Genomic DNA, 57,671 nt, shown 5'->3' with positions numbered 1-57,671 from the left:
TCCTCGCCCTGCATCGCGATGGCCTTCTGCTCGGGGTGGGTGAGCAGCGCCCGGACGGCGTTGGCGAGCAGACCGAGGGTGGTCTCGTGACCGGCGGTGCACAGCAGCCAGAGGGTGTCGATGAGCTCCTCGTGGCTGAGCGCGTCGGGAGTGTCGCGGCGGGCGTTGAGGAGCGCGGTGGTGAGGTCGTCGGCGGGCTCCTTGGTGCGCAGCTCGATCAGATCGGCCAGCAGCCGGTGGCGCCGCTCCTGGGTGCGGACGGCCTCCTTGGGGGTGGTGTCGGTGCGGAACAGGCTGTCGACCAGCTCCCGCAGGGTGGGACGCCAGTCCGCGGGGACGCCCAGGAGCTCGCAGATCACCTGCATGGGGATCGGGTAGGCGAAGTGCCGCCGCAGGTCGACCACCCCGTCGGCGTCGGCGTGACCGGGCAGGGCGTCCAGGACCTCGTCGATGATGCCGACGATCCGCGGGTGCAGCGCCTCGACCCGGGAACGGGTGAACACGCCGCTGATCAGCCCGCGCAGCCGCCGGTGCTCGGCGCCGTCGGCGGTGAACATGTTGTCGACGGCGAACATGCCCAGCAACGGCCAGTCCGACGGCACCCGCCCCTGCCGGTGGGCGGCCCAGTTCCGCCAGTTCTTGCTGACCGCCGGGTCGCGCAGCACGCCGTGCAGGGCGCTGTGCCGGGTGATGACCCAGGCGGTGACGTCGTCGGGCAGGCCGGGAAGGGCGACGGGGACGGCGGGGCCGGCCTCGCGGAGCCGGGCGGCCTCGCCGTGGTGGTCGCCGCCGTAGGGATCCAGGCTGAACCGGACCTCGGGGGCGGGGGTCAGCGTCATCAGACTCCTCCAGAGTGCGCGGATGAGGATGTCGGGAAACGGACGTGCAGGTGAGCGGGCAGCCGGGTCCAGGGCGAGGGCACCAGCGGGATCGGGGCGTCCGGGTCGGCCAAGGCGACGCCGGGCAGCTCGTGCAGCGCGGTCTCGACGGCGATGCGGGCGATCATCCGCGCCTGGCTCTTGGCGGGACAGGTGTGCGGTCCGGCGCTCCAGCCCAGGTGGGCGCGGTTGTCGATCTCCTGCCACCAGTTGCGGCCCGGGGGATGGATCCGCGGGTCGGACCCGGCGGCGGCCAGGCCGAGGATGAGCGCGTCGCCGCGGGCGATCCGCTGGCCGGCGATCCGGCAGTCCAGCAGCGGGAAACGGGCGGGCATGTGGGTCATCGGCGGATCCAGCCGCAGCACCTCGTCCAGCGCCTCGTTGACGCCGAGGGTGCCCCCGCGGATCCGGCCGGAGAACCGGGGATCGCTGAGCATGAGCAGCAGGGCCCGGGCGATCCAGATGGCGGTGGTCTCGTACCCGGCGGAGATCATCAGCAGCATCTCCTGCATGACCTCGGTGTCGTCGCGCAGGTTCGGATGCCGCAGGAACGCGGTGGTCAGATCGGCCGCGGGCTGCTCCTTGCGGGCGGCGATGACGTCGTTGAGGATCCGCTGGACGTCCAGATAACCGTCCTGGGAGTCGGCGCCGGAGCCGAACAGGGCCAACAGCCCTTCGTGGAGACGACGGCTGTGGTCCAGACCGATGCCGAACATGGTGTGCGCCACCGTGATCATCGGGATGCGGGTGGCGTACTCGGCGACCAGGTCGGCGTGCCCGCGGCCGACGAAGTCCCGGGTCAGCTCGGTGCAGACGGCGCGGATCTGCCGCGCCATCGCGTGCTGGTTCAGCTCGCGCAGCCCTTGGTCGAGGGGCGCGCGCAGCCGCTGGTGGGTCTCCCCGTCGGCGAAGTAGGCGTTGGGCCGGGGGAACATCATCGGCGCCAGCCCCGAGTCGGGGTCGACCCGGCCCTCGACGTAGTCGCGCCAGTGCAGCTCGGGGTTGCGGGCGAACCGCCGCTCGTCCTGGACGACCTCCAGGATCTCCCGGTAGCCCAGCAGGAGCCAGCCGTTGATCTCATGGCGGCGGCCGCGTTCCAGCAGCACCGGGACGACGTTGCCCCACCGCTCCCGCAGCCTCCGGTAGGTGCCGTGCAGGTCCGGGCTGGCGGCGATCTCGGTCAGCGGGGTCAACCCCGTCATGTCCGCCAGGCGATCGCTCATGAGGCACCGCCTTCCAGGCTGCGGTCGAGCGCATGCTCCACCAAGGTGATCAGCGCGTCTATGGAGGAGTCCCGGCGGGTGGCCACACAGGACGTGATGGGGGTGTGCGGCAGCAGGTCCAGCTTGCGGTGCACCGTCTCCAGAGGGTGCTGCGGCGAGTCGGGGAAGACGTTGACCGCCACGGCGATCGGCAGGTCGGGGGCACGGGTCTCCAGCTGGTCCAGCACCTCGAAGCTGTCCTCCAGCCGGCGGGTGTCCACCAGCACCAGCGCCCCCGCGGCCCCGGACGCCAGTCCGTAGCCCTCCCAGACGTTCCAGAAGCGCTGCTGCCCGGGCGTGCCGAACAGGTACAGCACGATCGGCGAGAAGCCCTGGGGCGTGAGGGTGATGCGGCCGAAGTCCATGGCCACCGTGGTGGTGCGTTTGTTCTCCAGCCCGTCCAGGCGGTCGGTGCCGATGCTGAGGGTGGTCATCGGGGCCTCGGCGCACAGCGGCCGGATCTCGCTCACCGAGGAGATGAAGGTCGTCTTGCCCACCCCGAACGAGCCGGCGACCAGCAGCTTGGCCGACTGCGTGACCGCGCTGTCGACGTAGTCCGGGCGACGGGGTGCGGACGGGACATCAGAGCTGGCGGAGACCATCGAGGAGCGCTCGCAACAGTGTGGGGTCGGATGCTGAGGACGGCGGTGTGGAACGGATCGTCAAGTGGCCGGCGTCGACCAGGTCGCTGGCCACCACCGCGGCGACGCTGATCGGCAGCCGCAGGGCCTCGGCGGCCTCGCTCAGCGACAGCAGTCCCCGGCAGATCTCCAGGAACCTGCGCTGCTCCACGGTGGCCGCCGGCGGCAGCCGACGGTCCGGGTCGGTGGCGATCAGCAGGGTCTCGGGCCGGAAGGTGTTGCGGGTGGGCTGCGACCGGCCCCGCGTGATCACATAGGCGCGCACCGGCCGGCGGTGCACCTCCTCCGGCGGACCGCCGGCGCCGAGCGGACCATGCTCGCCGCTCATGACCCCGGTGCGCGGACCGCGGCGTTCATGCCCCGGCCGATCTTGTCGACCTGCTTTTGCATCTGCCGGGCGACCAGCCCGGGGTCGATGGTCCGCTCGGCCAGCACCGCCAGCGCGGTGTTGCGGGCGGCGCCTCGCACGAACAGGATTCCGCCGTCGTATTTGATGATGACCTCCTGAGGCAGGCCCATGGGGACGGCGCCGGCGGGGGAGGAGGTGTCGATGGAGTCGGCGAGCCCCTGACCCAGGGTCGCCAGCCCCGCGCAGGCCGCCGACAGTCGCTCGGCGTCCTCACGGGGCGTGGAGGACGGGTACGCCAGCGGCAGTCCGTCACGGGAGCACACCACGGCGTGACGGATGCCCGGCAACGCCAGTTCCTCCAGCATCCAGCCGTTGTCCTCCGGATTGCCGCTGATGAGAGCCCTCGGCCGGCTGCTGTGTTCGGTCATCGCTGTTCCTCGTCGTCGGTGTCGGGTGCGTCGGCAAGGGAGTGCCGGTCACCGTTGTCGGCGGCCCCGAAGTACGCCGCGGCCCACGCGGCGGCCTCATCCGGCGTCTCCCGGGACACGCCCTCGGCGGGATCGGCGGCGAAGGCGGGGCCCGAGGGGGCCCGGTTGCGCCGCGAGCGGCGCTGGGGCAGTTCGTCGGGGGAGACCGGAGCGGGTCGGGCGGAGCCGGGCCCCGCGACGTCGGCGCCCTCCCCGGCACCGGGACGCGGAGCCGGGGAGAGGCGCTCGGGACCCGTCAGGGGGTCGGGGGCGGCCGGCCGCACGGGCGCCAGGTCGTCCAGCTCGGCGGTGGGATCGACGATGACGGTCAGCTCGGCGGGCACCCACACCACCGCCTGGATCCCGCGGTACATCGACTCGCGCAGCTCCACCCCGAACCCGTACCGGCGGGCGTACTCGCCCACCACGGCCAGGCCCAGCTGCGGCGTCGGCCCCAGGTCGGCCAGACCGACCCGGGTGCGGCCGGAGGCGATCTCCCGCTGCCGCTCCAGCGTCTGCGGATCCATCCCCAGACCGCAGTCGTCGATCTCGATCACCGCGCCGTCGCGCAGCGGCCGCACCCGCACCTCCACCGGATCGGCCGGGGTGGAGCTCTGCGTGGCGTTGGCCAGCAGCTCGGCCACCAGGTGGATCAGCGGTTCGGCGGCCTTGGAGGCGACGCCGAGCGTGCCGTCCCCGGCGACCTGCACCCGTTCGAACGCCACGATCCGGCCCTGGGCGGCCCGGACGACCTCCACCAGCGGAAGGTCGGGCCACTGCTGGCCGGGATGGTGCCCGGCCAGCACCACCAGGCTCTGGGCCCGGCGCTGCAGCTGCGCCGCGGCGTGGTCGACGCGGTTGCCGACCTCCAGCACGTCGGGGTCGGCCGAATGCCGCTGCAGCATGGCGGCGGCCTCCTGCTGCACCCGCAGCGCCGCCGCCATGAAGTCCTGACCGGTCGCCACCACCGCGCCGGTGACGGCGTCCACCCGGTCGTGCTCGGCGCGGTACCGGTCCGCGATCCGCTCGGCCTCCTGCAGCACCCGGTCCAGGCGCTCGATCAGCTGCGGCTCCAGGTCGTCCCGCGTCGACGGCGGGACCGGCAGTCCCTGCGCCACGGCCTGCATCCGCGGCCCGGCCAGCTCGTCCAGCGCCGCGGCCACCGCCTCCATGCGCTGCACGTGGAAGTCGCGCCACCGGGCGTCCTGCTCACTGACCGCCCTGTCCTTGGCGGCCTGCAGCTCGGCGAGGCGTTCGTGATGCCGCCGGGTCAGCCGCCGGCCCCACACCGCGGCGGCGGCCGCGATCGCCGCGATCGCCACGGCCGTCATCGGCCACCCCGGCTCCCGGTACAGGGCCGCCGCCAGCACCAGGTAGGCGGCTCCGCCGCCGATCGCGCCGCCGACCGCGGCGCCGGTCGGCCTCGATCGGCGCGGGACCGGTGCGGGGGACGGTGCAGGGGATGACGCGTCGACCACGGACGTGGCACCGGTCGGAGGGGAAGAAGTCATGGTCGCTTTCATGTGTCACTGAGGGGACGGCCCGTCGCGGCGCCATGCCGGCGAGGCGTTCACGCCGTCCGCAGAGGATCGGACGTCGCCGCACCGCCCGCGGCCGGTCCGCCGAGCGCCGCGGCGCGGCGCCGTGCGCCCGAGCGCGTTCGGCGGGACGGGGAGCCGGCCGGGCGGGCCGGGGCTCCGATCGGCGCCGGACGTCGCCGCTCCGATCGGCGTCACCGGCCGTCCCGCACGGGCAGTGCGTGCGAATCCCTGCCGGAAACGGCTGCGTGAGCGCCGATCTGCACAGCGGATCGTCGATGGACGGATGACCTCGTCGTGCTCGACATCAGCGCCTTTCGCAATCGTCATGTCGTGCCCTCGGCGACCTTCGCACGCCGCCCGATTCGTCATGAATATGACGTATTTCGGATATGGCCGCACATGAAGCGGGCGAAGGGCGGCGGCGAGGTCTCCGATACAGCGATCCCTGCCGCTGTCGAGCATCGTTGGTTCGGCGCGGCGCAGGCTCCCAGAACCCCCGCGATGACCACTTGTGGCCAAGCTGCACTATCGGCACCGATTTACGGTATGAGCGACACTTCTCCGCCGCCTCCCGGGGCTGCGGGAACGCGCCTCATCGGTCGCTGAAATCCCTGTTCAAGGCCGTTTCGGCGAGGAGGCGGCGCGACCGGTGGCCGACGATGCGCCCAGGAGGTCCACACGGGGCGCGTCCCTCGCATCGCACCTGAAAACGGTCGGCGCCGAACCCGTGAAAATGTCCGCGTGAAATCCCCGGTCGGAGTGATCGGCGGGCAGGGGGAGGGGTGTCGAACGGCCGTACTGTCTGTGGTGAAGATCACCGTTCTGAGCCGTCGGGAACGGTGATGGGGGCACGATAAGTGATCGCAGTCCGGTAGTCGACGAAAAATACGTTCTCTTTATCGGGGTCGGAGAACGATGTGACGCCCGGCCGGCGTGACCCCCGCGCATCCGATCCCCCGGCGGACCGCGGCGCCGTGTCGGTGCCGCGTCGGCTCCGTCGGCCGCGGCCCGGCGTCCCTCGGCGCGGTCCCGGCGCGCCGCGCGAAGGCCCTCTCGGCGACGCCCGGCCGGACCTCGCCCCGGCGACGGGAGGCGTCGTCGACCGCCGCCGTGCCGGGTCCCGGGGGTCGGAGCGCGCATGTCCGCGATCGCCGGTGCCTCCGCCGCGACGGTCGTGGGGGGAGGAGGAGAGGGCCGGCCCCGCCGCGGACGTCGGTCGGTGCGGGCGGGGCGGGCGATCACGATGCCAGCGTGTCGGCGATGACCAGATGCCGGTCCAGCCCGGTCAGTCGCAGGCAGCGGGACACCGGGCGGGAGGGGCGCAGCAGCATCAGCCGCCCACCGGTCTCGGCGGCGCGCTTGGCGGCCCGCACGATGCCGGCCAGCCCCGCGCAGTCGCAGAATCCCAGCCCGGACAGCTCCAGGGCGATCTGTGGCCGCACGCCGGCCGCCGCCGCGGTGACCTGATCGTCCAGCAGATGCACCGTGGCGATGTCCAGCTCACCGCGTACCTCGATCACCCGCCAGTCGCCCTGCGGCCTGGTCGACACGATCAATCCGTCATCGGGTCGAGGATCGGTATCAACGGACATCCCGGACTGACTCCTTCGTCAGGTCACCAGGCACTTGCGTCCTCCATCACCGGTACGGCCACGCATCATGACAAAAATGGCAAGGCGATGCCGTAGCCGAAAAAGGCGCCGTCCTCGGCGCCGGGCTGCTGCGATTCCTTGCACGATACACCGACGCGGCCGGATCGTCTCCTCAAATGATCATGAGGTCGTCTCGTCGGCGCGCTCGGCCCGGGTCCACGGGTGCGAGCTCTCCTTGGCATTGGGCAGGCAGGGAGCTAGGGCAGATTCTTTCCCATATCGGTGATGATCGGACAGGCGGGCTTTCTTCGTCGATAATCGAGCCCGCTTCTGATCACAACGCCTCTATAACGTGAACACCGTTCGGTGCTGACATGTCAGGCTCGCTCGAAATCGCCCCGGTGGGCGAAAGAGTGAAAACCGGCGGCTGGCGGGCGGGGCATCGCCTTCGACGACGCCCGTCCGCCGGCCGCCGAGTAAGCGGCGCACCCCTCTTCGAGGCGCCGGCGAAGGCCGCCTCGCCATCGGAGGCCGTCGCGCGGAGCGCCGCACGATCACGGGGCGGGCGAAAGGCCGACCGATCCGTCCGTTCCCTCGCCCCGGAGGCCTCACCGCTCCGCCGTTCCTCGCGCCCGGATCGCGACACGTTCCATCGCGTTCCCTCGCGGTGGGCGCCGGGTCGCGCCCACCGGAAGAGGAGGCGCCGGGGAACCCCGGGTCCGTCCTCCCGGCTCGCGGCGGCATCTCCCGCTCTCGGCTCATCGCCGGCCCCGGCCGGGAAGACGCGGCCGCCGTCCGCCGGGCCGGGGGGCGGAGCCGGCGGGCCGAGCCGCTCGACCGCGCCGAGCGGGCGGCGCCCCTGGGCACGGTGTGGTAACAGGTGACCCGCGAAACCCCGACGTTATGTTCCGATTGGTAGCGTTCGTCAAGGTTTTGTCACATCGACTGCGGATACAACGGAGTGCCCGATGTCGATCAAGAACGGCGTGCGCGACCTCGAGGACGGGGTGCGCACCGACTTCAGCTCCACCATGAGCTACGGCAGCTACCTCGAACTGGACGTGCTGCTGTCCGCCCAGCACCCCAAGAGCACGCCGCCGCACCACGACGAGCTGCTGTTCATCATCCAGCACCAGACCTCCGAGCTGTGGCTCAAGCTCCTCGTCCACGAACTGCTCGCGGCGCGCGGGCAACTGGACGCCGACCAGCTGTCCCCGGCGCGCAAGAGCCTGGCCCGGGTCAAGCACATCATCCGCACGCTCATCGAGCAGTGGTCGGTGCTGACGACGCTCACCCCCAGCGAGTACGCCGAGTTCCGCGGCGCGCTGGGCTCGGCCTCGGGCTTCCAGTCCTACCAGTACCGCGCGGTCGAGTTCCTGCTGGGCAACAAGAACGAGCAGATGCTCGCGGTCTTCGAGTCGGATCCGGCGGCGCACGCGATGCTGTCCGACATCCTCCACAGCCACACCGTCTACGACGCCTTCCTGCGGCTGCTCGCCCGGCGCGGCCACGACGTCCCCGCCGAGGTGCTCGACCGGGACGTCAGCGCGGCCTGGGTCGAGGCGCCCGGCCTGGTGCCGGTGTTCCGCGCCATCTACCGGGACACGGCCGCCCACTGGGAGCTGTACGAGACCTGCGAGGACCTGGTCGACCTCGAGGACGCCGTCCAGCTCTGGCGCTTCCGCCACCTTCAAACGGTCCAAAGGACCATCGGGCACAAGCGCGGCACCGGCGGCTCCACCGGCGTGGCGTTCCTGCGACGAGCCCTGGAGCTGACGTTCTTCCCCGAACTGATCGCGGTCCGGACGGAGCTCGGTGGCTGACCGCCAGGCCCCGCCCTTCCTCGTCGACGACGCCTGGCTCGGCGCCCGTACGGGCGTCACGGCCCTCCGCGTCGTCGACGGCCGCATCGAACGGGCCGACGCGCCCCCGGCGGTCCCCCGCCGCCGGATCACGATCCTGCCGGGGATCGTCGACCGGCACGTCCACCTGGGCCTGGTGGACAGGGCGCGGCTGGCCGACGGCCCCCTGGTCGAGGTCCACGACCTGGGCTGGATCCCCGAGACGGCGGCGGATTGGCGCGCCCGCCCGCCCGCGGGCGTGACGGTCCGCATCGCCGGGCCGTTCCACACGGCCCCGGGCGGATACCCCTCGGGCCGTCCCTGGGCCCCGGACGCGGCCGTACGGGCCGTCACCGACGCCGCGGACGCCCGCGCCGCCGTCCGGGCCGTCGGGGAATGCGGAGCCGACGCCGTCAAGATCGCCCTGCATTCCGGACTCCCGCTGCTCGGCGACGAGGTGCTGCACGCCCTGGTCGACGCCGCCCATGCCGCGGGGCTGCCGGCCCTCGTGCACGCGGAGGGACCGGGGCAGGCGGCCCGCGCCATCGACGCGGGCGCCGACGTCCTCGTCCACGCCCCCTGGACCGAACGGATCCCCGACCGCGTGCTCGCCCGCGGCGCGCACATGACCTGGATCTCGACCCTGGCCGTCCACGACCCCCGCGACCGGGACGTCGCGATCGACAACATCCGACGCTTCCGGGCCCTGGGCGGCCGGGTCGTCTACGGAACGGACATGGGCAACGGCCCCACCCCCGTCGGCCCGAACGAGACCGAGATCCGGGCCCTCCACCGGGCCGGCCTCGAGGGCGATGAGCTCATCACCGCCCTCGTCGGACCCGCCGGCCCGGCCATCCCCGCCGACCGGGCCCTGGTGTCGCCCCTGCCCCTGCCCACCACGGGCGAAGAACTGGTGACCTGGCTCTCCACCGCACGGCGCTTCACCGCCGCCTACCCCCAGGACGTCCTGTGACAACCGACGACATCGCCACCCGCGTTCCCGTCGCCCTCAAGGAGAGGGCGGCCGCCCTGGACGCCGCCGACCCCCTCGCCGGATACCGGTCGGCCTTCGTCGAGAGCGACGACGTGATCGCCTACCTCGACGGCAACTCCCTGGGCCGCCCCCTCAAGGCGACCCGCGACAACCTCGCCCGCTTCGTGGACGGGCCGTGGGGCGACCGTCTGATCCGCTCCTGGGACGAGGGCTGGATGGACGCCCCCACCGAACTGGGCGACCTCATCGGCCGGGTCGTGCTCGGGGCCGGACCCGGGCAGACGGTGGTCGCCGACTCCACCACGGTCATGCTCTACAAGCTCATCCGGGCCGCGGTGGACGCCCGCCCCGGACGCGACGAGATCGTCATCGACACCGACAACTTCCCCACCGACAGGTTCGTCGTCGAGGGCGTCGCCGCCGAGCGGGGCCTGACGATCCGCTGGATCACCCCCGACCCGTCCGCGGGGGTGACGGTCGAGCAGGTCCGGGCGGTGACGGGGCCGCGCACCGCCCTCGTCGTGCTCAGCCACATCGCCTACCGGTCCGGGTACATGGCGGACCTCCCCGCGATCACCGCGGCCGCGCACGAGGCGGGCGCGCTCATGCTCTGGGACCTGTGCCATTCGGCCGGGGCGGTGGAGCTGGCGCTGGACGAGCACGAGGTGGACCTGGCCGTGGGGTGCACCTACAAGTATCTCAACGGCGGTCCCGGAGCCCCGGCCTTCGCCTACGTCGCCCGCCGCCTGCACGACCGGCTGCGCCAGCCGATCCAAGGGTGGATGGGCGCCGGCGACCCGTTCGCGATGGGCGAGCGCTATGAGCCGGCCGACGGCATCAGACGCTTCATCAGCGGGACCCCGCCCATCGTGGGCATGCTCCCGATGCGCGACATGCTCGCGCTCATCGAGGAGGCGGGCATGCCCGCGATCCGGGCCAAGTCGGTGCAGCTGACGGGCTTCGCGATCGAGGCCGCGGACGACCTGCTCGCCCCGCTGGGGGTCCGCCTCGCCTCCCCGCGCGCCGCCGACGAGCGAGGCGGCCACGTCACCTTCGATCACCCCGACTTCAAGCGCGTCACCGCCCGGCTGTGGACCCGGGGAGTGATCCCGGACTTCCGGCCGCCGTGCGGGCTGCGGGTCGGCCTGTCCCCGTTGAGCACCTCCTTCTCCGAGGTCGCCCTCGGACTGACCATGGTCGCGGAGGCCCTCGCCGAGGAACGCGCATGAGCGCCCCCGTCCGGTTCCCGGCGCGCGACCGCGTCCGCGGCCGCCGCTGACCGGGCGTCCGGGGCGGTCGGCGGACCGACCCGAGCCGCACGGACCCCGGGTCCGCCAGGCCGCCCGGCCGTGCCCACCCGCCGGAGCGCGGCCGGACCCGGCGGGCGGCCGTGGAGCGTCGGTGCCGGCCGGCGGGGCCGCGGGCGACGGCCGACGGGCCGCCGCGCGATGCATGGCGCGGCGGCGCATCGGATCCTCCACACCGAGCCCGCCCGGCTCGGGGGACGAGCCGGAGTCCGGACTCGGTGCCGAGGATCAAAGGTCGCCGGGCCACGCATCAGAAAGCGACGTCCAGCGCGGAGGCGGTCTGCGATCGTCTCCACGCCAGGACAAGATGAACTGCACGGCCACGAGCAGGACGGACGCCGTCAGGAAAGGGTGCGCCATTGCGGCGGACAGGGCGTTTATCTGTTCCACCGGGGAGGAGTCCAGCCTGTCCTGCAGGCCGCTGAAGAAGCGGTTCATCGCTATCTCCGCGGCGATCGCGCTCACCGTCGCCACGAATGAGCCGACGACTTCGAAGGACCCGGCGAAGCTGAAACCGAGCGCCGCTCCGACGGCGGCGGCCGGGACGGTGTGGCCTCGCCCGGACACGTGGATCACATGGATCGAGATCTCGGCGAGGAGCATCAGCACGGCGGCCGACGCGCAGCAGGTCCCCCTGCCGACTTTCCGGGCCATGACCAGCCCGACGATGAGGGCGATGCCGAACGACCACACCAGGAAATAGGTGTTCAGATCGGTCTCCGGCGTCGTGTGCCTGCTCGACTTGAGGGACAGATGGTCGACCAGGTGCGCGCCGAAGCAGAATATCACCGCCAGAAAAGTGACCCCTTGCGCTATGGCGGAGAGGGTGCCGTAGAGAACTCGGTACGGGGCGGTCGTGCTCATCTCCACGCGGTGTTCAGGGATTCTCGCCCTTTCGGTCGTCGGCCGCCCTCGGCCGCCCGCCGATCAGGGGGGCGACGGTGCGGGCGGGGCGGCTCTGCGGTGCGGCGTGCGGCGGCGGACCGCGAGGGCCGGACGCGGCGCCGTCGGTCGTTCGATGCGCCTGCCGGCGCGTCGGTCTCGAGGTCGTTTCCGTTCCGGCCGCCCCGGCCGTCGGGGAGCTCGTCCGCCGGAATGACCGGTTCCGCGGCGGCCGGGAGGCCCCTCACGGCGAAGAGGGGGGAGCCGGAACGGCGGAAGCGGCATGACGGCCTGCGTCGACGCGGAGCCGGTGAAATGCGCACGAAAGGGCGGCGGTATCTCCTGCGACGTGCCGGTTCCGTCTTCCGGGCGTGAGCGTGCGCCGACGCCTCTCGACGTTCGACGACGTCGGTGAGAGCGGTGGCGTCGACCGAAGAGCACCTGCCGTGGAGGGCTTCTCAGGCGTCCTCCGCACTCCATGGCCGGCATTCTATTTCCGGCGACGTCCCGGCGCCCCTTCTTGAGAGAGATGAGCGTGTCGGTGGCGCCGCGTTTCTGCGCCGATGTCCTGCGCCTGCTTCACGGGCGGCGGTATGGGGCGGCGACGCGCGCAACGTCCTGCATGAACTCGGCTGGAAACGGCCGCCGAGCCCTTCCGGGCGAGCCGCCGGCGGACGTCGCCGAAGGCCACGGTGCCGGCAGGCCCATGCTCACAACGGTACGGCGGGGCGTGCCGGCCCCGACCCGCCTGCGGCCTATCGCACGGAGAGAACCTCAAAATCCCTTTCTGTGCTCGTTCTGCTCGATCGTCGGTTGACGCCGGTTCTTGCGGCCTGGACCGTCTGCGTCGCATACGGTCGCCCGCCGCACGGGCCACGAGTCGCACGCAGAAAATGGGTCGGCGGACTCCCGGCGACATCCGAACCGATATCAGAAGTCGATTCACTTCTCGGTGGCATCGATTAAAATATTTCAGATTCCGCTGGAGGTCCGGCCGATGGTGTGAAAGGACGTCATGGAGACCCTGACCCGCCGGGCGCTCAACCGGGCCACACTGGAGCGCCAGCTGCTGTTGCGCCGGGTCGACCGGCCGCCCCTCAAGGTGATCGAGCATCTGGTCGGCCTGCAGGGCCAGGACCCGGACCCGCCCTACTTCGGCCTGTGGTCACGGATCGAGGGATTCCGGATCGAGGACCTGACCCGCCTGCTGCACGACCGCCGAGTGGTACGGGCGATGATGTTCCGCGGCACCCAGCACCTGCTCACCGCCGACGACTATGTGCGCTTCCGGCCGCTGTTCGACCGGCTGCTGGCCACCCTGCAGAAAGGGACCTTCCGCCGTCAGACCGAGGGCATCGACCTGGCCGAGCTGGCCCGTGCCGCCCGCGAGATCATCGGAACCGGCACGGTGACCCGGCCCGAGCTGGGCAGGGCGCTGGCCGAGCGATGGCCCGGGCGGGACCGGGTGGCGCTGGCCCGGTCGGCGCAGCATCTGCTGCCGGTCCTGCACCCGCCGCCCGACGGCCTGTGGCGGCGGCGCGGCGCCACGCCGTTCGCGCTCGCCGAGCACTGGCTCGGCCGGCCGCTGTCGACGAAACCGTCGGTGCAGGACCTCATCCGGCGCTACCTGGCGGCCTTCGGCCCGGCGACGGTCAGCGACGTGCGGGCCTGGAGCGGGCTGACCGGGCTGAAGGAGGCCATCGAACCGCTCCGCCCGAAGCTGCGCACCTTCCGGGACGAGAACGGACGGGAGCTGTTCGACCTGCCCGACGCGCCGCGCCCCGACCCGGACACGCCCGCCCCGGTGCGGTTCCTGGCCGCGCTCGACAACGTGGTGCTCGCCTACCACGACCGCTCCCGCATCGTGACCGAGGAACAGCGCACGTACGCCTGGATCGACGCGACGCTGACAGTGGACGGCTTCGTGCGCGGACTGTGGGCCGTCAAACGGGACAAGCAGACCGCCACGCTGGACATCCGGCTGTTCGAGCCGCTGTCCGCGGAAGAAGAGGCGGCCGTCGTCGCCGAGGGCGAGCGGCTGCTGCGCTTCGGCGCCGCCGACTGCGAAGCCCACGACATCCGGTTCCGCCCGGTCGAGGAATGAGCCCTCGGCGGCCCCGAGCCCGACGCCCCGGCCGCAGAAGAACGATGCGCCGTCCGCGAGCACGCGGCTCACACCCCGCTCACGGTGACGTGTCGGGCCGGGCGCAGGGGTGAGGCCAGCCCGGTCGACACGATGACCCTCGAGAGGGCCGGCCAAGGCCTCCGGGCGCCGGGCGCCCTCGGGAAGAGGGCCCGCCCGCTCGGATCCGTGCGTCCGCCGGGACCGCCCCGGCGGGATCCCGCGACCACCGGCCCGCTGACCTGCACCCCCGGCGCGTCGAGAGAACCCCGGTGACCCTCTCGCCGGCATCGGTTAACGACGGGCGCCGCCCCGGCCGGCCGAGCGGCGCGGCGGCATGGCGGCGAGAAGGAGAAGCCCGACGAGCAGCGTCACCAGAAGGTCGGAGAACGCGGCGGTCACGAGCACCACCACCGCGCCGTACACCATCCCGAGGATGCCGACGATCCATGCGCCCAGCGCCACCTTCAGCAGCGTGGCGGCGTCACGACCGCCCAGCTCCGCGACGACCGCCGCCGCGCAGAGGAACGAGCCGAGCAGCACCGTCCCGACCACGCCGGCGACCGGAGAGAAACCGTCCGGCATGCGTTCGGGATCAGAGAAGGCGGTGAACGAAATGAAGGCCGCCACGACGCAGACCGCGCAGTAGCGAAAGAACCGGACCCACTGCAGAAATCCGCCGCTCCGCTCGGGAGCGGGTGCGCGGCGATCGGGCGAAGAGGTCATCTCGGGAACCGTCCAGGGCTTCCTCGGCTCTCCTGAACCGTAGCACCGCGGTGAGCGGTGAGCCCCGGCATGCGGGACCGCGACCCGCCCGGGAGCGAATCGGGCCGTCATGACGCGGCACGACCCTCACCGGGCTCCGCCCCGGTCGCATGCAGAAACCAGCGGCGGCCCGGGCGCGGCCGGGCACGATGACGCCGCCTCCGTCGGGCGGCCGACGGCGGGAGAGACGACGCGCACGCCCGAGAGCACCGGGGAGCACGCCGGGAGCCCTCCTCATCCCGGCTGCGAGGAAGGCCGGAAAGCGGACTGGAGACGATGGGCGAGCGCGGTGTGCCGGCGGCCCGCCCCCGGGGTGCGGACGGCGACGGCCAGGGCACGACGGGACCCCACCAGGACGACGAGCTTGCGGGCCCGGGTGATCGCCGTGTACAGCAGGTTGCGCTGCAGCATCATCCAGGCGCTCATGGTCACGGGAATGACCACGGCCGGGTACTCGCTGCCCTGCGACCGGTGAATGGTCACCGCATACGCATGAGCGAGCTCGTCGAGCTCGGCGAAGTCGTAGTCGACGCTCTCGTCCTCGTCGGTGGTGACGGTGAGGACGCCCTCCTCGGGGGAGACGGCGGTGACGACGCCGACGGTGCCGTTGAAGACCCCGGCCCGGCCCTTGTCGTAGTTGTTGCGCAGCTGGGTGACCTTGTCGCCGGGACGGAACACCCGGCTGCCGTGACGGCGCTCGGGAACACCCTCCCGGTAGGGGGTGAGCGCCTCCTGCAGCAGGGCGTTGAGACTGGCCGCCCCCGCCGGACCCCGATGCATGGGGGCCAGCACCTGCACGTCCCGGCGGGGATCCAGCCCGAAACGAGCGGGAATGCGGCGGGCGACGATGTCGACCACCAGCTTGGCGGTCTCCTCCGCCGGATGCAGACCGGAGTCGGCGGGCGGATCGCAACCGAACCAGAAGAAGTCGTCGAAACCGGTCAGGGCCGGCGGCTCACCGGCGTTCACCTTGTGGGCGTTGACCACGATCCCGGACTGCTGCGCCTGCCGGAAGATCCTGGTGAGCCGGACATGCGGGACGGCGTCGGCGGCCAGCAGGTCGCGCAGCACCTCCCCGGCACCGACCGAGGGAAGCTGATCGACGTCGCCCACCAGCAGCAGATGCGCACCGGGCGGGATGGCCTTGACGAGCTTGTTGGCCAGGATGAGGTCCAGCATGGAGCACTCGTCCACCACCACCAGGTCGGCGTCCAGCGGATGGTCGCGGTCGTATTTGGGGTCCCCGCCCGGCTGCAGCTCCAGCAGCCGATGCACGGTGGAGGCGTCGTGACCGGTCAGCTCGGCCAGCCGCTTGGCGGCGCGACCGGTCGGGGCGACCAACAGCACCTTGGCCCTCTTGGCCCGGGCCAGCTCCACCACCGAACGGACGGTGAAGCTCTTGCCGCAGCCCGGGCCGCCGGTGAGCACGGCGACCTTGCGGGTGAGCGCGAGCCGGACCGCCTGACGCTGCTCCTCGGCCAGCCGCTGGCCGGTGCGCCGGGCCAGCCAGCCCAACGCCGCCTCCCAGTCCACCTCGCCGAAGGAGCTCAGCCGGTCGACGTCGCAGCGCAGCAACCCCAGCAGAGCGGTCGCCAGTGAGCACTCGGCCCGATGGAACGGCGGCAGATACACCGCCGGCACCTGGTGACCGCCGACGGTGCGCACCGTCTCCCGCACCACCCCCTCGTCCGCGGCCAGCTCCTCCAGACAGGGACCGACCCGGGCGGGGTCGACCTGGAGGATCTTGGCGGCCTCGGTGAGCAGGTTCGGCTCGGGCAGATAGCAGTGCCCGTCGTCGGCGGCCTGGGAGAGGGTGTGGCGCAGGCCGGCCTTGATCCGCTCCGGACTGTCGTGGGGGATGCCGACCGCCTGGGCGATGGTGTCAGCGGTCTTGAACCCGATGCCCCACACGTCGGCGGCCAGCCGATAGGGCTCCTCCCGCACCACGTCGACGGCGGCGTCCCCGTAGGTCTTGTAGATGCGGACCGCCAGCGAGGTGGACACCCCCACGTCCGAGAGGAACACCATCACCTCTTTGATGGCCTTCTGCTCCTCCCAGGCCTCGGCGATCCGCCGCATCCGCTTGGGCCCCAGCCCGTGGACCTCGGTCAGCCGCTCGGGCTCCTCCTCGATGACCCGCAGGATGTCGGTGCCGAAGTGATCCACCATCCGCTCGGCCATCGTCGGGCCGATCCCCTTGATCAGCCCGGACCCCAGGTACCGCCGCAGCCCTTGCACGGTGGCCGGCAGCACCGTGGTGAACGAATGCACCTGGAACTGCCGTCCGTACTTGGGGTGGGAGGTCCACCGGCCGCGCAGCCGCAGGCTCTCGCCGATCTGGGCGCCCTGCAGCGGCCCCACCACGGTCAACAGGTCGGGGCCGGACCGTTCGGTGGCCACCCGGGCGATGGTGTATCCGGTCTCCTCGTTGACGAAGGTGATGCGTTCCAGCACCGCCTCCAGCACCGATTCGCCCCGGACCGCCTCGGACGCACCGACCTGCGGCGAAGGACGCGGATCATGCACATCAGCATTGTGCCGGGTCACGGCCCCGCTCCCCGGCCCGGACCTGAAAAGCGGCCTCATCCCGGCCGTCTCGGTGCAAGGGCGGAGAACACGCGCAACGCCTCCCGCGCCGCGGCATGACGATCACGGCGGAATCCGCGACGTCCGCCGGAGGCGGGTCGGACGACGGCCCCGGCGTCCGACCGGCCTCTTCGGCGCCTCGGCCTCCGCCTCATCGTGCGCACGGACCCGACGCATCGGCGAGGGTCTCTCGGCGAGACCGGTGTCGGCGCACCGGAAGCGGACGTTCATCTCCAGGCCGTCCCGGCGACCGGGATGCGGGAGCCGCCGCTCCGTCCGCATCCGACGCCGAAGGGCGGGACGGCCGGCGCTTCCGGCGGTTCGGCGCGCATCTTGAGGTGCTCGATCGCAGCGTGCTCCTAAGGCCCGCGAGCATTGCGCAGCATCCGCGTTCCTTGAACGCGCTGTCGCCCGTCTCAGGCGATGCCGGCGCGTCCCGCGATGCATCGCTTTGAGCCCGGGTCGGACCGGCGTCTCGTCCAAGCCGCCCGGTCCCTGGGCGGCACAGGAGGCGGCCTTCGTTGAGAGAACAGCAGTATTGCTTCCTGGTGCAGATGCGTCCACGGAGTTCTGTGGGCATGTCATCCCGTGAACTGTGGATCAGTGCAAAGAAACGCTCTTTTCTGAATTTTTCAGAATGTGCTTTGATCCCGTAGCCAGGCCAGCAGTCTCCGCCCTCCTTGTGCGATTGCGCTGGCAGTGAGACTGGCTCCCACGGTCGGCCAAATTCTCTTTAGCTTTTCTTTGACTCGCGCCAGTATCCCCTTCTTGATGGCAACGCGACTCTCCTCTATCTGGGAAATTGCCTCTTTTTCCGTTTCTCCCAAAGAGTCTATCTTTTTTTCGAGTCGTCTCTTCTCTTCCTGCTTGCGCTGGATGTCCTGCTCCAATTGGGCCAACTTTTCACGTGTGTCATTACCCCTGGAAGAGGGTGGTGTGGAGTCGGGGGGCAGCCTTCGAGAAACTTCTCGATCATTTTTTCGGCCGTCTTTCTCGGTTCTGCCCTGGTTCTCTCCGGTGCGGTGGGCGCTGGGCGCATCGGTTCGGCTGGAGTCCCACTTTGCCGCCGTGGTGCGCTTGTCCTCGGAAGGTGTACGTGGGGAATTTGTCCATGCGCTGGATGAAGCGGCAGATTCGCCCGTAGTGCGGGGCTGCATGCTTTTCACTTCTCGCAACTCTGACTTGAATCTCCTGAGCTCTTCTTTAGTGTTATCAATTTCGTCTTTTAGGTTATCGATTTCTTCTTTCAGGAGGTCGACCATTAGTTGGGTTCGCTTTAGCTGCTGTTGCTCAAGCTCTCTGGACTTCCTGGCCAGCTCGGCTTCAGCGGCTTCGCGCTGTGCGCGCAGTCGGCTTGAGATGGATGCGCGCATATCGTCCAAGGACTGATCGACCATCTCCTCCGTTTCACTGGCAGTGGCATACGGGAGGATATCGACCAGCCGGTGTAGCAGTAGAGGGAGGTTCCATCCTGTAAAGGCATCGAAAGGAATGACTCGTTCCAGGGATAGATCATCGCGTTTCAGTCCTCTGGCAAGGTCCTTTAGGAACTGTTTCCTCTGCTCTTCGATCAATTCGTGTTCCCACGGAAGTGTGGGGCCTTCGAAGCCATTGATCGTAATGGACTCGCGAGTCCCATTTGTTTCGCGGTCCAACAAAGACAATCGGTTTAGCGCAAAGATGATCTTTCCTGGCTCGACCCCGGAATCCAGGAGGGTTTTGACGGTGTCGAGAGTTCCCCGGTGCGCTGGGCGGGGAGGTGTGGTGACCAGGATGAATCCGTCGGCGGTCGGCGCGTAACGGCGATAGATCTCCTTGAACTCATTATCGAGATCTTCGCTATCGCCCAGCCCGGGAAGATCGATTACATGGATGTGTTCTCCTTGAGCTTCCCAAACGTGGCGAGCGTCCTTGACGGTCCCTCGGGTAATGCGTCCCACCTCGCCGACTTTTCGTCCGAACAGCGTGTTTATCATGGTGGTCTTGCCCACTCCTGTGGCGCCGCATACGACGACCACGGGGATTCGCTGGGGTTCGAGCTCATCGCGCTCTCTCGGATTCATTTCGGGCCATCCTTTTTGGGGCATAACTTCCGTCCCTTATCCTTTCCTCTTGGTCGCCTGATTTCAGTGTCACTATATCTGCTTCTAGGTTCGAGACGTTGCGCGGTATGGGTGGCCTGTCACTCTTCGGTGCATTGCTTAAGAGAGTTGCTCCGGTCAGGGGTGCTGAGGGTTTCTCAATGAAAGCCGCCTCCTGTGCCGCCCAGGGACCGGGCGGCTTGGACGAGACGCCGGTCCGACCCGGCCTCAAGGCGATGCATCGCGGGACGCGCCGGCATCGCCTGAGACGGGCGACAGCGCGTTCAAGGAACGCGGATGCTGCGTTGCAGAGCGCGGGGGCATCCAGCGGACCGGGGATGTCCGGATGCGGACGTCGCAGGGCATGGGCACCGATGCCCGCTTCGACATGTCTGACACGGTCGGCGCCACCGGCCTGATGCTGCCCGGATGGGGCGCCGGCGGGGCGGAGACGCGGGTGGTCCACAGTTCGGGCGCGCTGTCGGGCTCGACCTCTGACGTCCGCGGCGGGGCGTCATCCGGACCGGCCGAGGGCTCCCGTGGACGGGCCTTGCCGGGGAACCAGGGGTAGGGGTCATTGCTGTCCTCGGTCGTGCCGACGACCCGGTCGCAGAAGGAGAGCATTCAACCTGCGGTCGCATGGTCGTGCCCACCGGATCGACGGCGGGCCTGGACCTGATGCGGGGTGAAGGCCTGTGCGGTCGGCGCGGTGATGCCCTCACGCAGGCGGCGATGGGCGATGGCCTGCGATATGTCGGCATCCCGAGGCCGCTGGGGGAGGAACCGATCTCCTTGGGCATGTGGGTGGGCCGCGCGGCCACCCCCAACACCATCGCCGAGGCCGCGACCAGCCTCGAACGCCTGCGTGCCGGTGAGGAGCTGCAGGAGAAGAACCCCGTCCAGCTGCGCGTCTGCCCCTGGTGCGGCACCGCGATGGACGCCTGGAACTACGAGGTAGACCTCGAGACCTCGCGCATGCGGACGTTCTGCTCCTCCGACGAGTGCGACTTCCACGAGGAGCTGCCGGTCCACGTTGTGGACGAGCGGATCTATCGGGTCCGGCCCACGCTGCTCATCGCGACGGTCGACAAATTCGCGCAGATCACATGGCGAGGACAGGTCGCCGCCCTGTTCAACCGGAGCGGGGCTCCGGAGGGGACGCCGCCGCCGGAGCTGATCGTGCAGGACGAGCTCCACCTGATCTCCGGACCGCTCGGCAGCCTCGCCGGTCTGTACGAGACCGCCGTCGACGTCGCCGCGGACGAACCGAAGGTCATCGCCTCCACGGCAACGATCCGTCGCGCCGAACAACAGGTGCGGAGCCTGTTCAACCGGCGGGTGTGCCAGTTCCCTCCGGCCGGACTGGACGCCCGCGACTCCTGGTTCGCGGTCGAGGCCCCCGCAGAGGATAAGGCCTCTCGCCGGTACGTGGGACTGCTCACCACCCACCTCAGCCAGGCGACGCTGTGGGTGCGGACTTACGCGGCGCTGCTGCACCATGCGGCCGACATCGGGGGAGAGGACGCCGTCCGTGACGCCTATTGGACGCTCGTCGGTTATTTCAACAGCCTTCGTCTGCTGGCTGCCGCCGAACTGCAGTTCCACGACGACGTCCAGGACCGCCTCAAACTACTGGCCGGACGACAGGGGGTCGTCCCGCGCCCGGCCGAGCTGCTGTCGGAGCTGACCAGCCGCGTGAAGTCCAGCGACATCCCGCAGCGGTTGAAGGACCTGGAACGGGCGCTGCCCGACGAGGACGCCCTCGACGCGGTCCTGGCCACCAACATGATCTCCGTCGGCGTCGACGTGGACCGGCTCGGCCTGATGGCGATCATGGGGCAGCCGCAGACCACCGCCGAGTACATCCAGGCCAGCAGCCGGGTCGGCCGGCGGCACCCTGGGCTGGTGGTCGTCCTGTTCAACGCGGCCCGCTCCCGGGACCGCTCGCACTATGAGAACTTCACCTCCTATCACTCGGCGCTGTACCGGCAGGTGGAGTCGACGAGCGTGACCCCCTTCTCGCCTCGGACTCGTGACCGAGCCCTGCACGCGGTGCTCGTGGGCATGGCCCGGCTGCTGTACCCCGAGGCCCGCCCGAACGGCGCCGCCGGGAACGTGGAGTCCTTCGTCAACCGTCTCGAGGAGCTCAAGGACCTGATCCTGGCGCGGGTGAAGTCGATCGCGCCGGACGCGTCCGACGAGCTCCACGGCACCGAAAGAGACCTCGACGGCATCATCGAGAGGTGGCGGTGGCTGGCGGCCCGCAACCCGAAGCTGGTCTACGAGGCGCCGGCGAATCTCAAACACGACGAATCCCGTGCGAAGGGCGCCGCATTGCTGCGCTCCCACGCGGATGAGGATCTCGACCTCGCATATCAAACCTTGTGGAGTCTGCGGGACGTCGACGTCGAATCCGACCTTTATTTGGAGCGATGAACATGGCGATGGCACAGCGGAGAGCTGGACGGGTCCGGACCGGTCGCGGCGCCCGCCGGGCGTCTCGCACGCCCTTGGGCGGGGTGCGCAGGGCACAGATGATCACCACCTACGGGGTCGGGGCGATGGTCGCCATCGGAGACCAGTCTTATGTGATCAGCGGACTCGACACCTGGAATCTCGACACCTCGATCACCATCCACGAGCCTCGCCTGGAGCGCCGGCTCGGTGTGGACGGCTTCCGGCTGCCTCCCGCCGCCAGTTCGTCGACCGGGGACGGCGTGCGGGTTAGGCTCTTTCCCGAGTTCTATTCATGCCCGGGATGCCATGAACTGAAGGAGTTCCATAAGTTCGGCTCGCCTCCGGGAACGAGTCGATGCGGAGCGTGCGATAAACTGCTCACGCCCTCCCGCTTCGTGATCGCCTGCGAGAACGGGCATCTGGATGATTTTCCCTACGCCAAGTGGGTGCATAAAGGCGCAGATCCAGGTCGTGGGCACCGACTGACTCTGCACAGCACCGGACGGACGGCGTCGCTGCGCTCGGTGATCATCCGTTGCTCGTGCGGCGAGGAGGCCTCCATGGAGGGTGCCTTCTCCCGGAACGCCCTGAGATCGCTCAATATCTTCTGCGAAGGGCGCCGTCCCTGGCTCGGGCGGGGAGCCGAGCAGTCCGGTTGCAAGGCGATTCCCCGCACCCTGCAGCGCGGTTCTTCCGCCGTCTGGTTCCCGATAGTCCGCTCGGCGCTGTCCATCCCACCGTGGTCGGAGACCCTGCAAAAACGGCTCAACTGCAGCCAGTACCCGATGTTGAAGTCATCGGTGCGGTTGTGGCGGGAGGGGAGGGTGTCGTATGAATCCCTCGAGGAGCTCATCCGGGCGAGCGGCATTCTGGACGCCTCACGTTTCACCCCCAAGGACGTCATCGAAGCGGTCCAGCTTCGGGTGCAGTTGGAGGAGAGCGAAGTCGCGGACTCCGACGGGCGAGAGCCGTTGGAGGCGGCCGGTGAACTGCGTCGGGAGGAATACGAGCGGCTGTTGTTCGGAACAGCGTCGGTCGACCGCGAAGACGACTTCGAATGCACCAGGCCTCCGGAGGATCCCGACACCCCCCTTCCGGTCGGGATCGAACGCTCGATGCAGGTCAAGCGGCTCCGCGAAGTTCGCGCCCTGTGGTCGTTCACCCGGGTCGAGGCGCCCGACTCCACGACGCCCGAGACCCGAAGGGCGGCCCTGTCCATTGAGGACAAGGGGTGGCTCCCGGCCGTCGAGGTCATCGGCGAAGGCGTGTTCCTGACCTTGGACACGGCCAGGTTGGGCGAGTGGGAGCGGCAGAAGGGGGTCCGCCAGCGGGCCGACCGGATCCGCGACAACCACACCGCGGCGCTCCGCCGTCGCATCATGGCGACGAACCCCAAGGCCGTCCGAGAGATCCAGTCGCCGATCAGCGCTCGTTACATCCTGCTGCACACCCTGGCGCACGCGCTCATCAACGAGTGGAGCCTGGAGTCGGGCTACCCGGCGGCCTCGCTGCGGGAACGCCTGTACGTCTCCCACGACATGGCCGGGCTGCTGATCTACACCGCCACCAGCGACTCCGCCGGCAGCCTGGGCGGGGTCGTCGCCCAGGGCGAGTACAAGAACCTGCGGAACTCCCTGGAGTCGGCGCTGAGGCGGGTGTCGTGGTGCTCGCAGGACCCCCCTTGCATGGAGTCGGAGGCGGGCGGGGTCGACAGCCTCAACCTCGCGGCCTGCTACGCCTGCGTGTTGCTGCCGGAGACGAGCTGCGAGACCAACAACACCTTCCTCGACCGGGCCATGCTCATCGGCACCCCCGACGAATCCTCGGTCGGCTACTTCGCCCTCGACGAGTGACGATGCTCCCGTCCGGAACCCGCGTCGGCGCGCGGGTTCCGGACGGCGTCGCTCGTCGGGCGTTCCGGCCTCCCGACCCGGGCCGGGGCACTACGGTGATCATCGGGACGCCGGCTCCCCGACGCAGAACCTCTGGACGCATCCGAAAGGGACGGCCGTGGCCAGGCTGGGCATCCACCGTGACTTCCTTCGAGACCTGATCTCGCTGGACCGCTCCGTCCAGCGGAAGGTCGTCAACGCCATCCTCAAGTTCGAGCAGGCCACACACGCCGGAATTCACCTGGAGAAGATCAACGGCGTGCGCGACGACCGGCTCAAGAGCATCCGGATCGACCGGTCCGTCCGCGGCATCGTCCTTGCGCCCGACGGCGGGGACCGCTTCACTCTCCTGAAGGTCCTGCCCCACGATGAGGCTTACGCGTGGGCGGAACGCCGCCGGGTGTCGGTCAACACGACCACCGGGCACATGGAGATCTGGGACTCCCATGCGGTCGAGGCCGCCACCGAGGAACTGGCGCGCACCACCTCCGCCCCCGAGCCCGAACGGCTCTTCGCGCACGTGTCCGATGAGGACATGGCCCGGCTCGGCATCGACGAGCAGATCCGGGTCTTCGCCAGGCTGCTCACCGATCCCGGACCGCTGGAAGCGATCAAGGACTACCTGCCCGAGACCCAGTACGACGTCCTCATCGGCCTCGCCGCGGGCCTGTCCCCCGACGAGATCGCCGAAGAGGTGATCGACGCCGCGGACACGGAACCGTACGACGCCGACGACATCGTCGGCGCGATGGAGCGGACCCCGTCCAGGATCGCGTTCGTCGAGGGCCCCGAAGAGCTGATGGCCCTGTTCGAAAAGCCTTTCGCCCTGTGGCGCGTCTATCTCCACCCGACCCAACGGGACGTCGCCTATGGGACCTACTCCGGCCCCGCCCAGGTCACCGGCGGCCCGGGAACCGGAAAGACGGTGGTGGCGCTGCACCGCGCCCGACACCTTGCCGCCCGAGGCGGACGCGTGCTGCTCACCACGTTCACCTCCACGCTGGCCGAATCCCTGCTCGAAGGGCTGCGTCTGCTGGAGAACAGGGAAGAGGTCCTCGCCCGCATCGACGTCCGACACATCGACCAGGTCGCCGCGCGCATCGTCCGCTCCCACCGCGGGCCCTATGCCCTCGTCAAGGACTCCGACGAAGAACGACTGTGGGAGCGGATCATCCGCGACCGCGGCGTGGACCACAATGCGACCTTCATCGCCGAGGAGTGGCGTCAGATCGTGCTCGCCCACGACCTGCACACCCTCGACGAGTATCTCGCCGTGCGCCGCACCGGGCGCGGCAGGCGTCTCGGCCCCGTCCAGCGCACCCAGGTCTGGCACGTGATCTCCGAGTTCCTACGGGAACTGGAGGCCCGTAACGCCCACACCTACGAGACCGTGTGCGCGGAGGCGACGAGGATCCTCTCCGAGCGGGACGACAAGCCCTACGATCACGTCATCGTCGACGAGGCCCAGGACCTGCACCCCGTTCGCTGGAGGCTCCTTCGCGCCCTCGTGCCCCCGGGACGGGACGACCTGTTCATCGCTGGCGACACCCATCAACGGATCTACGACAACCGGGTCTCGCTGCGGTCGGTCGGGATCGACGTGGCGGGTCGTTCCGTCCGCCTGACCGTCAACTACCGCACCACCTCGGAGATCCTCGCCTGGAGCCACGGCCTGCTGGCCGGGGAACGGATCGAGGACCTCGACGACGCGCCGGCGTCGCTGAGGGGCTTCCGCTCCGAGACGCACGGCCCGCCCCCCGAACTCGCCCCCGCGAACACCAGGACCGAGGAGCTCCGGAGACTGACCGCTAAGGTCCGCGAGTGGCTGGACGCGGGCGTGGAGCCCGACGAGATAGGGATCGCTGCCCGTTCCGGCCCGCTCGCCCAGGAAGCGGCCCGCTCCCTCCAGCGGGCGGGCGTCCCGGCCTGCCACCTGTCACGCGAGCAGAGCCCTGTCGAGGGCCACGTCCAGACGATGACCATGCACCGCATGAAGGGCCTGGAATTCCGCTGCGTGGCACTCATCGGCGCAGGCGAACACCATCTCCCCGCGCCTGGTGCGGTGCGCCCCGCGGAGGACGACGAAACGGCCCACTCCCACGACCTGCAACGGGAGCGCTGTCTGTTGTTCGTCGCCTGCAGCCGCGCACGCGAACTCCTCTACATCTCCTGGCACGGCGCCCCGAGCCCTTTCCTCCGTGACTTCATCCCCGTCCCGTAGGGCACCGAGCGGTTCCCGACGGCCACGATTTCACGAGACGGTGATATTCGGTCGTCCATGGAACGGAACGCCCAACGCACCGGAGTCCGCTCCAGGATGCGCCCAGAGGACGCCCTGGGCACCACGGCGGATGGGCTCCGTCCGCCTGCAGTCAACGAAGTGCAGGACATGGTCCGCTTGATCGAGTTCGACACCGGACGTATCACTTGAACGGATAAGGGTGTTGTCCGCCTCGGTGGCATCCGACATGGCGTCGCCCCTGGGAGGCGAAGAATCCTATGGTCCACCTTCGACTTGAATATTGATTGTGTCGCTCGCGACTTTTCATAGTTGCCGGAGACGGCGAGGGCGCTTCGCTTGGATTTTTTCTCTTCGGGTTTTCTGGATGATGCGACCATGTTCTTTGGGGCGGTTTTCGGTGTGTTTGATTCCGGCTTCTTCAAGTGTCGTCTTCGTTAAGGGCTGTCATGTCGCCCTCTCGGGCCTTGTGGGAATATATCTCGATCGCTCGCCGTCGGGATTTTGATGGCCGCTTTGTGGGGTTGAAATTTATGCGATGCGCGTCTGGTCTGCTCTTGTATTGATGGGTCGCCGGGTTCGGTGCCTGAGCTTTTGTATTCCTTGAATCTGAGGTGGTGTTAGAGAATTTTCGTGAGTTATCGGATCGGAGACGGGTCCACTGACTCTGTCGTGTCCGTTGATCCGCGCCGCCGAGCGCATCGATATATGAGCCGCTGAGGTGCCTCAACGAAATGGAAGGCGGGGGTGGGGGAGGCCGAGGGGCACTGGGACCGGTCTCGGCCCGGTGGCGGGACGGGGCTTCGTCGCAGGAGATGCCCGACGCCGGTGAACTCGGCATGCGGCTCAGCGGTGAGCAGGGCTGATGGCGCCTTTCCGCTCGTCGGGCGGGGCCTTAATGATGCACCACCCAGTGGTCGACGATTGATTCGATCTCGTGTTCCGAGGGCGAAGCGCATCGAATCTCGATCGGTTTCGATGAGCCCTTCGGTAGGTAGAGGGCGTCCCCCGTGCCGCGCAAACGTTCCGCTCCCGGTCGTTCGATGACCAGATCGCTCTCCTCCGGGGAGTTCATCTTGAAGGCCAGGCGAGATGGGATGTCGGCTCTGATCCGGCGGGGGAGGACTCGGCCGGTCACCCGTCGGGTGGCCAGGACGAGGTGGATGCCGACGGCCCGCGCCGTTCGGGCGAGGCGTCCGACGAGCTCCTCGGTCTCTTGTGGAGAGATCGCCATGAGTTCGTTCAGCTCCTCGAGCACCACGACGATGCGCGGGTGGATCCGGCCGTCGGAGCCGGATCTCGAGGCCGAGAACCCGCCGTTGCGCATGACCTCGTTGTAGGCGTCGATATCGCGACACTTATGGGCGGCGAGGTCGTCGTAGCGGCGTTCCATCTCCTCCTCCACCCAACGCAGCGCTCCGATCGCCGAGCCGGCATCGGTCACCACCGGGGTGAGGAGATGGGGAACGCCTGCGTACGCCGACAGCTCGGCGCGCTCCGAGTCCACCAGGATCATGCGGACGCGGTCCGGAGGGACGCGCATGAGCAGCGAGGACACGATTGCGTGGACCGCCGCGGACTTCTCCGCCGTCACAGAACCCGCGATCAAGAGGTGAGGCAGTGACGCCAGGTCGGCCACGAGGGGCCCCGCGTCGCCGCGGCCGATCGCCACCGCGAGGGGACGGTCGTCGGCGTCCGGCGCGAAGCCGAGCACATCGCCGAATCGCACCGCTCCAGCTTCCGAGGAGACGCGGCCCTCTTCGGCGTGGAGGCCCTCAGCCGCCTCAAGAAGGGAGAGCGGCGGCGGTTCGAGTTTTTCTCCAGTGCCTCTACGCCCCGATGGGGCGGGACGACCGCCCGTCTGCGGTGTTATGGCGATCTCCCGTTCGGCAGAGGCCTCACGGAGCCTGCGCCGAAGATCGCGCAGGCGCGTCTTGACCGACTGCGCGTCCTGCGGACGCTTGGCCGGCTCCTTCTCGAGGAGCTCCGCCACCAGAGCGTCGAGTTCGTCCGGCACATCGCTCCTGAGCGTGTGGACCGGCTGTGGGAACTCGCTCTGGTGTCTGCGCATCAGTTCCAACGGTGTGCCGTGGAACGGCGGGCAGCCGGTGAGCAGTTCATAGAGCACACAGCCCAGCGAGTAGAGGTCCGCCTGCGCGCCGGCCCGTCCCTCGAACTGCTCGGGCGCCGTGTAGAGGGGCGTGCCGATGCCCCTGGTCCCGCTCTCACCGTCGATCCGCTCCACTATGCGGGCGACGCCGAAGTCGCAGATCTTCGTCCGGTCGAACGCGGTCACCATGATGTTCGCGGGCTTGACGTCCCGATGCACGACTCCGCGTCCATGGGCGGCGCCGAGGGCGTCGGCGAGTTGGATGCCGAAGCCGAGCACCCTGTCAATGGGAAGGCCCTCGGAGTTCCTCCGCACGACCTTGGCGAGGTCCTCGCCCTCTAGATACTCCATCACGAAGTACAGCAGCCCGTTGTGCTCCCCGACGTCGTGGACGACCGTGATCCCGGGGTGTTGAAGGGCGGCGGCGATCCGGGCCTCGCGCCGAAAACGCTCCACCTGCTCCGGCCTGGCGCGTCGGGCGGGCGGCAGGATCTTGACGGCCACGGAACGACCGAGTCGGCGGTCCACACCCCGCCACACCTCGCCCATCGCTCCTCGGCCGACGGCCTCCTCCAACCGGTATCGGCCGTCGAGCTCGACCCCGCCGTACAACGGACCTCCCACAGCCCTTCTCACCGGCGCCTCGTTCGCGACCCGTCGCGATCGGTCGGGTGCGTCCGGACGTTGAGACCCGCCGACCGGTGGATGCGGTTGCCAGCGTAATCCCGACCATCGCGCAGGAGGCGACATATCAATGGATTTGCGAAATACGTCTCCGTTGAGACGGTGCTCTTCGTCGCACCATGAGCGCCGTGGAATCGGACCGGAGCGCGGGGCCGCCGTCTCGGCGGCCCCACTCCCTTCGCATCCATCCGGCGCCGCTTCTCCCCGGGCGGGGGCCGGGAGACGGGTAGGGCGTCCCAGGGCGTGCATCCTCGAGACTCGTCGGCTGCCGGCCCGGTTTCGCCTCTTCACGACGCCGGGCGCCGAAGAGGAACTATCCGATGCTGGAAGGGGCCGTCCGTTCCCGCACGCCGAAAGGTCGCGGTGATGGGAGACAGGCTCGACAGCCCCTCGACCGGCGATGAGTTCGACGGGCGGAGGACGGGCCCTCGACCATGAGCGGTTCGTAGAACGGCCGAGGCCTCGACCATTGCGATGGGGCAGGACTTCGATCCGGTGCCGTGACAGGGGGCGAAGCGCCTACGCCCACACCTCTGACCGGGACGCGCCGGCTGCACCTCCTCCAGAGCGGCTTTGGGGAGATTGAGGAGCTCACAACCTGTTCTCGGGCCCTGGAGAGGCCTTTTATAGCAGGCGGGGTCTCGCGGGCCTGTAACACGAGGATGGTCCTGGTGATGTGCCCGGTCCGGTGCGGGCGGCAGCGCAATCGATACAGGATATGCCGCTCCTCAGCCGGGTGATGGCCCGCTCGGCCAGGCCGCGGCGGCCGGGCTGAAGCCCGGTGGCCTCCTTGAGCACTGCGGGCCTGCCCGCCCCTTGTCGGTGATGAGCACCGGCCCCCTCGCCGGGACGGCCGTGTCGGCGAGCACCGACACAGGGCTCGCGGGGTGCCTTGGATCCGGGGCGGCTTGCAGGTCGTGCGCGCTGCCGGGCAACGCCCCCGACACCCACGCCGAGGCACTCGCCGGCATGGCGGTGACATGCAGGCTCACCTCGTGGCAACGGTGCTTGCCCGAATATAAGGGCCGGTCGGCCGCCGGCCGGTCGATGGAGATCGACGTGCCATCCGGCACCGGTGTCTGCTTCCTTCTGCTCGTGCGGTTCGCAATGCTCGGTCGGCGTGGGGGCGCGAGCGGCCCCAGCGGATCCACCGTCTTGGGTACACGCTTCCGGGCAATGGAGGTCGACACCCGGATCCCGCCCGGAGCGGGCGTAGGGTTGGTCGGTGTGCAGGTGCGCCGGCCACCCGGCCAGGGTCCGGCCGCCCCAGGTCGGCACCGCCGGCGGGAGGCGCTGACACACCGGTGGCGGCACGGCTCTCCGGTCGGGTGGGCCGGCGTTCGGGATGAAGGCGGCAGGCAGGCACGGTACAACAGCTCGTGAGTCCTCTGGAGGGATGGGGAGTCTGCGGCGGGAACCCGCCTCCCAGCGGTCTCGCCGTGTTCCGGGCCGGCTGCTCGACCTGTGATCAGCGTTGCCGCCGAGCCCGCTGAAAAGCTCGGTTTTCGAGTCCTGCCGCGGACATGTTCCAATATCGATTGAAAATGCTCTGATGCTCATCGCTGAGATTGCCGCCCTTCCCCGAAGGGGAGCCGGCGTCGCACCAGAGCGACGGGTGAGCGGGAGATCTTGCTTTGCGTGACCTGTTGATCGTCCTACGTTACCGTAAGGCCGTCTCCTACGGTCATCACGTCCTTCTCGGCGCCCTGGAGACGCTCTCCACGGACATCTCCTACGACGTTCGCTTCGCGACGACCGCCGCCGAGGTCGTGGACGAGATCCGAAAAGAGCTGCCTGCGACCCACCGCGTATTGGTGCTCTGGTCCTTCTACTCGCCGGACGCCCTGACGATGGCGGAAGAGCTCCGTCGGATTCGGGCCGAGATCGACGACCCGGCCGTCGTCCACGTGGCCGGTGGGGTGCACGCGACCGCCGAACCCGTGCAGGTCTTGGACGCCGGCTGGGACATCGCCGCCGTCGGAGAGGGAGAGACGACCCTACTCCGGCTCGTCGCCGCCGGTGGCGATCCCACCGGCGTGCCCGGCCTCGTCTACCGCGACGGTGAGGGCGGCCTGGTCCGGACCGGCCGGGCCGAACGCCGGGAGCTGGACGAATACCCCGCCTTCTCCGTCCGCTGGAAGCGCTTCAACCCCATCGAGATCACGCGGGGATGCGTCTATGCCTGCCGCTTCTGCCAGACGCCGTTCATGTCCTCCGCGAAGTTCCGGCACCGCAGCGTCGAGGACGTCAAAAGGCACGTTGAGCAGATGGTCGCCCACGGTCGCCGCGACATCCGTTTCATCACCCCGACCTCCCTCTCCTACGGAAGCCGGGATGAGAACGTCAACCTGGAGGCCGTGGAAGAACTGCTCGCCACCTGCAAGTCGGTCGTGGGGAATGAAGGCCGGGTGTTCTTCGGAAGCTTCCCCAGCGAGGTGCGCCCCGAGCATGTCAGCGTCCAGGCGCTGCGGATCATCAAGCGGTACTGCGCCAACGACAATCTGATCATCGGCGCCCAGTCCGGCTCGACCAGGGTGCTGGACGCCGCCAAACGAGGGCACGGCGTCCAAGAGGTGCGCGATGCCGTGCGGCTCGCCGTACAGGAGGGCTTCCGCGTCAACGTGGACATGATCTTCGGAATGCCCGGGGAGGCGTCCGACGACGCGGCCGCATCTCTCGCCCTGGCCAGGGAACTGGCCGACCTGGGCGCGCGCATCCACGCGCACACCTTCATGCCGCTGCCGGGCACTCCCTGGCGGGAGGCGACGCCGGGACGCATCGACCCCGAGACCATGAACGCCATCGGCGAACTGACGGGCCGCGGAGCCCTGTACGGGCACTGGGAGCGCCAGCAGCGGCTCGCCGGTCAACTGGCCGACACGGCACGCGCGTATCCCCGTCCGGGAAAGAGCCGTACGCTCCTGCCCCTGGTTTCCGAGCAGGAACCGAGACCTCCGCACGGATCCGGCGACGCCGGTGCGGGGCGTGAGGCATGACCGATGCCATCATGATCGCCTCGGAGACCGGTGCCGGGGGTGGACATCGTTTCGCTGGAATCGCTTATGCGTACGGCATTGGCGGAGGTCTGTGGCGGCCTGCCGCCCAGGCCCGTCCGCCCTCGTGATCAGTGAGCCTTTTCAGGGGGCGCGGGTCTGGCGGACCTGTGGCGCGAGGATGGTCTTTGCGGCGCGTCCGGCCCGGTGCGGGCGGTAACGAACCGGCGCAGGATGCACCGGCTCCTCAAGCCGAGCGATGACCCGTTCGGCCGGGCTGTGGCGGCCGAGCGTGAGCCCACTTGGCCTCTTCTGCACTCCAGGCCTGCCACGCCCTCCTGCCGGGAGTTGGACACCGGCCGGCCGCATCGAGGCGATCCTTGTCGGCCAGGAGCGGTTGCCCGGCTGTCCGGAGGCGGGGCAAGATGCCCTGAGTCCGGGCGGTCCGCAGATCATGCACACCGCCGGGCTCGACCTGCGACACCCCCGGTGGGGCGTCATCGGGCCGTGGCACCCGCTGCGACAAGACTCGCCGTTCGCTGCCGGGCCGTCTTGGAGGTCACCGCCATCGACGAATGGCTCCACCGACTTCGGAACACGCCCTGGGCGAGAGCGGCGAACACGCGGAAGACCAGGCGTCCGCTTGGCGCAGGGATGTCGAGGACCTCGAGGCGCTGGCCTTTGCAGAGGTCCGGGCGCAGCCGACGAGCGCGTCGGTGTGGACCGCGGGTTCGGGGTCGAGAAGGTCGTCGGCGGCCTGGTGGATGACCGCGGAGGGCGGGAAGCCGCCCGAGGCGTCGTCGCGGCCGGGAGTTCAAGGAAAACGGTGCCCTCGCCGTTGTCGAGCACCCGAAGTTCTCAACGCGTTTGACCGGCGGGTTGAGGGACGTTCCGGCGGCGAGGAGGGCTTCGGGCAGGGTGTCGAGGAGGCGAACGACTCTCACCCCCGCTGAGAGCGGAGGCATTGCCGCCGTTCGCTGTTGCGATGCTGGCCCGCGTGCCTCCGGTCAGGCTTGGGTCGGCACGGTGGTGAGCTTGTGCACGAGGAGGTCGATCACGGCTCGTTTGTCGGCGTCGTCGTACCGGTGGGTGAGGAGGCCCTCGATGACGAAGGTGCCGATCGCCGTCATGGCGGGGATGTCGGCCTCGGCGGCGCCGGCGTTGCGGAGGGCGTCGGCGATCAGGCTGTCGGCGAGTTCGTGGAAGCCGGTGTGCCAGGTGTGGACGGCGGGTGAGACCGAGGCTCGGGTGTGGACGGTGTTGACGAGGCCGTGCAGCCGTTCGAGCCGGTCGACGGCCCATAGGAGCCGCTCGTTGAGCGGCCGGTCGGTGATGGTCGCGTATTGGGCGAGGGCTTCGGCGAGCAGCCGGTCCAGGACGGCGATGAGCAGGTCGTCCTTGTCGCGGAAGTACCAGTAGATCGTGTTGACGGTGACGCCGGCGTGCTCGGCGATCCGGCCCATGGACGTCGACTCGTAGCCGTCGTCGATGAACAGCCGCTGGGCGACGGCGAGGATCTCCTCGCGTTTCTCTTCGCGGTCCTGGAGGCGTCGGTTCCGGGGCACCCCCACACCCTATCTTGAACGCTCCTCAAGAAGAAGCTAGGTTTCTTGAGTGCTGTTCAAGAAGTGAGGTGGGACCCCATGGAGACCGACCACGCGGTCGCCAGGCTGCTCGCGATGGACACACCCGAGCTACTGGCGTTCTTCACCACGTTGCCCGCCCCGGAGGTCGAGGAGATGGACGGGGAGTACAGCGCTCGGCTGCTGGCCCAGCCCAACGCGTTCGCCTCGGTGACCGGGCGTGCGGCGGTGTCGAATCCGCTCGCGCCGTGGCTGTGCAAGGGATTTCGGCCCGTCGACGGCCGGACCGGGCGCGGCTACAACACCTTCCGCCAGTTCGGCCGCGTCCGGCAGCGCTATGCGATGCACACGCTCATCGCACCGTCGCGCTATGACGGCCGCCCCGCCTACACGCTGGTCTACCGCGCCTACGCCTCGATATGCGGGGCGATCAACATGGTCGACGAGGTCCGCCGCGCGGCACCCGGCGTCTACCTGGGCATCGGAACCTGGGGGTTCACCGCACGTCAGCGCCGCATCCCGCTTCCCTTCCTGCTCACCGGCCCCGTCGGCGCCTACCGCGGTGACATCGGCACCGCCCGCCGCGGCTTCACCCCGGGCCCGCGTGAACTGCCCGGCCACAAGGAAGCCGCCCAGTGACCAGGCGGCCGCTGCACCGCGCCGGACCGTTCTCGGCGACGGCGGCTTCGATGCTCGACGCGTGTACGCGCCCCCGCACCCGCCACCTCGGCATCACCGGCGAGACGGACGTCCTCGCCGACGCCTGCGAGACCGACGACCAGATCACCTCGACCCCGCCGGGCGGACGCATCGCCCGCATCGACTTCGGCAACGGCACCGACCTCGCGCCGGCCTTCTCCACCGCCGGCCTCCACGGCACCGGAAATCCCGACGTCGAGGCGCACCTCCCACCGCCCACCCTCCTGATCCGCGGCACCTGGACCGGCAGACGCCTCACCGGGCTGCCGGCCTGTCCCCGCTCCCCGCCCAGGCGTGCACGCCCGCAACCCTGCTCGGCGCCGATCTCATCACCCGGCTCCCCGGCAGCGGCCCCCTCCCCATCACCGACCCTCACATGACAGAAGAAACCCTCACATGACCAGCGACCCTCGCACCGCGCTCATCACCGGCGCCTCTGCAGGCATCGGCGCGACCTTCGCCCGCCACCTGGCCGCCCGCGGCTACCAGCTCCTGCTGGTCGCCCGCCGCACCGATCGCCTCCAGGAACTGGCCGCGGAGCTGACCCGCAAGCACGGCGGTGAGCGGCGCTATGAGGTGTTCACCGCCGACCTCACCGACCCCGCCGCCCCCAAGGCGATCATGGACTACGCGAACGCCCAAGGCCTGGACATCGACATCCTCATCAACAACGCCGGACTGTCGGGCAAGACCGCGTTCGCCGACACCCCCTGGGAGACCCTGGCCGGGGAGATCCAGCTGATGGTGACCGCCCAGACCGAACTCGCCCACCTGGTCATCCCCGGCATGAAGAAACGCCGCTGGGGCCGCATCGTCAACCTGTCCTCCCTCGCCGCGTTCGCCCCACCCGCCGCGAGCCTCCTCTACACCGGCATCAAGTCCTACGTCCTCAACGTCTCTCAGGCCCTTGACATGGAGCTCAAACCGCACGGCATCCACGTCACCGCCCTGTGCCCCGGCTTCACCTACACCGAATTCCACGACGTCATGGGCACCCGCGACCGAGCCAACCGGCTCCCTCGCATTCTGTGGCAGCAACCCGAAGCCGTCGTGGCCGAAGGCTGGAAGGCCGTCCAGAACGGCGAACCCGTGTGCATCCCCGGCCTCGTCAACAAGGTCTCCGCCGCCGCCATGAAACTCATGCCCATCCGCCTGAGCTACCTCGCAGGACGCACCCTCAACCCCTTCAAGAACAGCTGAACCCCTCCCTCGCCGCCGTGCACCGGCCGCCGGCCCGGCCCGCTGCGGAATTCATCGAGGACTTCTCAGACACCCCTAGGAAGAGGGGCGAGACGGGCCTTCTCGGCGGAATTGGACGGAGGGGGCGAGGTGGACGCCGTCCACTTCATCGTCAGATCCCGGCGAAAAGGCCAAAGCCTTGCTTTCCGGTGGCCCAGCGACGGATCTATGGGCAAGCACTATGGCTGACCTTCATTCCCAGTGGGCTGGCCGGTGTCGTAGAGTGCACGGGACGTCGGTGGATCCGAGACCGGCTCGCCTGGACCTTACGGGCCGCAGCCGATGCGCTCGGCTGCGGCCTTGGCCTCCCACTTCACAAGGACACCCGGCGCCGAACGACATGCCCCAAGCGTCACCGCCCAAGTGATCGCCGAAACCGATGTGGCGAGCTCCCTGCTGCACAAGCTGAGCAAGCACGCCGAGACGGCAGGACGCCTCGCCCGGCACAGCACCCCACAGGCAGCAACAGCGGCAGACCCGCTGCTTCAAGCGGCTCACCTCGGGCGCTCGACCGCACCAAGGAGAACCTCGCCAGTGGAGGCGGTCACCCTCCGACGAACTGAAGAACGCATCCCACCAGCCCCCGGGGAGAGCACCTCCCGGCTTCTGGAGGGAATCAGCACCAGCGCCCAGCGGCTCCGAAACATGGACCCCCGAGGGACCATCACCACCTGGCGCTATCTGGCGACCGCCGCAGCCATCACCTGCCAGGTGGCCAACCGGATCACCAGCGTCATGGCCTACCGGTACCGCGAGCTGGGCGAGAAAGACCTCGCTGCATCGCTCCTGGAAGCAGCCCGCCGCACAAGGCTCATCGGGATGAGATGGCAGGCCATCGCCCGAAACTGGCGCTCGCTCACCGGCATGCGCAGCGACCCGGCAACCGCCCCGGCCGCGATCGACGCCGGCGACCTGCTCATCCGCCTCGGCCGCCTCGTCTACGCCGACCCCGCCTGGATGCCCGGCCCACGCTGGACCACTCGGGTCGTCCCTCCAGAGCAACTCACCTCGAGCACCGAACACGCCGCCCGCATCGTCCTGGCCGTGCTTCAGTCGATCGAGGCCTGCAACGTCATGGCTGCCGCCCATCGCGCCGCCGTCAACGACGTCGCCCGACTCACCCTCGCCCACCGAGGACTACCGGCGTCCAGCGGACGCCACCGCCTGCCCGTCACGGCACGACGCTTCCTCACCAGATACGAAGGCGCCCTCCACCACGGGAAAGAAACCGCGATCCATCTCGGAGACACCGTCCTGAAGCTCGCCCCTCCGGGATCGGGCACCGCGGCCGAGGCGGCTCTCATCGCCCGCCGTGCCAACGCACCCAACAGTCACGAGACCCCAGCAGCCCTCGCCGCACAATCCTTCCCAAGCCTGACCGCTCAGGCCCTACGGACGCTTGCCCAGCAAGCTTCCTCGTGCCCACCGCCTCTGCCAACGCGATATGAGCCGTATCAGAGGAAATCAGGAATAGTGGGCAAATAAGGTCCTGCGGGTACTGCCCACTCTCTTCGGGTGAGCTGACGGTCAGAAGCATGAAGGCGTTGGAATGCTCTGTTATCTGTGCGCGTAGTCGATGAAGACGAGGCGTTCACCTTGGAACCTGTTGGCTGACTGGTTGCCTGAAGGCATTCGTGGTTGGCTCTGGTGCGTGACGTAAAAGCCATGAGTCATGTGCGTTTCTCGGTCATCCGAAGGGTAGCCATCACTTGTCATCGCTGGGCGGGTGCACCCGGACGGCCTCGGTATTGCGATCCTTGATATCCCTGAAGGGCAGTTGTCATATCCTCATGTTTGTTGATTGACGGGAATGGTGCTTCCCGAAAGCTAGACTTCCTCTGCGGGCTTCGGCGGCGGCCCGAACCGGGCCCCCTTCACCGACCGCGTCATCTTGCGGATCTCCTTCTCTGACAGGCCCTGCGCCCTTCGCAGGTCCGCGCCGGTCAGGGTTGCGTCGGTCAGGTCCGCGCCGGCCAGGTCCACGTAGTGCAGATATGCGTTGCTCAGGTCCGCGTCGGTCAGGTTCGCGCCGGAGAGGTTCACGTTGGTCAGGCGCGCGTCAGAGAGATCTGCAGCAGTCAGGGACGCGCCAGACAGGGTCGCATCGGTCGAGAACACGTCGGCCAGGCTCGCTTCGCTCAGGTCCGCGCCCTGTAGGTTCGCGTCGATCAGGGTCGCCCCGGTCAAGTCCGCGTCGGCCAGGTTCGCGTCGCTCAAGTCCACATCGGACAGGACTGCGTTAAGCAGGGAAGCGCGGGTCAGGCTTGCGCCGGACAGGTCCGCGCCAGACAGGTCGATAGGGTCGGTGTCGTGGTCGGTGTTGCGGCGGCCGATGACGGTGAGGGCGGCTTGCAGGTCGGGACGGAGCCGGGGCCGGGACCGCCTGGCGGAGCCGCCTTCTTCACCCTGGTCTGCGGGCTGGCCGATGATGTGGGCGTCGGGGTCGTGGGAGTGCTCGCGCACGAACGCGGCCAGCACGGCCATCACGGTGGGATGATCGCGCTCAGAGTCGCGGGCGATGCGCTCCAAGGCGTAGATACCGCCGAGCCGGACATCCAGCTTGTCTGAGCCAAGCTGCTCGATGGCAGCGGTGTAGCGGCTGGTCACCAGCCCTTGTTCGGTGAGCTCATGAGTGCGTTGCTGCCCACGCTCGGTGATCGTCGCGCTGTGGAAGGCCGCTTCGGCGGTTTGCTGGGCGGCAGTGGCCGTACGGCGGGCGGCGAAGGCGTTGATGGCGGTGAAGACCATCGCCGCTGCCGCCAGCACGCCAGTGAGGTAGGTGGTGATCCGGCCTCGCGCCCGATCCTTGGCCTCCAGCGCCTCCTTTTCACTCTCAGAGATCCCGTCACCGACCTGGACACCATCGGCGAAGCGCAGCCACCAGTCGATGCCTGGCCCCAGCACCCACACCACCACTGCCACTATGACCAGCGCGGCCGCCACCGCAAGCACGGCCACCACCCACAGCCACGCTCGCCGAGGGGGCTTTACCTCTTCGCTCACCCGTATCCTCTCTCGGCGTTCCTTGCAATCCTTGATCGTCCGCCGGTTAGAGAGCATGTCGCCTACACGCCGTTCCGAAAGCCTAGAGCTTCCAATCAGCACCGGATGACACAGGCGGATGAGAACTTTCTCTACGGGTTCTAGGATGCCCAACGAGTGCCCTAGATGTGATGTCCCGGGTGTGCAGCCTCTCCGGGCCGGCCCCGGGGCATCACATCTGGGGTCCGTTGTCACTGGGAGGCCAGACATTTGAGACGGCCGTAATGCGCGTTTGCCCAGGTAGTTGAACCGTTAGTGGGTTCTTACGCGAGAGTCTGGCCGGAACTCCTGTCGGAAGCGACTATCGTGCTGTCTCAGCCTCCCCGGACCATGCGTGCGATCGCCGGATGGTCCGGCAGGGCACCGGCCGCCTTCTGCGGCCGGGAAAGGAGGCTCACCTATTGCTGGGTGTCCCTGAGAAGAAGCTGGACGAGGGAGCGGGCTGGTACTGGCGCATCCGGATCGGCCTTGAGGTGATCAAGACCGGCCTGTGGATAGCCAACCAGTGGCTCCGGTCCGGCGGACCATTCGGTCCTCATCTGTAAGAGGACCAAGGGTCCCGCCTCGGGACTCTGGCCAGGTCGTGCAGGGATGGGGCCCTTCCTCGTCTGTGCTGCCCACAGCTATCCAGCACACCTGCGAACACGAGGCATGCCCAACATGGCGGGCCTTACAGGCTTGGCAGCTTAGGGCACCCCAGGCACTGGGGACCGCACCGGGGCACGTTCGTGTGGACACCTGTGCGTCAGAACATATCCGAAGGGCTAGACGGGCGTGTGGCCGGGTCCGCAGCCGGTCGTCACTGTTCTCAAGGGACAGGGAGATCTCTACCGTGCTTTTGTGAGCGATCTTCCCTCAGGTTCTAGCTCCTCGGGCACCTCTCAACTCCCGCGGGTCATCACTGCCGCGGTCTTCTTCGTCGTCGGGGTGCTCATCACAACCCCCGCTCTGAAGCGGGTGGTGAGGGACGGCCGTTCTGTTACCCCCACTCTCAGCGTCACGAGATCGGTGACGGCTTCCGCCACGCCGTCTGGGTCCTTCACGCCGGCTCCCTCCTCGCAGCCGACCGCGACGGTGACCGTCACATCCACCGCGGCCCCGCCAGTCACCGTGGTGCTTCCCAGCAGCATCACGGTCCGGACCAATAGCGGTGGAGGGGCGGTTCGAACCTGGCGACGGGGTTGCTGACCGCCTTCGGGAGCTCCTTGGCCGAGGTTGGGGCCTGTCTGGGGGCCTTATCCGGTCCTGGCCAGCCACTTCTGCAGTCGACAGGCACGAAACGAACGGTCAGGGGGCGACGAGCGTCGAACAGGGCAGCATCAATGACCTGTCGGAGGCCTTGCCGACGGTTCCATGCGCATCTCGCTCGAGATTTGGCCGTCAGGTGCGCGGCAAGATATACGATCAGACGTCTGATCGCCCACGAGGCGGTCATTGCGCTGGCAAAACGCTGGCGACAGATTGGTTGTCGAATTCAGCTTACTGAGATCAAGCAGTGGTCGTCGGGCGTCGCAGCAGGGCCGGGGCAGTAGTGGCCTTGAAGGGGAGTCAGACGGCGTAGGTGCGGACGTGGCAGGCGATTCCGGCAGTCAGGGCGGTGCCCAGGTTGTAGGCGGGGGGAGCGGTTGAGGGATTCGCGGCCGGCGTCGTAGCGGCGGGTGGTGCGCAGGTCGGCGTGCCCGAGGAACTCCTATACCACGCGCAACGGGTGGCCGCGGTCCAGCGATGGCAGGACGAAGCGTTTGGTATGACCGCCTTTGACCGGCAGGTCGATGGTGCACAGTGCCTGCGGTTGTAGCCGGGGCGCCGAAGGAGGCGCCGGTCACCGAGGAGACCCGGCGGCCGGTGGTGATTATGACCGCCAGCAGGGCGTAGGTGCGGCCGGCTCCCGCGTGGCTGTATAGGCCAGTAGATGCTCGAGCTCGTCCGCCGACAGCCCGCGGGTGGACGATTGGCGGGGCGGGACATTCCATGTCGGCGAAAGGGCTGCGGTCGCGGCGCCGGTGCGGACCAGGTAGGCGTACCAGGAACTGGTGGCGGCCAGGCGTCAGGCACGGGTGGCGGCGGGGGCAGCTTGGCCTCGCGCAGCGGCATACAGTTTGGCCTCGGCGGTGGGCACATCGGTGGCGTCCAGGCCGCGCGCTTGCGCGTAGACCAGCCACCAGGACATATCTCGCACGTGTCCAACCTGGGTGCGCGGGAAGGACCGGCGTTTCTCGCTCAGCCACGCGGCAGTGCTGGCCAGCACCGGCTCCGGCAGCCCCACGGCGCGCATCAGCTCAGCCAGCTTGTGGGGAGTGCAGGCCGGGACGCGGCTGGTGAACACCAGGCTGCCACTGGGGCGGGCGGCCGAGCTGGCCAGGGCGGCGGGGGTGGGTGCTGTTGCAGGGGGGTGTTACGCCGGCTGCTCCTTGGCCTGCCCGGCGGCCTGGCTGCCTTCTTGCTCCTTGCTGGCTGGAGCGGCGGGGGTGCCGTGGGTGACGGTGACGGTGGTGGTCGGTGCGCCGTCCCCCCGGGGCAGGGGCGGGGACGATGACCGCGCGGAGCAACTCGGCGATGATCTCGGCCCACTGCTCGGGGGTGAGCTGGCTGGTGCTGGTGAGCAGGCGCTCGGCGGCCAGATAGCGGGAGAACTCCAGCGGCTGGTCGAAGTAGGTGCGCAGGTAACGAGCGGCGGCCTCTTGGGTGCGGACGAAAGTCCGGCTGATGTAGCCGGCGGAGGCCACCGAGGCAGCCCCCAGCGTACCGGTGACAATGCTGGCCGTGGTCGTAGGGGCGTTGAGAGCGAGGACGGCGAAGACGACCAGCAGCGTGAACCCAATCGCCGTGGCGATCTGGGCATTGCGGAAGCTTGGACGGGCCTGCCCGGTGGCGATCTGGTGGTAGTAGTCCAGGCGCTTGTGGGTGACCTCCCACAGCTCGGGCAGGGAAAGCTGGTCGGTCCCTGTGAGCTCGCTTTCCGCGCGCTGCAGCTCTTGATGGGCTTGGGCCACACGCCGGATCTCAGCACGATGTAGCAAGGAGCTAAGCAGGGAAGCAATCCCGCCAGATCCCATAGCTCCCAAGGCCGAGAGAAGGGTCACCATCTCATTCTCTGGTGCTCCCGCCATGAGTACATGGTAAAAGGAATTACCATGTAGTTCTTGCTAGGAATTCGCAGGTGTCGGCCAGGTCGTACAGCCAGCAGCACCTCATTAAGAGCGGCGGCCGTTGGTCGCTGCGGTGGAATCGGCCGAGGCGGGCGTGCGGTCTGGCCAGTCCCGCCGCCGGCCGCCGACTATTCCTGGTCCGGCTGCGCGTGGTTACGCACGGCCTGGACGGCGACCCAGGTGAGGAGGAGGGGCACCAGGCACGACAGCGGTAGCATCCACCGGACGGGCCAGGAGGCTTCGGACAGTACCTCGACGTCTGACAGGAAGCCCGCCAGCGTGCCCATTGCCAGGAGCCCCAGAATAGGTAACGGGAGCGCCCACTAGAGCGTCGCCCTGCAGGGCGAGGGAGGAGGCGAGGACGACGGCGATGCCGATGCACAGGCCGCTGAGGGACCTAGCACCCAGTGATGATGTCCGGCCTCAACGATACCGCCGAAAACGCCGCATGCGGCGGCCAGCGGAACGACCGGGAGCAAGAACGGCAAGGCAGGTCGTGAGTCGATCACCACTCCATCGTGCAGGATGCCGCCAGCCTGGTCAGGAGGGAGCAGCCAAACCCTTCGACCACTAACCGTTCCGGTCCTCTCTCGGCCCTAGGGCGTGTTTCGGAGTGTGGTGAGTGTCGGCGTGTTGTGCGCCGGGCGCGGTGAGGTCTCCGGGAGACGGGGTTTCTGGCCAAGAACACCTCTTGAACCGGAGACCTCGTGGCCACTCCAGCGGTGACCAGGCGGTTCGACCTGACCGATGCGCAATGGGCAGTCCTTGAGCTGCTGCTGCCCGCCGCCCGGCGGCCAGGTCGACCGTCCACGTGGAGCAAACGGCATCTGATGGACGGGCGGGATCCGCCGGCGGATGTGCACCGGAGCGCCGTGCCCGCCTGCCACGGCTCCTGGCAGGTGGTCTACGGGCTGTGTTCCGGCGCTGGCGACGCGCAGGCGTCTGGGCGTGCGTCCTGGCCGCCCCGCGGACCTGGGCCGATGCGGCCGGGCTGATCGACTGGCAGGTGAGCGTCGATGCGATCATCATGCGGGTCCATCGGCACGCCGCCGGGGCCAGGCGGCACGGTGTGCTGTGGCGCGAGCCGCCCGGCTGGGTGGTCGCCGAGCTGGCCGATCACGCGCTGGGCCGCTCCCGCGACGGGTCGTCGACCACGGTGCTCCTGGGCCTGTGAGCAGGGACAGATGTCGTCGCCGCCGGTGGTGACCGCTGGGCAGCGTGGGAGTGCCCCGCGGTTCGAGGCGGTGATGGCCAGCATCAGGGCCGTCCGCCTCGGGCCGGGCCGTTCGCGGACCCGGCCCAAGACAGGTGCGGACCGATGAGGCGTACTCCCCTCAGGCGATCCGTGCTCACCTGCGCCGCCGTGGTATCGCCGCCACGATCCCTGTTCCGGCCGACCAGGTCCGGCACCGGCGGCGGGGCAACCGCCCGCCTTCGATTCGGTCGACTACCGGGGCCGTCACGCTGTGGAGCGGGGAATCACCCATCTGGGGCGTCATCGGGCCGTGGCCACCCGCTATGACAAGCTCGCCGTTCGCCATCAGGCCGTCTTGGAGGTCACCGCCATCAACGAATGGCTCCACCAACTTCGAAACACGCCCTGGCTCAGGCTGGCGGAACGGCCCCAAGGCTCGAGGGCTTCCCGGAGCGCCGATCTGGCGGCAGGTGGCGGGCAGTCAAGACAGAAATTCAACCACGGGACGAAGGACGTCGAGAGCAAGCCTCTGGGTATCGGGTCGTTGGGGTGGTGAAGGTGCCTCCTATCAAGGGCTTTGCGAATTTCAGGGAGTAGCGACGCAATGTCCACCAATGCTCCCAACATCCCTTGAGAACGTTTTATCCTCCCATGTCCAGTTTAATCTCGTTGGGGAAATCTCGCTGGAGTTGGGGAGTGTTGGGCGTGCGTGACGAAGAGTCTAGTCGGGTTGTTGCATCATGGTAGCTGAGTTGTCTTTGCCTGGTATGGGTAAGGTGCTGACAACTTGATTCTGGTGCTTTATAATCTTCTCTGTGAGTCTTGATAATTTGTCGTTTGATGATCCTGACGACGAGCTGAATGTTTTTTCTGCTTATGACCTGGTGTTGTCTTATCGCGACATCACCGATCTTGATTGGGGTGAAGTGGCGGAAAGGAGGCTCATAGAGCAGCGTCGTGGGCTGGTCGTACTTCAGGCCACGGTTCTCGAGGACCTCATTGACGATTTTATAATGTATCTTGCTGATGCTCCAGATCAAAATGCCTACTATGAAAAGCTTGTCAAGAAGACAATGGGTCCGAGGGTGGAAAAACTGGAGGATCTGATGAAAGAAAAGGGTCTAAATGATGCGCGAGGCAAAGAGTTGATAGAAAGACTGAAGAGGATTGTGGAACGGCGAAATTTGTTGGCCCATGGAATTTTGCAACTGCAGCCTGTTGAGAATGTAAAGCTTCCTTTGAAGAAGGCTTTCGAGCTCGAATGGGTGATAGTGGATCGTCGTTCAGGGGTTTCGCAGCGCCTAAGCATGCTGCAATTGAGGAAAGATTTTTATGAAGTGATTGATTGCTTTTATTTGATGCTGTCTTATATGGATCATATGCTCAAGATTGCGCCGAAGCCTAAACATTTTAAAGGGGGTATGTACCTTACTCTTCCTGACTGAGTGAAATCGACCCATTGTCTTATTTGTTGGTGCATGATGCTCACTAAGTTTTCTTCGATGATTTGGAGCCCTGGAGTGTAGTGGAAATCCGAGGGGTGGGGAAAGACCTTGACGTGGAGTAGGCGGGATGTCACCGAGCGGGCTACGGCGCTCTCGCGGGTGGACGTAGAGAGGTCGGTTGGGACTGCCTGGCTGCATCGTACCCCTGGCAGGAGGTGTCACGATGTGCAACATGCTCCGTATTTGATGAGAAATCCTCGTTAGTCCATTTTTGATGATGTTGGCGAAGGTTCGATGGCTCCCTGGGGCTAATTCCTTAGATGATGATGTTGGAGCTGATTTTCGTGAAGTCGCTCACCGGGATTTTGTTTTTCGGTGGACTTTTGGGTGGCTAGGCGCACTGTTTCATGGATGCTGTAGGGGAAGTCGTCGCCGGCGATCTGGGGCGGGGTGCGGACCTTGGGTTGGATGCCTTCGAGAGGCCGGGACTCTGTTTTTTTCTTGGTGGGGTGTGGTCTTGGAGTCTCCGGAGATCTCCGAGGCGGAGGGATCGGTGGCTCGGGTGGCCTCTCGGACGGCTTGGGCGATGATGTGATGGGGCAGGTTGGTGGCGACCTCCAGGGCGAGACGGAGATCTTCGGGAGATAAGTCCTGGGAGCTTTGAGTCTGGAGCTCGTTGATGAGCTTCAGCGCCTGCTGTTCTTGACGGCGGGCTCGCTGCTCGTGGAGGCCTGGACTGTGTCCGCTGTCGACCCATCGAGTGCCGGTGCCTTCGGGGAGGGGGTGCCTGTCGCCTGCTGGTTCGCCGGTGCGGACGTTAGGGTCTCGGGCGAAGAAGGGAATGGCCTCCCGCATGGCCTCCAGGCGAGATAGGCCTTGGTTGCGGAAACGGTCGTAGTGACCCATGCCGTGCGGGTGGAGTCGACGGAGGCGTTCTTCGCACTTGTCGACGGCGATGGCGGCGGCCCTGTGTGCGGTGCTGTAGGGGATGGCGGCACTCCATGCCCGGGCGACCTGGAGAAGGTCGGCCTGCTGGAGCCACTTGGGGTCGTGGACCGGGGCCCAGCGTGAGCGGGCTTGCTCGAAGAAAGCCCGTCTGGCCAGTTCGGCCCGTCGGTGGGCCTCCAGGTGCTGTGTCCGCTGCGCGTGTTGGACGCGTTGCAGGCGGCGTTGGTAAGCCTGGCCGCCTATAACGGCGAGGGCGATGAACTGGGTGAGTCGCTGGCCGGTGTGCGTGAGACCTTCGGCGATGGGCTCGGAGTGCTGCTCGGGCATCGTTGTCTCCAGGTCAGGGATGCTTGGCGTTCTGCGGTCGAAGCCGGGCCGGGCTGTCGGCGGGTGTCAAGGCGGGATCGTCTGGCGGCGTCGGTGGCCTCAGGGGAAGCGGGAAGTCCTGGCGGGCCAGCTCGTCGACGGAGCCGATGCGCGAGGTGACGGCCGCGGTGAGCGCGCCGGTGACGATGGCGGGTTCGACGTTCAGGCGCTGGGCGAGGCGGGCGACTTGATGGGCCACCTGGTGCGGCGGCAGCCGGGCGGTGATGGCGGTGGCGGCGTGGACCGCTGCCATCCGGTCCTCGGGGCTTTCGAGGTTTCCACCGGCGCGCCCGGCCGCGGCGTCGATGATGAGGGCCGGTAAGGGAACGGTGGAGCTCAACGCTTTTCGGACGCCTGCTGGGCCGTGACGATGCAGTAGATCGGCGGGATCTCGGCCGTCAGGAAGGACGACGGCGTCGATGCGGCCCGGGAACTTCGCCAGGACGCTGGTCCATGCCCGTTCGAGAGCGGCCTGACCGGCGGGATCGCCGTCCAGAGCGATGATCAGCCCGGTCCTCGGTAGGTCGGTGAGACGTCCGAGGACGCCGAGTTGGGTGTCGGTGAGAGCGGTGCCGCAGGTGGCGACGGCGGCGTACTCCTGCGGGGCGGCGGTGTTGACGGCGATGGCGTCCAGTGGGCCTTCGACCAGGACGGGCCGGGCTCCGGCGGCGAGCCGCTCGCGTGCCTCGTACAGGCCGAACAACAGCTCACCTTTGCGGAAGAGGGGCGTCTCCGGGCTGTTGAGGTACTTGGGGCCTGCGACGTCGGCTCGCCGACGGCCGATGAAACCGGCGATCGCACCGTCGCAGGTGCGGATCGCCAGCATGGCCCGGTCGCGGAAGGTGTCGTACAGCCGACCGCTGCGGCGTGCTCGGCGGGCCAGGCCGGATGCCACGATGGCCTCGTCGGAGTGACCGAGCCGGCGCAGGTGCCGGATGAGGAGCTGCCAGGCCTTCGGGGCGTAGCCGATCTCCCACTGCCTTTGGACGCCCAGGTCGAAGCCGCGTTCGCTCAGGTAGGCGGGCACCCAGCTGCCGCGGAGCCGGGAGATGAAGAAGTCGTGGGCGGCGAGCTGGAGCTCGGCAAGTTCGTCCCGGGAGACCTTGCCGCTCTTGGATGGGGCGGTCGGTGCCATGGGCCGCTCTGCCCGTGGGACCGTGCCCGTGAGGGCAGGGATGCCGAGGGGCGGTAGTGAGTTCAGGTCTTTGCGGAGCCGGGCGGTCGTTCGCAGGATCCGATCCGCGACCGTCCGGATGGCCGCTGGAGGATTGGCGCGCGGATCGCTGCCCGCCCAGCGGGCCACTGCGGGAAAGGACAGCCCTGCGGGTCGCAGGCCGAGGTGGGTGAGCAGGAGGTAGGCGATGGAGTCTGCTTCGACCCGCCGGACGCCGTGACATGCCGTCGTCCCGTCATGGCATTCGCCGTGGAGCCGGATGTGGCCGAGCTGGTGGCCGAGCGCGGCCGCCGCGCTCGGCCCGTCCAGCTCGGCAGGGATGCTGATGAGCCGTTCCGGCGGTCCGGTGTAGGTCCAGCCGCTGTTGCGGTCGACCTGAAAGCCTTGGTCGACGGCGAGCCGGCGGAGCCGCTCCCACGCCTGGTCGGGCGTCGGGCCCTGCGGCGGTTCAAGGGCACCGCCGTCCGCCTGGGAGGTCTGGGAGATGTCGAACACCGGGCGGGGTACGCCGCGCGGAGAGAGGATCCGGATCCCGGACTCGCCCTTCCGCACTTGCCGTCCGCGCGCCCTCCACTCCTCGTAGGGCCGGACCTCGGTCGCGGTCGGCATCTGAACATGGATCAGCAGGGTGTTGCCGAAGCCATAGCGGCCATGCCGGGCGGCCAGTTCCAGCCACCAGGACCATGACGACGCACCCGAGTGAAGCCGTGCCGTCTCCTGCGCGACGATGCCGTGCAACCGGTCGGGCTCTCGCCGCTGCTCGCTGCCGTCTGGAAGCCGGCGGCCGGGGGCGGCCGATGGAGGGGAGCCGGACATGTTCTAGCCCTCGCTTCCGGTGCGGGTCTCGTGGTCGTCCTGCATGTTGTTCCAGCCGGACCGCATGCGTCGGTGAGCCTCTTCTCGGAGAGCGGCGAGACGGTCATTGGCGATGGAAAAGCCCATCGTGCGCAGCCTGCGGCCGAGGCCGGCCTGGCTGAGCCGTACGCCTTGCCGCTCGGCGTCGAGGAGGATTCGGCAGGTGGCCTTCAGCAGTTCCTCGGCGGAGGAGGCGGGGCGTCCAACCGCCTGCTCCGGCGGACCTGCCGTCTCAAGGCCGCAGGAGCACGGTGATGAGGATGCGTTCGGTCGGGCCATCTCGGCCGGCAGCCGTCGCAACGCGATGCGGTCCGCGAGTGGGGCGTGCCAGCGCCATGCCCAGCGGCCGTACCGTCGCTGGAGATGGGAGACGGCGAGCAGGTGGCGGTATTCCAACTCGAGGGCCCGGCGGTAGGTGGTGATGTGCCACAGGACCATGCGCCGCCACAGCAGGGCCGTGGAGAGCGGAGCCAGCAGCCAGCGGGCGACCGGGATGCGTTCGATGCGGGTGCCGGTGGCCAGCCCCACCCATTGGCGGATCAGGTGCCGCACGCCCTCGACCACCGTGATGAACAAGACGGGCATCGCCGCGTGCATGACGATCCCGGCGGCATCACCGGCGGCGGCCAGGACGTTGACCGTCACGGTGCCGGCGATGAAGGTCCAGGCGACCCAGCGCAGCACTGGCCAGGGCAGCGCCAGGTGCTCCATCAGCAGGTCCCAGGCCAGCAGGAGGAAGATGCCCACGTCCATGCCGACTGGAACGATCCAGGCCAGTTCCCCGAACCACGGCTCGGCCATGTCGCGGATGGTGGTGAACGAGCCGATCCCGCCCAGCACCCCCAACATCAAGATCAGCGGAGTGAGGACGGCGATCGCGGTCCTCACGGCCGCCCCATGCCTCCCGCTGATCTGCGCGCCCGGCGGCTGACCTGACGGCTCGCCCGCCTGGGCCGGTCCCACAAGGCCGGCCGGGGTCACCGGCGTCTCCTGTCCAGCATCCAGACGAGCGTTCGGGCGACGATCCGCGCGTCCTGGACACGCCCGAGCAGCCGCCCGTGAGCGGTCACGTAGACGTACACGCCTTCGGCGCCGGCGCACAGCACCGTCTCCGTCCAGCCGGTCGGCGTGCGGAGCTTGAGCTTCCAACGGCCGTTGCGCGGTTTGCGGACCCGGACCCGCACCCCCAGCCGAATCAGCTCATGCCGTAACCGCAGCAGGTGAACCTGCCGTTCGTCCAGCTCACTTCGCCTCCCCTGCGCGGCGTCCGCATCGTCTGCTCCCCGTGGTGTCGGCTGACGACTCCTGTGCCGTCAACTAAAGTTCTCGACGCGAGGATGCATCCCCTATGAGCAACTGTCAACTATGAGATATGAACTTCGAAGTTATTGATCACAAGCAACGGATGGAAAGGTGATGACACAGCAGGACATCGGAGGCAAGGGCCCAGGCCCTTCGGCGACTCTGGCGGACAAGATCGAATGGCTGATCCAGAACATGTGGCCGCCGGACGCGCCGCCGCCCAAGAACAACATCGCCGTCGCCGCAGCCATCAGCGCCGTCACCGGCGAGGAGATCTCGTCCACCACCGTGTGGAAGCTGCGCACCGGCCGCCAGGACAACCCGCAGCTGCGCACCCTCACCGCCCTGGCCGCCTTCTTCGACGTTCCCCTCGGCTACTTCGGCCCCGCGCCCGAGGCCCGCTCCATCGACGCCGATCTGACCTTCCAGGCACTCCGCCACAAACTCGACGACGGCACCATCCGCCCCGAGGTCCTGCGCGCCTTCACCGACCTGCCCGCCGACATCCGCTGGCTCGTTGACGAACTGATCATGACCGCGGCCCGCGCCGCCCGTCGGCACGCCGAGAGCTGAGCCCGGAACGTTCGGAGGGCATCCAGCCGGTGGCGCCGCCGCCCTGACGAGACGTCCACGCGGGCGGGCCGTCGCTTTTCCGTCCGAGGGCACCGCCGCTCCCACCGTTCACCGGGTGCTCTCCGGCCCGGGTCGACGGGGCGGTGAAGCAGGGGACGGCGGCCGCAAGAGGCTCGATGCCTGGTCCGCCTGCACGTATGTTCCGCCGGCGGGCCGACCCCGTCACGGGTGGACGCTCCTCGGGCAGGTCGGTGGGCCGGGGGCCCTTCCCGGCCGGGCGGGGGCATCGGCGCTTGGGGGTGGAGCGCCTGACCGGCCGGGAAGGGGGTCGACACGACGGAAGGGCTGAAGGGGTCAGGCCGCCGTACCGTCGAGGCCTGTGCTTTCGTGGAGGGCGACGATCGCCTCGGCCGCCGCGGTGAGGTCGGCGAGAGGGAGCCGACGGCGGCCGCGGGGACCGTCCCAGCGGAAGTGGCCGTCCTGGCACCAGACGGTCAGGCCGGTGACCACCGACAGCACTGCGAGGCGCGAGCCGGGCTCGGAGCGGCTCTGCAAGATGAGGTTGTCGAAACCCCGTAGCGCAAGCAGCGTCTTCAGCGCGGTGACGGCCTCGGCCTCGTCGTGCTCCCAGGCGGCCGGGGCGAAGCCGTCCGGGCGGGCGGGCAGGGGAACGGCGAACCAGGTGGCCTTGCCGCGCACGACCGGGTTGGCCAGCCGGGACCGGGTCGCATAGAAGCCCCATCGTCCGTTGCTCAGCGCTTCGACCAGCATCAGGCCGCGTCCGTCCTCGGCGGTCAAGTCGGCGGCGCCGCAGGGGGAGCGACGGGGAGGCTCACAGGACTGGTCGAACACGGAGACCACCAGCTCATGGCCGTCCGCGGAGAGCCTGCGATACATCCACAGCTCCAGCGCCGGGGCAGACCCCATCACCCCGCCCGATGAGCGCGCGGCGTGCTGGAGGGCGTTGGTCGCGATCTCGCTGACCATCACCTCGACGTCCTCGGCCGGCTCGCCGGTGACGCCCAGGGCGCCGAACTCTTCCGCGGCGTTCGTGCGCGCCACGGCGGCGATGGTCTCGTCCGCCGGCAGTGCCCAGGCGGCTCCTCCCGGGCGGCAGCTCAGCGGCCGGGACGACGGCACGGACGTCATGCGGTCGGCGTTCCGGCAGGACCCAAGGGCCTTGCCGGCGACGGTCGTGGGCGCCGTCGGGCGAGGGGGAGGAGGGTCGGCCATCTGAGAGTCCTTCGTTTCCGGGGGCGGCGGCTCGGCCGTGGCCCCTGTCCGTCCCCGATGCGCCGAGCAGGCCCAGATCCCGCGGGCGGCCAGGAGAAGCCGAGTGCCCACTAGCATGAACTCTGAACTTCAAAAATGGAAGCTCCAACTTGGAAGTTGTCCAATGGATGATCAATGTCGGATTCCACTGGGTTCTCTGGGATGATCGGACGCGACAGGCCACGCCCATCCCTTCTGGAGCCGCCCATGCCCGCTCCGCCGCACCGGCGCAGCCCCACCATCCGCCGCCGACGCCTGTCCCGCGAACTGCGTCGGCTGCGGGAGGAGAGCGGCCTGACCGCCGAGGAGGTGTGGCGCCGGCTGGAGTGGTCGGCGGGCAAGCTCAGCCGGATCGAACAGAACGACTGGCGCCGTCCCAACCCCAGGGACGTCAAGGACCTGCTCGACCTGTACGGCGTCACCGACGAGGCCCGTCGCCAGGCCCTGATCACCCTGGCCCGCGAATCACGCGAACGCGGCTGGTGGGAGACCGAGTTCGGAGACGTCCTCGGTGGCGACTACGCCGGGTTCGAAGCGGAGGCCGACCGGATCTACTCCTATGAGCCGTTGGTCATCCCCGGCCTGCTGCAGACCGCCGCCTACGCCCGCGCCGTCATCCGCGGCGACATGATCCGCGACCCGGAGGAGGTCGAACGCCGCGTGGCGCTGCGCATGAAGCGTCAGGCCATCCTCACCGCCCCCAACCCGCCCATGCTGTGGGCGATCGTGGACGAGGCAGCCCTCCACCGTCCCTTCGGCACCCGCGAGGACCGCATCGAGCAGCTCGAGCGCCTGATCGCCACCAACGACAGCGACCACATCACCGTGCAGGTCATCCCGTTCAGCGTCGGCATGCACCCCGGACTGGCCTGCGGATTCGCTCTGCTGGACTACGCCCATCCCGACGAGTCGTCCATCGTCTACGTCGAGATGGGCGGCCACGCGCTCTACCTGGAGAAGGCGGAAGACCTCAAAAGTCATAGTCTGAGGTTCCAGCACCTCCAAGCCGCCGCCCTCGACAAGGACGCCACCACGGAGTTCCTGCGGCGGCTGCTCGCCGACCTGAAGTGAGAACCATGACCGACTCGTCCTCGAGCCTCCACCCGAACCTCGACGGCGCCGTCTGGCGCAAGGCGCGCCGCAGCCAGGGCAGCACCGGCAACTGCGTCGAAGTGGCCCGCGCTGCCGACATCGTGGCCGTCCGCGACTCCAAGGACCCCCACGGGCCCGTCCTCATCCTGTCCCTCGCCGCAGCCTGCCGGACCGCCGTCGCCATCAAGCGGGGCGACCACGACCTTTGAACCTCGCCGTGAGCGAGTGACCCGGCAACTCCCGAAGTCCATTCGGTCGTCTCCGGCGTAGGTCGCTTGGAGACCCGTCACAGTGTGGCGGTCCGAGCCGTCCGGTGGGATCGGACTGGGCGACTGCGTGTTCCGGTGGGAAGCATGGCCGTCGCCGCTTCCGCTTTCGGGTCCTCTTCCCCGCGTGGCGGGGAGTGGCTCCATCAAGGGGACGCCGCACGGGGATGCGAGGAGGGCTCTTGGCTCCCATCGGCCCTCGCACCGGCGGCTCTCTTCGTTCATGTGAGCAGGGGGTTTTGGTCTTGCCGGATGCCGGCAGCCGCTCGCGTATGCGGGGACGGCTCTTGCGGCGGTGAACGTCGTCGGCTGTCTTGATCTGTTCGCCGGCCTGGCGGCTCGGGGCAGGCGGTAGCGTTCCTGCGTGGTCAATGTGGATCCTGAGCGGTCTGAACGGAGCCGATGGATCGTCCACGGTGAGCGGGTCGTCGATGAGAACCGGCATATCCGCCTCTCGGTCGCTGACGTGGAGCTGCCGAACGGTGTGCGTTTCGAGCAGTACGTGATCAGGCTTCCCCGATGCGCGATGACGCTGGTGCTGGATGAGCCGGGGGAGCGGATCCTGTTGATCTGGAGGCATCGGTTCATCCTCGATCGGTGGGACTGGGAGATTCCCGGCGGTTACGTGGACGCCGGTGAGGATGGGGCCGTTGCGGCGGCCCGGGAGGTCGAGGAGGAGACCGGGTGGCGGCCGCGCAACGTGAAGTTCTTGCTGACGTATCAGCCCGCCGTCGGGTCCGCTGACGCCCCCCAGGACCTGTATGTGGCGCGGGGGGCCGACCTGGTCGGGGAGCCCGAGCCCGATGAGGCGGAGTTGGTGCGGTGGGTGCCCATCGAAGAGGCTCAGGCCATGATCACCCGTGGGGAGATCGTGGGAGCGGCCACCGTCATCGGAGTACTGCACGCCGTCGCAGAGCGGGCAGCCTCGTCACGGCGTACGAGGTGAGTGCCTTCACCTGTCGGGTGCCGGAGTAAGGGGACAGGTCGTGCAGCAGGTTGCCGATGGAGGTGACCGCACGGGCAGAGCCGAGGCCGGCGGTCAGGTCGACGGCCTGCTGGCCCGCCTTGCATGCCTGCTCCACCTCGCCTTGCACGGCATAGCCGCTGGCGAGCAAAGAGATGTTGAGCGCCTTCCCGCGAATGAACCGCGGATCCATGCGCAGTGAGCGGAGGGCGTGCCGCTCGGTCTGGGCACCTTGCCCGAGTGCACGGAAGCAGTGCCCGATCTTGGCGGCGAAGTACGCCTCGTCGAAGTAGGACAACCACGGCGGCAGGTCGTCGTCTTGGGCCTGGCAGAACGCCGACTCGGCGCGTCGTAGTGCGCGGGCGCAGGAAGCGGTGTCGGCGCGGAGCGCGTGGGCGTGGGCTTCCAGCACCAGGCTTTCCGCCTCCAGAACGGTCAGGCCGGCCCGCCTGCCGGCGGCCTGCGCGGCCTGGGCCATGTCGATCGCCTGATCAGGCTGCATGACGTAGATGGCCTGCTGACTCATCGCCGCGAGGATCTCGCCGCCGAGCCCGCAGTCCTCGGCGAAACGGGCCAGTGAGAGGGCCTGCACCAGATACCACTGGGCGAGTCCTTGAAGCTCCAGGTCGTGGGCTTGCCATCCGCACAGGTGGACCAGCTCTGCCGCTGCGGAAAAGAGCTGCCTGCGAACGGGCTCGGTGCAGCGTGCGTCCCGCAGCAAGGGGACGATGTCGGTGCCGAGATAGTCGACGACGGTCCTGCGGATCCGGCGGGCGCCCATCTGGTTGTCCAGCACGCGGAAGGCATGCACCGCTTCGCGGATCTCCCGCACGTCCTCCATGCCCAGTTCACGCGCGCCATCGCCTGGACCCAGCGCCGTCCTGGGGGCGATCAGCCAGCGGAGGGCGGCCGAGGGGTAGGCGACAGAGTCGAAATCGGACTCGGTCGGCGTTCGCCGGCCTCTCAGGTCCGCACACGCGAGATCGTTGAGGGCGTCGGCCGCCTCGTCCGGAGTCATCGGCATCCGAAGCACGGAGTGCTCGGGCATCTTCCTGGGCGCGAACCCGAGATCGGCAGGGGTGATCGGACGGCCGAGCCTGCTGGAGAAGATCTCCGCCAGCAGCGCCGGTACCGGCGGACGCGGCTCTTCTCCGCGCAGCCACCGCCGTACCGAGGTGTGATCGTATCGCGGTGCCGGATATCCGCGCTCCACGGCGAGGTCGACGACCCTCCGAGCCAGTCCCTTACGGGAGAAACCCGCTTCGATGATGAGCGTGTCGAGCCGGCGGTTGGGCTCTTGCGGCTGCTGTGCCAACGCAGGCTCCCTTCCGAATCCGGGAACGCGTTGAGTGTGCCATACGTCACTTTTCGTGAGCTGTCGCTTCGTGATTCACACCCCCTGCGCACACCCCCACCACCCGATCCACGTCTCCACCGCCTCATACGCGCCTTCTGCGACCGGAGCGGCAGTCGGTTGCATGGGCATCGAGACGGAGGAACGAATGCCGAAGCAAACCTTGGCGCAGCGCATCGCCGCACAGCTGCGAGAGGCAGCCGATGCCGCCGAACGTCTTGACCGGACATCCCGCTCGACGATCCACCCGAGCTGGTCGGCCGGCGATCTCTTCTCCTGGACCGTCGTTGAGAACTTTGGCGACCCGCCCGGACTCGGAGCGGTCGGCGCCTGCGACGACCTCGGACGCGCCATCGACAGGCTGGCGGACGCGCTGCAGGACTCTCCACTCGGCGCAGTCGGACTGCTCCACAAGGTCACGCTCGACCTGATCGAAAACGGCTACTGGTACACCGACCTGCTCGCCCGGGCCGTCGTAGAAGGCACTACCGATGTGGCGGTGGCGTGCGAGGGGATGTCAGGTGGCCTCTCAGAGCCGTTGAGCGATGTGTTCGCCGAGGCCGTGCGTGCATGCGAGGACATCCGGCCTGCGTCCTTCAGCAGGACGACATGACGCCCTCTTAGGGCAAGGAAGTCAGGAATGAGGGACGTCGCTTGGTGAAAGTCGGCTGGGCTGATGAAAGCTCGGGTCAGCGGCATCACTGCAAGCGACTGTTCCTGACCTCTTCCGAGAGGGATGACTGCTCAATCGGAGCATGGGCGCGGCACTGGCCGGTGATGGCGGTCAACTGCACGTCCGCCTGAATGTGGATTCGGATACGTAAGGCTCGCTGTTCTTGAAGGACAGCAGGTCGTGGCTGCGTTGCGGCACATCACTGCATTCCTTGCGTCGAGATAGCCGCTGTATAGCGCGGAGGCCTCAGAGGCGTGTCCTTCTGCCTTCAGTGCATGACGAGAGGCGCGTCGAACCTTAACACTGGATCGAGACGGATGAATCCTCCGAACCCTCTGGCCGAGTTGCATGTTCGCGCAGCATTCCTCCAAGCGGTGATCGCCGTCTATGAGCCATGGCTCACCTCACCTGTGGTGCAGGAGGCAGAACGTAGGCTGGCATCACGTCGTGTAGCAACTGCCCGTCGAGAGCTCGAAAGACTCACTCCGCCACGCTGGTCGGACGGTGTCTGGAAAGCTCAAAAGGAAGGTTCGTGAGGTCATAAGAATCTGGCTTAACTAGTGAGCCTTTTCAGTAGGCATGGGTTTCGCGGGCCTGCAGGACGAGGATAGCCTTGGCGATGTGCCCGGCCCGGTATTGGCGGCAGTACAACCGGAGTAGGATACGCCAGGTTTCAGCTGGGCGATGGCCTGTTCAGTAAGGAGTGAGCCCAGTTGGCCTCTGTGAGCACTGCAGACTTGCCATGGCCCTTGTCGCGGGTGAGCAGCGGATTTCTCGTACCGAGGTAGCCCTTGTCAGCCGGGACTGACAACTCGGCTATCTGGAGGGTGTGTAGGATGCCCCAGATCCGAGCGGCCCGCAGGTCGTGCGCGCTGCCGACAACGCCCTAAAATCTGCACCAAGACGCCTGATATCGTGGCGATGACTTAAAGATTCACCCCATGCCAGCGGAGCTTGCCCGAATAAAAGGGCCGGTCAGCCGCCAGCCGAGCGATGGGGATCAACGTGCCATCCAGCACTAACGCTTGCTCACCACGCACTCGTGTGGTCTGCAGTGCTCGGTACACCGTAGAGGCGTGGATGACCAGAAATTCCATCACCTCATGGAGGTGCCGCCAGGCGGTGGAGTTCGATATCCCGAACTTCGCTTCCACCTGTGCGTACGGTTGGCCAGTGCGCAGGTGAATCAAAACCAGCAGATCTTTGGTGACCAAAGGTCAGTACCCGCTGGCAGGAGGCGATGGCGCACCGGTGACGAAACAGCGTCCTGGTTAGGCGGCTCAGTGTTCGACGTGACAATGGCAGGAAGGCGCGATAAAAAGAATACGAGATCACTGGATGGATGGGTGGTTGGTGGCAAGCATCCCATCTACCAGGGGTCTTGTCATGTTCAGGTCCGGTTGCTCAACCTGTGATCAGTTTTCTTTTCAAGCCCACTGAAAACCTCACTGGGGTGGCGGGGGTACAGGCGGCAGAAGGTGCGAGCCGATGCCGCACTCATGCAGCTAACATCGACAAGACCCCAAGCTTGCGACGGCGACAGACACAGGGCGTGAAGATTTGGAACGTCCTACCGCTCTCCGGTATTCGAAGCAACTTGCTCCCTTTGAGGACCCCTGCCGCCTCCGGTTTCGTAGGTGCGCTGGTAGTTGGATACCAGGTAGTCCTGGAACTCGGCATGTCGGAACTGATAGAGCGGGCCGATCGCGCGCAGCAAGCCAATCTGGTGGCAGTCATCCAGGAACGCCACCATATTTCGTGGTAGCAACTTTTTCCACGCCAGCCAGCAGGTGGCAACTAGATATGCGAGCCAGGCTCGGTGGTTGCCGACTGTGAGCCCGCCTGCGAGCCCGAGCGCGAGTCCACCTGAGATCCCTCCTGTAAGCCCGGAGGTAAGTCCTGCTGAAAAACCATACAAAAATCCAACGTTGAGTCCGAGTGAAAGTCCGATCGCGAGCATGGAAGTTCCGATGCGGAGTAGATTGAGATTTCGATCTGCTTTCCAGCTTGCCGTCGGTGTTGTAGCGCGAGCTGCGGAAGCTGGGGCCTCAGCCCACTCCATGAGTCCGCCCATGAGCATAGTCATTAGCCCGAACGTGAAGCCGGCAATAAGCCCACCTATGAGTTTGGCCCCGAGTCCGTGCATGGGTCCGCTCGCGATCCCGACTGCGAGCCCGGCTAAGAGGCCGAAGGTAAACCTACTCGCGAGTTTGTGTATGAGGTCAGTCCAGCGGTGGCGGAGCCGTAGGTCGGCATACCCAGGGAGATCCCGTATTGCAGATTCTGCAATTTGCCTCGCTCGAAGCCAGCCCAGGAGCCCGAATGTCAGCCCGAACAGGAGCCCACTCGCGAGCCCATACGTGAGCCCGAACGCAAGCCAGCCTATGAACCCGGCTGTGAGCCCAACCGTGAGCCTGAATGTGGCCGGGAATGTGGGGATGGTGGCGGCCAGGCGCCACCAGGCCAGATCACGGGTGCCCTGACCGTCCAACAAGGCGGCCAGGTAGCCCAGCCAGGCGCGGACCCGGACAGAATCGTGGCGGCGACGAGGACGGAACAGCTTGTCCTGCTTCCCGGAGTCGGTGATGGGTGGGCGGGTGGTGATAAGGACGTCGATGAGATGGTCGAACAGGTGGTCGCGCAGCGTATCCGCGGTGGGGAAGCGATGCTCATCCAGCAGCGGGGCTGGGTCGGCGTTGCGGTCGATGTAGACGGTGCGCACCAGCCACAACCCCAGCGGGGTGGCCGCGACCTCGGCCAGCACCCTGCCTGCTCCGGGCCAATGCGGGGATGCGGC

At 68.2% G+C, this 57,671-nt stretch carries 46 protein-coding genes (2 of these 46 cut by a window edge); 21 read left to right on the top strand and 25 right to left on the bottom strand.

Going from position 1 to position 57,671, the window contains the following annotated elements; translation table 11 throughout:
• The 7 genes from EIO00_RS07240 to EIO00_RS07210 all read right to left on the bottom strand — a co-directional run.
• A protein-coding gene (locus tag EIO00_RS07240; RefSeq protein ID WP_140176437.1) for a cytochrome P450 family protein crosses the window boundary here: on the bottom strand, window positions 1-839 show its 5' portion. It extends 406 nt beyond the left edge of the window; the window shows 839 of its 1,245 coding nt (coding positions 1-839); it begins with the start codon at window positions 837-839; its stop codon lies off the left edge, out of view.
• Window positions 839-2,101 carry a cytochrome P450 gene (locus tag EIO00_RS07235; RefSeq protein WP_140176435.1) on the bottom strand — a complete coding sequence of 421 codons (1,263 nt, stop codon included), beginning with the start codon at window positions 2,099-2,101 and terminating at the stop codon, window positions 839-841. The genes EIO00_RS07240 and EIO00_RS07235 overlap by 1 nt, the downstream gene beginning before the upstream one ends.
• Window positions 2,098-2,742: a GTP-binding protein gene (locus EIO00_RS07230; RefSeq protein ID WP_140176434.1), complete on the bottom strand. Its 645-nt coding sequence runs from the start codon at window positions 2,740-2,742 to the stop codon at window positions 2,098-2,100. The genes EIO00_RS07235 and EIO00_RS07230 overlap by 4 nt, the downstream gene beginning before the upstream one ends.
• Window positions 2,723-3,109, bottom strand: coding sequence for a DUF742 domain-containing protein (locus tag EIO00_RS07225; RefSeq protein ID WP_140176432.1), 387 nt, complete (start codon window positions 3,107-3,109; stop codon window positions 2,723-2,725). Before EIO00_RS07225 ends, EIO00_RS07230 begins: the two co-directional genes overlap by 20 nt.
• On the bottom strand, window positions 3,106-3,558 hold the full coding sequence (locus tag EIO00_RS07220) for a roadblock/LC7 domain-containing protein (protein ID WP_140176430.1): 453 nt from the start codon (window positions 3,556-3,558) through the stop codon (window positions 3,106-3,108). Before EIO00_RS07220 ends, EIO00_RS07225 begins: the two co-directional genes overlap by 4 nt.
• On the bottom strand, window positions 3,555-5,075 hold the full coding sequence (locus tag EIO00_RS07215) for an ATP-binding protein (RefSeq protein ID WP_140176428.1): 1,521 nt from the start codon (window positions 5,073-5,075) through the stop codon (window positions 3,555-3,557). Before EIO00_RS07215 ends, EIO00_RS07220 begins: the two co-directional genes overlap by 4 nt.
• Window positions 5,076-6,376: 1,301 nt before the next feature.
• Window positions 6,377-6,688: an STAS domain-containing protein gene (locus EIO00_RS07210; protein ID WP_161602672.1), complete on the bottom strand. Its 312-nt coding sequence runs from the start codon at window positions 6,686-6,688 to the stop codon at window positions 6,377-6,379.
• Between the two features lie 1,010 nt (window positions 6,689-7,698).
• Between EIO00_RS07210 and EIO00_RS07205 the strand changes: the two genes are divergently transcribed.
• From EIO00_RS07205 to EIO00_RS07195, 3 genes are read left to right on the top strand one after another with little or no spacing between them, the layout of a single operon-like run.
• Window positions 7,699-8,553 (top strand): tryptophan 2,3-dioxygenase, encoded by an 855-nt coding sequence (locus EIO00_RS07205; RefSeq protein WP_140176424.1) that lies wholly within the window; start codon window positions 7,699-7,701, stop codon window positions 8,551-8,553.
• A complete protein-coding gene (locus EIO00_RS07200) occupies window positions 8,546-9,544 on the top strand; it encodes an amidohydrolase family protein (RefSeq protein ID WP_206664066.1) in 999 nt (332 codons plus the stop codon). Before EIO00_RS07205 ends, EIO00_RS07200 begins: the two co-directional genes overlap by 8 nt.
• A complete protein-coding gene (locus EIO00_RS07195; protein WP_206664065.1) occupies window positions 9,541-10,794 on the top strand; it encodes a kynureninase in 1,254 nt (417 codons plus the stop codon). The genes EIO00_RS07200 and EIO00_RS07195 overlap by 4 nt, the downstream gene beginning before the upstream one ends.
• Window positions 10,795-11,100: 306 nt before the next feature.
• Here EIO00_RS07195 and EIO00_RS07190 read toward each other — a convergent pair whose 3' ends face one another.
• Window positions 11,101-11,736, bottom strand: a complete 636-nt coding sequence (locus EIO00_RS07190; protein ID WP_140176422.1) for a hypothetical protein — start codon at window positions 11,734-11,736, stop codon at window positions 11,101-11,103.
• Between the two features lie 1,033 nt (window positions 11,737-12,769).
• Here EIO00_RS07190 and EIO00_RS07185 point away from each other — a divergent pair.
• Window positions 12,770-13,858, top strand: a complete 1,089-nt coding sequence (locus tag EIO00_RS07185; protein ID WP_140176420.1) for a winged helix DNA-binding domain-containing protein — start codon at window positions 12,770-12,772, stop codon at window positions 13,856-13,858.
• A gap of 312 nt (window positions 13,859-14,170) precedes the next feature.
• On the opposite strand, the gene EIO00_RS07180 is transcribed toward EIO00_RS07185, so the two are convergent.
• From EIO00_RS07180 to EIO00_RS07170, 3 genes are all read right to left on the bottom strand, one after another.
• Window positions 14,171-14,602 carry a hypothetical protein gene (locus EIO00_RS07180; protein ID WP_140176418.1) on the bottom strand — a complete coding sequence of 144 codons (432 nt, stop codon included), beginning with the start codon at window positions 14,600-14,602 and terminating at the stop codon, window positions 14,171-14,173.
• Window positions 14,603-14,875: 273 nt separating this feature from the next.
• Window positions 14,876-17,227: an SF1B family DNA helicase RecD2 gene (gene recD2 / locus EIO00_RS07175; RefSeq protein ID WP_241661192.1), complete on the bottom strand. Its 2,352-nt coding sequence runs from the start codon at window positions 17,225-17,227 to the stop codon at window positions 14,876-14,878.
• Window positions 17,228-17,859: 632 nt separating this feature from the next.
• Window positions 17,860-19,290, bottom strand: a complete 1,431-nt coding sequence (locus tag EIO00_RS07170) for a GTPase domain-containing protein (RefSeq protein WP_161602671.1) — start codon at window positions 19,288-19,290, stop codon at window positions 17,860-17,862.
• 816 nt (window positions 19,291-20,106) lie between these two features.
• Between EIO00_RS07170 and EIO00_RS07165 the strand changes: the two genes are divergently transcribed.
• The 3 genes from EIO00_RS07165 to EIO00_RS07155 all read left to right on the top strand — a co-directional run bounded on the left by EIO00_RS07165 (window position 20,107) and on the right by EIO00_RS07155 (window position 25,878).
• A complete protein-coding gene (locus tag EIO00_RS07165) occupies window positions 20,107-21,744 on the top strand; it encodes a helicase-related protein (protein WP_241661199.1) in 1,638 nt (545 codons plus the stop codon).
• Window positions 21,745-21,827: 83 nt separating this feature from the next.
• Complete coding sequence (gene drmB / locus EIO00_RS07160) at window positions 21,828-23,618, top strand: DUF1998 domain-containing protein (protein ID WP_241661191.1); 1,791 nt, start codon at window positions 21,828-21,830, stop codon at window positions 23,616-23,618.
• 157 nt (window positions 23,619-23,775) lie between these two features.
• Window positions 23,776-25,878, top strand: a complete 2,103-nt coding sequence (locus EIO00_RS07155) for a UvrD-helicase domain-containing protein (protein WP_140176412.1) — start codon at window positions 23,776-23,778, stop codon at window positions 25,876-25,878.
• 913 nt (window positions 25,879-26,791) lie between these two features.
• On the opposite strand, the gene EIO00_RS07150 is transcribed toward EIO00_RS07155, so the two are convergent.
• Window positions 26,792-28,756 carry a serine/threonine protein kinase gene (locus EIO00_RS07150; RefSeq protein WP_277752860.1) on the bottom strand — a complete coding sequence of 655 codons (1,965 nt, stop codon included), beginning with the start codon at window positions 28,754-28,756 and terminating at the stop codon, window positions 26,792-26,794.
• A 662-nt stretch (window positions 28,757-29,418) separates the two neighbouring features.
• A complete protein-coding gene (locus EIO00_RS25890; protein ID WP_161602669.1) occupies window positions 29,419-29,763 on the bottom strand; it encodes a transposase family protein in 345 nt (114 codons plus the stop codon).
• A gap of 561 nt (window positions 29,764-30,324) precedes the next feature.
• Between EIO00_RS25890 and EIO00_RS07140 the strand changes: the two genes are divergently transcribed.
• Entirely contained in the window at window positions 30,325-31,686 is a 1,362-nt protein-coding gene (locus tag EIO00_RS07140) for a TIGR04013 family B12-binding domain/radical SAM domain-containing protein (RefSeq protein ID WP_140176408.1), read from the top strand.
• Window positions 31,687-32,690: 1,004 nt separating this feature from the next.
• On the opposite strand, the gene EIO00_RS07135 is transcribed toward EIO00_RS07140, so the two are convergent.
• Window positions 32,691-33,248 carry a TetR/AcrR family transcriptional regulator gene (locus EIO00_RS07135; RefSeq protein WP_140176407.1) on the bottom strand — a complete coding sequence of 186 codons (558 nt, stop codon included), beginning with the start codon at window positions 33,246-33,248 and terminating at the stop codon, window positions 32,691-32,693.
• Between the two features lie 78 nt (window positions 33,249-33,326).
• On the opposite strand from EIO00_RS07135, the gene EIO00_RS07130 reads away from it, so the two are divergent.
• From EIO00_RS07130 to EIO00_RS07115, 4 genes are all read left to right on the top strand, one after another.
• A complete protein-coding gene (locus EIO00_RS07130; RefSeq protein WP_140176405.1) occupies window positions 33,327-33,905 on the top strand; it encodes a hypothetical protein in 579 nt (192 codons plus the stop codon).
• Window positions 33,902-34,345 carry a hypothetical protein gene (locus EIO00_RS07125; RefSeq protein WP_140176403.1) on the top strand — a complete coding sequence of 148 codons (444 nt, stop codon included), beginning with the start codon at window positions 33,902-33,904 and terminating at the stop codon, window positions 34,343-34,345. The genes EIO00_RS07130 and EIO00_RS07125 overlap by 4 nt, the downstream gene beginning before the upstream one ends.
• Window positions 34,346-34,361: 16 nt before the next feature.
• Window positions 34,362-35,165: an SDR family NAD(P)-dependent oxidoreductase gene (locus EIO00_RS07120; RefSeq protein ID WP_140176401.1), complete on the top strand. Its 804-nt coding sequence runs from the start codon at window positions 34,362-34,364 to the stop codon at window positions 35,163-35,165.
• A 573-nt stretch (window positions 35,166-35,738) separates the two neighbouring features.
• The gene (locus EIO00_RS07115; protein ID WP_140176399.1) at window positions 35,739-36,689 is read left to right on the top strand and encodes a hypothetical protein; all 951 of its coding nucleotides are present in this window, start codon (window positions 35,739-35,741) and stop codon (window positions 36,687-36,689) included.
• 342 nt (window positions 36,690-37,031) lie between these two features.
• Here the strand turns inward: EIO00_RS07115 and EIO00_RS07110 are convergent, their stop codons facing one another.
• Complete coding sequence (locus tag EIO00_RS07110) at window positions 37,032-38,207, bottom strand: pentapeptide repeat-containing protein (RefSeq protein WP_161602668.1); 1,176 nt, start codon at window positions 38,205-38,207, stop codon at window positions 37,032-37,034.
• A gap of 440 nt (window positions 38,208-38,647) precedes the next feature.
• On the opposite strand from EIO00_RS07110, the gene EIO00_RS24120 reads away from it, so the two are divergent.
• Window positions 38,648-38,791 (top strand): hypothetical protein, encoded by a 144-nt coding sequence (locus EIO00_RS24120; RefSeq protein ID WP_161602667.1) that lies wholly within the window; start codon window positions 38,648-38,650, stop codon window positions 38,789-38,791.
• Between the two features lie 336 nt (window positions 38,792-39,127).
• Here EIO00_RS24120 and EIO00_RS07105 read toward each other — a convergent pair whose 3' ends face one another.
• The 3 genes from EIO00_RS07105 to EIO00_RS25785 all read right to left on the bottom strand — a co-directional run bounded on the left by EIO00_RS07105 (window position 39,128) and on the right by EIO00_RS25785 (window position 41,302).
• On the bottom strand, window positions 39,128-39,379 hold the full coding sequence (locus EIO00_RS07105; RefSeq protein ID WP_140176395.1) for a hypothetical protein: 252 nt from the start codon (window positions 39,377-39,379) through the stop codon (window positions 39,128-39,130).
• Between the two features lie 914 nt (window positions 39,380-40,293).
• Window positions 40,294-40,521: a hypothetical protein gene (locus EIO00_RS07100; protein ID WP_206664064.1), complete on the bottom strand. Its 228-nt coding sequence runs from the start codon at window positions 40,519-40,521 to the stop codon at window positions 40,294-40,296.
• Between the two features lie 4 nt (window positions 40,522-40,525).
• On the bottom strand, window positions 40,526-41,302 hold the full coding sequence (locus tag EIO00_RS25785) for a TRADD-N-associated membrane domain-containing protein (RefSeq protein ID WP_338325915.1): 777 nt from the start codon (window positions 41,300-41,302) through the stop codon (window positions 40,526-40,528).
• A gap of 1,006 nt (window positions 41,303-42,308) precedes the next feature.
• Between EIO00_RS25785 and EIO00_RS24770 the strand changes: the two genes are divergently transcribed.
• Window positions 42,309-42,569 carry a hypothetical protein gene (locus tag EIO00_RS24770; RefSeq protein ID WP_206664063.1) on the top strand — a complete coding sequence of 87 codons (261 nt, stop codon included), beginning with the start codon at window positions 42,309-42,311 and terminating at the stop codon, window positions 42,567-42,569.
• Window positions 42,570-43,405: 836 nt separating this feature from the next.
• The gene (locus tag EIO00_RS07085) at window positions 43,406-44,035 is read left to right on the top strand and encodes a hypothetical protein (RefSeq protein WP_140176389.1); all 630 of its coding nucleotides are present in this window, start codon (window positions 43,406-43,408) and stop codon (window positions 44,033-44,035) included.
• A gap of 1,288 nt (window positions 44,036-45,323) precedes the next feature.
• On the opposite strand, the gene EIO00_RS07080 is transcribed toward EIO00_RS07085, so the two are convergent.
• From EIO00_RS07080 to EIO00_RS07070, 3 genes are all read right to left on the bottom strand, one after another.
• Window positions 45,324-47,261 carry a toprim domain-containing protein gene (locus tag EIO00_RS07080; protein ID WP_161602666.1) on the bottom strand — a complete coding sequence of 646 codons (1,938 nt, stop codon included), beginning with the start codon at window positions 47,259-47,261 and terminating at the stop codon, window positions 45,324-45,326.
• Window positions 47,262-47,342: 81 nt separating this feature from the next.
• Window positions 47,343-48,266, bottom strand: coding sequence for a DUF2637 domain-containing protein (locus tag EIO00_RS07075; RefSeq protein ID WP_140176385.1), 924 nt, complete (start codon window positions 48,264-48,266; stop codon window positions 47,343-47,345).
• Window positions 48,267-48,355: 89 nt separating this feature from the next.
• The gene (locus EIO00_RS07070; RefSeq protein WP_140176383.1) at window positions 48,356-48,562 is read right to left on the bottom strand and encodes a hypothetical protein; all 207 of its coding nucleotides are present in this window, start codon (window positions 48,560-48,562) and stop codon (window positions 48,356-48,358) included.
• Window positions 48,563-48,794: 232 nt separating this feature from the next.
• Between EIO00_RS07070 and EIO00_RS07065 the strand changes: the two genes are divergently transcribed.
• Entirely contained in the window at window positions 48,795-49,253 is a 459-nt protein-coding gene (locus EIO00_RS07065) for an XRE family transcriptional regulator (RefSeq protein WP_140176381.1), read from the top strand.
• A 354-nt stretch (window positions 49,254-49,607) separates the two neighbouring features.
• Here the strand turns inward: EIO00_RS07065 and EIO00_RS07060 are convergent, their stop codons facing one another.
• Complete coding sequence (locus EIO00_RS07060) at window positions 49,608-50,402, bottom strand: ATP-binding protein (protein ID WP_338325910.1); 795 nt, start codon at window positions 50,400-50,402, stop codon at window positions 49,608-49,610.
• Between the two features lie 330 nt (window positions 50,403-50,732).
• On the opposite strand from EIO00_RS07060, the gene EIO00_RS07055 reads away from it, so the two are divergent.
• The 3 genes from EIO00_RS07055 (at window position 50,733) to EIO00_RS07045 (ending at window position 52,829) form a co-directional block, all read left to right on the top strand.
• On the top strand, window positions 50,733-51,596 hold the full coding sequence (locus EIO00_RS07055) for a helix-turn-helix domain-containing protein (protein ID WP_140176378.1): 864 nt from the start codon (window positions 50,733-50,735) through the stop codon (window positions 51,594-51,596).
• A 5-nt stretch (window positions 51,597-51,601) separates the two neighbouring features.
• Entirely contained in the window at window positions 51,602-51,826 is a 225-nt protein-coding gene (locus EIO00_RS07050) for a DUF397 domain-containing protein (protein WP_140176376.1), read from the top strand.
• Window positions 51,827-52,256: 430 nt separating this feature from the next.
• Complete coding sequence (locus EIO00_RS07045) at window positions 52,257-52,829, top strand: NUDIX hydrolase (protein ID WP_140176576.1); 573 nt, start codon at window positions 52,257-52,259, stop codon at window positions 52,827-52,829.
• On the opposite strand, the gene EIO00_RS07040 is transcribed toward EIO00_RS07045, so the two are convergent.
• Window positions 52,771-54,162 (bottom strand): NsdA family TPR-like regulatory protein, encoded by a 1,392-nt coding sequence (locus tag EIO00_RS07040; RefSeq protein ID WP_140176374.1) that lies wholly within the window; start codon window positions 54,160-54,162, stop codon window positions 52,771-52,773. The two genes, EIO00_RS07045 and EIO00_RS07040, sit on opposite strands and share 59 nt — an antisense overlap.
• 163 nt (window positions 54,163-54,325) lie before the next feature.
• Between EIO00_RS07040 and EIO00_RS07035 the strand changes: the two genes are divergently transcribed.
• Entirely contained in the window at window positions 54,326-54,814 is a 489-nt protein-coding gene (locus EIO00_RS07035; protein WP_140176372.1) for a hypothetical protein, read from the top strand.
• A gap of 986 nt (window positions 54,815-55,800) precedes the next feature.
• Here EIO00_RS07035 and EIO00_RS25885 read toward each other — a convergent pair.
• Window positions 55,801-56,028 carry a hypothetical protein gene (locus EIO00_RS25885; protein ID WP_422100031.1) on the bottom strand — a complete coding sequence of 76 codons (228 nt, stop codon included), beginning with the start codon at window positions 56,026-56,028 and terminating at the stop codon, window positions 55,801-55,803.
• Here EIO00_RS25885 and EIO00_RS25095 point away from each other — a divergent pair.
• Window positions 55,951-56,289, top strand: coding sequence for a hypothetical protein (locus EIO00_RS25095; RefSeq protein WP_241661190.1), 339 nt, complete (start codon window positions 55,951-55,953; stop codon window positions 56,287-56,289). The two genes, EIO00_RS25885 and EIO00_RS25095, sit on opposite strands and share 78 nt — an antisense overlap.
• Window positions 56,290-56,444: 155 nt before the next feature.
• Here EIO00_RS25095 and EIO00_RS07025 read toward each other — a convergent pair whose 3' ends face one another.
• On the bottom strand, window positions 56,445-57,671 hold the 3' portion of the coding sequence (locus tag EIO00_RS07025; protein WP_161602664.1) for an NACHT domain-containing protein. The gene runs 960 nt beyond the window's last position; the window shows 1,227 of its 2,187 coding nt (coding positions 961-2,187); its start codon lies off the right edge, out of view; it ends in the stop codon at window positions 56,445-56,447.

It is taken from the genome of Thermomonospora catenispora (assembly GCF_006363815.1).
GTDB lineage: Bacteria > Actinomycetota > Actinomycetes > Streptosporangiales > Streptosporangiaceae > Thermomonospora > Thermomonospora catenispora.
The sequence above is the reverse complement of the archived record's forward strand: the minus strand, read 5'-3'. Positions and strand labels throughout refer to the sequence as shown.

What these genes read in the sequence shown, in the direction of transcription:
- EIO00_RS07235 (WP_140176435.1), bottom strand. Translation starts at nt 2,101, where the DNA reads ATGAGCGATCGCCTGGCGGACATGACGGGGTTGACCCCGCTGACCGAG.
- EIO00_RS07230 (WP_140176434.1), bottom strand. Translation starts at nt 2,742, where the DNA reads ATGGTCTCCGCCAGCTCTGATGTCCCGTCCGCACCCCGTCGCCCGGAC.
- EIO00_RS07225 (WP_140176432.1), bottom strand. Translation starts at nt 3,109, where the DNA reads ATGAGCGGCGAGCATGGTCCGCTCGGCGCCGGCGGTCCGCCGGAGGAG.
- EIO00_RS07220 (WP_140176430.1), bottom strand. Translation starts at nt 3,558, where the DNA reads ATGACCGAACACAGCAGCCGGCCGAGGGCTCTCATCAGCGGCAATCCG.
- EIO00_RS07205 (WP_140176424.1), top strand. Translation starts at nt 7,699, where the DNA reads ATGTCGATCAAGAACGGCGTGCGCGACCTCGAGGACGGGGTGCGCACC.
- EIO00_RS07190 (WP_140176422.1), bottom strand. Translation starts at nt 11,736, where the DNA reads ATGAGCACGACCGCCCCGTACCGAGTTCTCTACGGCACCCTCTCCGCC.
- EIO00_RS07185 (WP_140176420.1), top strand. Translation starts at nt 12,770, where the DNA reads ATGGAGACCCTGACCCGCCGGGCGCTCAACCGGGCCACACTGGAGCGC.
- EIO00_RS07180 (WP_140176418.1), bottom strand. Translation starts at nt 14,602, where the DNA reads ATGACCTCTTCGCCCGATCGCCGCGCACCCGCTCCCGAGCGGAGCGGC.
- recD2 (WP_241661192.1), bottom strand. Translation starts at nt 17,227, where the DNA reads ATGAGGCCGCTTTTCAGGTCCGGGCCGGGGAGCGGGGCCGTGACCCGG.
- EIO00_RS07170 (WP_161602671.1), bottom strand. Translation starts at nt 19,290, where the DNA reads ATGAATCCGAGAGAGCGCGATGAGCTCGAACCCCAGCGAATCCCCGTG.
- EIO00_RS07165 (WP_241661199.1), top strand. Translation starts at nt 20,107, where the DNA reads ATGTGGGTGGGCCGCGCGGCCACCCCCAACACCATCGCCGAGGCCGCG.
- EIO00_RS07150 (WP_277752860.1), bottom strand. Translation starts at nt 28,756, where the DNA reads ATGTCGCCTCCTGCGCGATGGTCGGGATTACGCTGGCAACCGCATCCA.
- EIO00_RS07130 (WP_140176405.1), top strand. Translation starts at nt 33,327, where the DNA reads ATGGAGACCGACCACGCGGTCGCCAGGCTGCTCGCGATGGACACACCC.
- EIO00_RS07120 (WP_140176401.1), top strand. Translation starts at nt 34,362, where the DNA reads ATGACCAGCGACCCTCGCACCGCGCTCATCACCGGCGCCTCTGCAGGC.
- EIO00_RS07100 (WP_206664064.1), bottom strand. Translation starts at nt 40,521, where the DNA reads ATGCGCGCCGTGGGGCTGCCGGAGCCGGTGCTGGCCAGCACTGCCGCG.
- EIO00_RS25785 (WP_338325915.1), bottom strand. Translation starts at nt 41,302, where the DNA reads ATGGGATCTGGCGGGATTGCTTCCCTGCTTAGCTCCTTGCTACATCGT.
- EIO00_RS07065 (WP_140176381.1), top strand. Translation starts at nt 48,795, where the DNA reads ATGACACAGCAGGACATCGGAGGCAAGGGCCCAGGCCCTTCGGCGACT.
- EIO00_RS07060 (WP_338325910.1), bottom strand. Translation starts at nt 50,402, where the DNA reads ATGACGTCCGTGCCGTCGTCCCGGCCGCTGAGCTGCCGCCCGGGAGGA.
- EIO00_RS07055 (WP_140176378.1), top strand. Translation starts at nt 50,733, where the DNA reads ATGCCCGCTCCGCCGCACCGGCGCAGCCCCACCATCCGCCGCCGACGC.
- EIO00_RS07050 (WP_140176376.1), top strand. Translation starts at nt 51,602, where the DNA reads ATGACCGACTCGTCCTCGAGCCTCCACCCGAACCTCGACGGCGCCGTC.
- EIO00_RS07035 (WP_140176372.1), top strand. Translation starts at nt 54,326, where the DNA reads ATGGGCATCGAGACGGAGGAACGAATGCCGAAGCAAACCTTGGCGCAG.